Source organism: Pseudomonas sp. SIMBA_067, from assembly GCF_046534675.1.
GTDB lineage: Bacteria > Pseudomonadota > Gammaproteobacteria > Pseudomonadales > Pseudomonadaceae > Aquipseudomonas > Aquipseudomonas putida.
Genome location: NZ_JAWRYH010000007.1, coordinates 171,905 through 229,575 on the forward strand (window position 1 = coordinate 171,905; position 57,671 = coordinate 229,575).

51 protein-coding genes, 1 pseudogene and 1 riboswitch (2 of these 53 running past the window's edge) are annotated in these 57,671 nt (G+C 63.0%); of the genes and pseudogenes, 28 read left to right on the top strand and 24 right to left on the bottom strand.

The features are described 5' to 3' along the window. The 6 genes from SB765_RS17060 to SB765_RS17085 all read left to right on the top strand — a co-directional run. Positions 1-475: the 3' portion of a DUF1624 domain-containing protein gene (locus SB765_RS17060; RefSeq protein WP_341798220.1), read on the top strand. Its footprint begins 692 nt before the window's first position; only the last 475 of its 1,167 coding nucleotides appear in the window; its start codon lies beyond the left edge, outside the window; its stop codon occupies positions 473-475. A 28-nt stretch (positions 476-503) separates the two neighbouring features. After that, positions 504-702, top strand: a riboswitch (cobalamin riboswitch). A gap of 109 nt (positions 703-811) precedes the next feature. After that, positions 812-1,822 carry an ABC transporter substrate-binding protein gene (locus SB765_RS17065; protein WP_410931654.1) on the top strand — a complete coding sequence of 337 codons (1,011 nt, stop codon included), beginning with the start codon at positions 812-814 and terminating at the stop codon, positions 1,820-1,822. Further along, a complete protein-coding gene (locus SB765_RS17070; protein ID WP_016500443.1) occupies positions 1,822-2,838 on the top strand; it encodes a FecCD family ABC transporter permease in 1,017 nt (338 codons plus the stop codon). Before SB765_RS17065 ends, SB765_RS17070 begins: the two co-directional genes overlap by 1 nt. Continuing rightward, entirely contained in the window at positions 2,835-3,623 is a 789-nt protein-coding gene (locus SB765_RS17075; protein ID WP_341798219.1) for an ABC transporter ATP-binding protein, read from the top strand. Before SB765_RS17070 ends, SB765_RS17075 begins: the two co-directional genes overlap by 4 nt. Positions 3,624-3,640: 17 nt before the next feature. Beyond that, entirely contained in the window at positions 3,641-4,075 is a 435-nt protein-coding gene (locus SB765_RS17080) for a pseudoazurin (protein ID WP_341798218.1), read from the top strand. Continuing rightward, positions 4,072-5,409 carry an OprD family porin gene (locus tag SB765_RS17085; protein ID WP_341798217.1) on the top strand — a complete coding sequence of 446 codons (1,338 nt, stop codon included), beginning with the start codon at positions 4,072-4,074 and terminating at the stop codon, positions 5,407-5,409. The genes SB765_RS17080 and SB765_RS17085 overlap by 4 nt, the downstream gene beginning before the upstream one ends. Before the next feature lie 122 nt (positions 5,410-5,531). Here SB765_RS17085 and SB765_RS17090 read toward each other — a convergent pair whose 3' ends face one another. Next, complete coding sequence (locus tag SB765_RS17090) at positions 5,532-5,846, bottom strand: hypothetical protein (RefSeq protein WP_410931655.1); 315 nt, start codon at positions 5,844-5,846, stop codon at positions 5,532-5,534. Between the two features lie 131 nt (positions 5,847-5,977). Further along, positions 5,978-6,475, bottom strand: a complete 498-nt coding sequence (locus SB765_RS17095) for a GNAT family N-acetyltransferase (RefSeq protein ID WP_341798215.1) — start codon at positions 6,473-6,475, stop codon at positions 5,978-5,980. Between the two features lie 130 nt (positions 6,476-6,605). On the opposite strand from SB765_RS17095, the gene SB765_RS17100 reads away from it, so the two are divergent. The 7 genes from SB765_RS17100 to SB765_RS17130 all read left to right on the top strand — a co-directional run bounded on the left by SB765_RS17100 (position 6,606) and on the right by SB765_RS17130 (position 14,867). Next, the gene (locus tag SB765_RS17100) at positions 6,606-7,085 is read left to right on the top strand and encodes a hypothetical protein (RefSeq protein WP_410931656.1); all 480 of its coding nucleotides are present in this window, start codon (positions 6,606-6,608) and stop codon (positions 7,083-7,085) included. Between the two features lie 64 nt (positions 7,086-7,149). After that, positions 7,150-8,721, top strand: coding sequence for a diguanylate cyclase (locus tag SB765_RS17105; RefSeq protein WP_410911247.1), 1,572 nt, complete (start codon positions 7,150-7,152; stop codon positions 8,719-8,721). 128 nt (positions 8,722-8,849) lie between these two features. Then, the gene (locus tag SB765_RS17110) at positions 8,850-9,626 is read left to right on the top strand and encodes a ParA family protein (protein WP_410911248.1); all 777 of its coding nucleotides are present in this window, start codon (positions 8,850-8,852) and stop codon (positions 9,624-9,626) included. 82 nt (positions 9,627-9,708) lie between these two features. Further along, positions 9,709-10,119, top strand: a complete 411-nt coding sequence (locus SB765_RS17115; RefSeq protein WP_059395109.1) for a DUF2946 family protein — start codon at positions 9,709-9,711, stop codon at positions 10,117-10,119. A 68-nt stretch (positions 10,120-10,187) separates the two neighbouring features. Next, positions 10,188-12,338: a TonB-dependent receptor gene (locus SB765_RS17120; RefSeq protein WP_410931657.1), complete on the top strand. Its 2,151-nt coding sequence runs from the start codon at positions 10,188-10,190 to the stop codon at positions 12,336-12,338. Between the two features lie 281 nt (positions 12,339-12,619). Beyond that, complete coding sequence (locus SB765_RS17125; protein WP_410911250.1) at positions 12,620-13,378, top strand: hypothetical protein; 759 nt, start codon at positions 12,620-12,622, stop codon at positions 13,376-13,378. Positions 13,379-13,529: 151 nt separating this feature from the next. Continuing rightward, positions 13,530-14,867, top strand: coding sequence for an MFS transporter (locus SB765_RS17130; RefSeq protein WP_341798209.1), 1,338 nt, complete (start codon positions 13,530-13,532; stop codon positions 14,865-14,867). Positions 14,868-15,001: 134 nt separating this feature from the next. Here SB765_RS17130 and SB765_RS17135 read toward each other — a convergent pair whose 3' ends face one another. From SB765_RS17135 to SB765_RS17145, 3 genes are read right to left on the bottom strand one after another with little or no spacing between them, the layout of a single operon-like run. Continuing rightward, on the bottom strand, positions 15,002-18,148 hold the full coding sequence (locus tag SB765_RS17135; RefSeq protein ID WP_410911252.1) for an efflux RND transporter permease subunit: 3,147 nt from the start codon (positions 18,146-18,148) through the stop codon (positions 15,002-15,004). A gap of 16 nt (positions 18,149-18,164) precedes the next feature. Further along, positions 18,165-19,379 carry an efflux RND transporter periplasmic adaptor subunit gene (locus SB765_RS17140; protein ID WP_341798207.1) on the bottom strand — a complete coding sequence of 405 codons (1,215 nt, stop codon included), beginning with the start codon at positions 19,377-19,379 and terminating at the stop codon, positions 18,165-18,167. Continuing rightward, positions 19,372-20,625: a TolC family protein gene (locus tag SB765_RS17145; RefSeq protein WP_410931658.1), complete on the bottom strand. Its 1,254-nt coding sequence runs from the start codon at positions 20,623-20,625 to the stop codon at positions 19,372-19,374. Before SB765_RS17145 ends, SB765_RS17140 begins: the two co-directional genes overlap by 8 nt. A gap of 327 nt (positions 20,626-20,952) precedes the next feature. Here SB765_RS17145 and aroQ point away from each other — a divergent pair, with 327 nt between their 5' ends. Further along, entirely contained in the window at positions 20,953-21,402 is a 450-nt protein-coding gene (gene aroQ / locus SB765_RS17150) for a type II 3-dehydroquinate dehydratase (protein WP_410931659.1), read from the top strand. Continuing rightward, the gene (locus SB765_RS17155) at positions 21,399-22,247 is read left to right on the top strand and encodes a shikimate dehydrogenase (protein ID WP_041167787.1); all 849 of its coding nucleotides are present in this window, start codon (positions 21,399-21,401) and stop codon (positions 22,245-22,247) included. Before aroQ ends, SB765_RS17155 begins: the two co-directional genes overlap by 4 nt. 60 nt (positions 22,248-22,307) lie before the next feature. Here SB765_RS17155 and SB765_RS17160 read toward each other — a convergent pair whose 3' ends face one another. The 4 genes from SB765_RS17160 to SB765_RS17175 form a co-directional block, all read right to left on the bottom strand. Then, the gene (locus tag SB765_RS17160) at positions 22,308-22,823 is read right to left on the bottom strand and encodes a redoxin domain-containing protein (protein WP_410931701.1); all 516 of its coding nucleotides are present in this window, start codon (positions 22,821-22,823) and stop codon (positions 22,308-22,310) included. Between the two features lie 10 nt (positions 22,824-22,833). Continuing rightward, positions 22,834-23,109: a DUF2790 domain-containing protein gene (locus SB765_RS17165; protein ID WP_063427068.1), complete on the bottom strand. Its 276-nt coding sequence runs from the start codon at positions 23,107-23,109 to the stop codon at positions 22,834-22,836. 944 nt (positions 23,110-24,053) lie between these two features. Next, positions 24,054-24,287, bottom strand: a complete 234-nt coding sequence (locus tag SB765_RS17170; RefSeq protein ID WP_081238160.1) for a hypothetical protein — start codon at positions 24,285-24,287, stop codon at positions 24,054-24,056. A gap of 71 nt (positions 24,288-24,358) precedes the next feature. Then, positions 24,359-24,532, bottom strand: a complete 174-nt coding sequence (locus tag SB765_RS17175) for a hypothetical protein (protein ID WP_353455055.1) — start codon at positions 24,530-24,532, stop codon at positions 24,359-24,361. Positions 24,533-24,807: 275 nt separating this feature from the next. Between SB765_RS17175 and SB765_RS17180 the strand changes: the two genes are divergently transcribed. The 4 genes from SB765_RS17180 (at position 24,808) to SB765_RS17195 (ending at position 28,121) form a co-directional block, all read left to right on the top strand. Beyond that, positions 24,808-25,548 (top strand): response regulator, encoded by a 741-nt coding sequence (locus tag SB765_RS17180; protein WP_016500464.1) that lies wholly within the window; start codon positions 24,808-24,810, stop codon positions 25,546-25,548. Further along, positions 25,545-26,831, top strand: coding sequence for a sensor histidine kinase (locus SB765_RS17185; RefSeq protein WP_063427071.1), 1,287 nt, complete (start codon positions 25,545-25,547; stop codon positions 26,829-26,831). The genes SB765_RS17180 and SB765_RS17185 overlap by 4 nt, the downstream gene beginning before the upstream one ends. Positions 26,832-27,000: 169 nt before the next feature. Continuing rightward, a complete protein-coding gene (locus tag SB765_RS17190) occupies positions 27,001-27,618 on the top strand; it encodes a ferric reductase-like transmembrane domain-containing protein (protein WP_174371138.1) in 618 nt (205 codons plus the stop codon). Positions 27,619-27,632: 14 nt separating this feature from the next. After that, entirely contained in the window at positions 27,633-28,121 is a 489-nt protein-coding gene (locus SB765_RS17195; RefSeq protein ID WP_410931660.1) for a DoxX family protein, read from the top strand. A 34-nt stretch (positions 28,122-28,155) separates the two neighbouring features. Here the strand turns inward: SB765_RS17195 and SB765_RS17200 are convergent, their stop codons facing one another. The 8 genes from SB765_RS17200 to SB765_RS17235 all read right to left on the bottom strand — a co-directional run bounded on the left by SB765_RS17200 (position 28,156) and on the right by SB765_RS17235 (position 43,883). After that, positions 28,156-28,851, bottom strand: a complete 696-nt coding sequence (locus SB765_RS17200; protein ID WP_410931661.1) for a DUF2063 domain-containing protein — start codon at positions 28,849-28,851, stop codon at positions 28,156-28,158. Next, a complete protein-coding gene (locus SB765_RS17205; protein ID WP_410931662.1) occupies positions 28,844-29,677 on the bottom strand; it encodes a DUF692 domain-containing protein in 834 nt (277 codons plus the stop codon). The genes SB765_RS17200 and SB765_RS17205 overlap by 8 nt, the downstream gene beginning before the upstream one ends. A 74-nt stretch (positions 29,678-29,751) precedes the next feature. Then, on the bottom strand, positions 29,752-30,243 hold the full coding sequence (locus tag SB765_RS17210) for an EF-hand domain-containing protein (RefSeq protein ID WP_341798201.1): 492 nt from the start codon (positions 30,241-30,243) through the stop codon (positions 29,752-29,754). A gap of 174 nt (positions 30,244-30,417) precedes the next feature. After that, positions 30,418-30,978, bottom strand: a complete 561-nt coding sequence (locus SB765_RS17215) for a DUF4174 domain-containing protein (protein WP_410911258.1) — start codon at positions 30,976-30,978, stop codon at positions 30,418-30,420. Between the two features lie 227 nt (positions 30,979-31,205). Beyond that, complete coding sequence (locus SB765_RS17220) at positions 31,206-35,699, bottom strand: NEL-type E3 ubiquitin ligase domain-containing protein (RefSeq protein WP_410911332.1); 4,494 nt, start codon at positions 35,697-35,699, stop codon at positions 31,206-31,208. A gap of 98 nt (positions 35,700-35,797) precedes the next feature. Next, on the bottom strand, positions 35,798-40,219 hold the full coding sequence (locus tag SB765_RS17225; protein WP_410911259.1) for an NEL-type E3 ubiquitin ligase domain-containing protein: 4,422 nt from the start codon (positions 40,217-40,219) through the stop codon (positions 35,798-35,800). 78 nt (positions 40,220-40,297) lie between these two features. After that, entirely contained in the window at positions 40,298-42,658 is a 2,361-nt protein-coding gene (locus tag SB765_RS17230; RefSeq protein WP_410931663.1) for a DNA polymerase II, read from the bottom strand. Between the two features lie 34 nt (positions 42,659-42,692). Then, positions 42,693-43,883, bottom strand: a complete 1,191-nt coding sequence (locus SB765_RS17235; protein WP_410911261.1) for an MFS transporter — start codon at positions 43,881-43,883, stop codon at positions 42,693-42,695. Between the two features lie 117 nt (positions 43,884-44,000). On the opposite strand from SB765_RS17235, the gene SB765_RS17240 reads away from it, so the two are divergent. Then, positions 44,001-44,897 (top strand): LysR family transcriptional regulator, encoded by an 897-nt coding sequence (locus tag SB765_RS17240; protein ID WP_410911262.1) that lies wholly within the window; start codon positions 44,001-44,003, stop codon positions 44,895-44,897. Here SB765_RS17240 and SB765_RS17245 read toward each other — a convergent pair. Further along, positions 44,878-45,798 carry a LysR substrate-binding domain-containing protein gene (locus SB765_RS17245; RefSeq protein WP_019471102.1) on the bottom strand — a complete coding sequence of 307 codons (921 nt, stop codon included), beginning with the start codon at positions 45,796-45,798 and terminating at the stop codon, positions 44,878-44,880. The two genes, SB765_RS17240 and SB765_RS17245, sit on opposite strands and share 20 nt — an antisense overlap. 159 nt (positions 45,799-45,957) lie before the next feature. Here SB765_RS17245 and SB765_RS17250 point away from each other — a divergent pair, with 159 nt between their 5' ends. From SB765_RS17250 to SB765_RS17280, 7 genes are all read left to right on the top strand, one after another. After that, positions 45,958-46,746, top strand: coding sequence for a YqcI/YcgG family protein (locus SB765_RS17250; protein WP_341798194.1), 789 nt, complete (start codon positions 45,958-45,960; stop codon positions 46,744-46,746). 2 nt (positions 46,747-46,748) lie between these two features. Beyond that, positions 46,749-47,375: a LysE family translocator gene (locus SB765_RS17255; protein WP_341798193.1), complete on the top strand. Its 627-nt coding sequence runs from the start codon at positions 46,749-46,751 to the stop codon at positions 47,373-47,375. 39 nt (positions 47,376-47,414) lie between these two features. Next, positions 47,415-48,497 carry a hypothetical protein gene (locus SB765_RS17260; protein WP_410931664.1) on the top strand — a complete coding sequence of 361 codons (1,083 nt, stop codon included), beginning with the start codon at positions 47,415-47,417 and terminating at the stop codon, positions 48,495-48,497. 147 nt (positions 48,498-48,644) lie between these two features. Then, complete coding sequence (locus tag SB765_RS17265) at positions 48,645-49,331, top strand: sel1 repeat family protein (protein ID WP_410911264.1); 687 nt, start codon at positions 48,645-48,647, stop codon at positions 49,329-49,331. Between the two features lie 264 nt (positions 49,332-49,595). Beyond that, positions 49,596-50,288, top strand: a complete 693-nt coding sequence (locus tag SB765_RS17270; RefSeq protein ID WP_049275400.1) for an AzlC family ABC transporter permease — start codon at positions 49,596-49,598, stop codon at positions 50,286-50,288. After that, complete coding sequence (locus SB765_RS17275; RefSeq protein WP_010953340.1) at positions 50,285-50,599, top strand: AzlD domain-containing protein; 315 nt, start codon at positions 50,285-50,287, stop codon at positions 50,597-50,599. Before SB765_RS17270 ends, SB765_RS17275 begins: the two co-directional genes overlap by 4 nt. Continuing rightward, positions 50,596-51,441, top strand: a complete 846-nt coding sequence (locus tag SB765_RS17280) for an AraC family transcriptional regulator (RefSeq protein WP_341798191.1) — start codon at positions 50,596-50,598, stop codon at positions 51,439-51,441. Before SB765_RS17275 ends, SB765_RS17280 begins: the two co-directional genes overlap by 4 nt. Positions 51,442-51,483: 42 nt before the next feature. Here the strand turns inward: SB765_RS17280 and SB765_RS17285 are convergent. Next, positions 51,484-52,700: pseudogene (locus SB765_RS17285) on the bottom strand (MFS transporter). A gap of 399 nt (positions 52,701-53,099) precedes the next feature. On the opposite strand from SB765_RS17285, the gene SB765_RS17290 reads away from it, so the two are divergent. After that, a complete protein-coding gene (locus SB765_RS17290) occupies positions 53,100-53,327 on the top strand; it encodes a hypothetical protein (protein ID WP_016500485.1) in 228 nt (75 codons plus the stop codon). A gap of 50 nt (positions 53,328-53,377) precedes the next feature. Here the strand turns inward: SB765_RS17290 and SB765_RS17295 are convergent, their stop codons facing one another. From SB765_RS17295 to SB765_RS17315, 5 genes are all read right to left on the bottom strand, one after another. Then, positions 53,378-53,860 carry a copper chaperone PCu(A)C gene (locus SB765_RS17295; RefSeq protein ID WP_410931665.1) on the bottom strand — a complete coding sequence of 161 codons (483 nt, stop codon included), beginning with the start codon at positions 53,858-53,860 and terminating at the stop codon, positions 53,378-53,380. Continuing rightward, positions 53,861-54,469 carry an SCO family protein gene (locus tag SB765_RS17300; protein WP_016500487.1) on the bottom strand — a complete coding sequence of 203 codons (609 nt, stop codon included), beginning with the start codon at positions 54,467-54,469 and terminating at the stop codon, positions 53,861-53,863. A gap of 219 nt (positions 54,470-54,688) precedes the next feature. After that, a complete protein-coding gene (nfuA, locus tag SB765_RS17305; RefSeq protein WP_016500488.1) occupies positions 54,689-55,273 on the bottom strand; it encodes a Fe-S biogenesis protein NfuA in 585 nt (194 codons plus the stop codon). Between the two features lie 58 nt (positions 55,274-55,331). After that, on the bottom strand, positions 55,332-56,366 hold the full coding sequence (locus SB765_RS17310; protein WP_341798188.1) for an acyltransferase family protein: 1,035 nt from the start codon (positions 56,364-56,366) through the stop codon (positions 55,332-55,334). A 172-nt stretch (positions 56,367-56,538) separates the two neighbouring features. Further along, positions 56,539-57,671, bottom strand: the 3' end of a protein-coding gene (locus tag SB765_RS17315; RefSeq protein ID WP_410931666.1) for a fatty acid cis/trans isomerase. It continues 1,168 nt past the right edge of the window; 1,133 of the gene's 2,301 nt are visible here — the last part of the coding sequence; its start codon lies beyond the right edge, outside the window; it ends in the stop codon at positions 56,539-56,541.

Below are 57,671 nucleotides of genomic sequence, written 5' to 3' on the forward strand. Positions count from 1 at the left end.
CCTGCTGCTGGCTGGGCTGACTGCGTTGCTGGGCTTTGTCCTGTTGCGCCTGTTCAACGGCTATGGCGAGGCGCCGTGGAGCGGTTACCCGACCCTCACCCAAACCGTGATGAGCTTCTTCAACATCACCAAATACCCGCCGTCACTGCTGTTCCTGGCCCTGACCCTGGGCTGCGGCCTGCTGTTGCTGCGCGCCTTCGAGCGCGCCGGCCAGGCCCGGTGGATCAGCGCGCTGGCAGTGTTTGGCGCAGCACCGATGTTCTTCTACCTGTTGCACCTGTACGTGCTGAAACTGCTGTACCTGGCCTGCGTGGCGCTGTTCGGCCTCAACCATGGCGACTATTTCGGCTTCGACGGCATCACGGCGGTGTGGCTGGGCGCAGCGGCGCTGGCGGTTTCGCTGTACCTGCCGGTGCGCGGGTTCGCCCGCCTGAAAGCGCGCCGCCGCGACATCACCTGGCTGAAGTACTTCTGAAAAGCGTTTTCACCCGGCGGCGCGATGGTCTACCATGCGGGCCGCCGGTTTCCACCACGGAATTAATAGGGAATCCCAGGCCCGTCAATACGGGCCAAACGGAACTGCCCCCGCAACTGTAGGTGCCGAGCCTGCTCCATCGATGCCACTGGGCCACGCGCCCGGGAAGGCCGGAGCCGGGCCATGACGCACCAGTCAGGAGACCTGCCGGCCTACATTTACCAACCGGCGGGGTGTCCGGGATTGGCCATCAGTGTTGCCCCTGCCATCAGCGGGGCTCGGCGATGCCTGTCCGTGCGTTCCTCACCCGAACTGTCCGATAGGAGATCGCCCAGCATGCTGCCCCGTTTCGCCACCCTGCTCGCCGGCCTTGGCCTCACTGGCCTGGCCCAGGCCGCTGCCACCCACTACCCGCTGACGGTCGAGAACTGCGGCAAACCGCAAACCTTCGCCCAGGCGCCGCAGCGCGCCGTCACCATCGGCCAGGCAGGCACCGAGATGCTCTACGCACTCGGGCTTGGCGACAAGCTGGCGGGCACCTCGCTGTGGTTCAACAACGTGCTGCCCGAGTACCAGGCGCAGAACGACAAGGTGCCGCGCCTGGCCGACAATGACCCCAGCTTCGAGGCCGTGGTCGGCAAGCGCCCGCAACTGGTGACGGTGCAGTTCGAATGGATGGTCGGCGCCCAGGGTGTGGTCGGCACCCGCGAGCAGTTCGATGAACTGAAGATCCCCACCTACTTGCTGCCTTCGGACTGCGAAGGCAAGGACAACCTGGTCGGCGCCGACGGCACCCGCCTGCAGGCGTTTCAGGTCAGCAGCATCTACAACAGCGTCAGCCAGCTGGCCGAGATCTTTGATGTGCAGGACCGAGGCACTGCGTTGAACGCCGAGCTGAAAGGCCGCCTGGACAGCGCCAAGGCACAACTGGCCGGCAAGGACCTGTCCACCACTTCGGCACTGTTCTGGTTCTCCAGCGCCGACCTCGACATCGACCCTTACGTGGCGGGCCGTCAAGGGGTCGCTGACTTCATGCTGCGCACGTTGGGCGTGCGAAATGTGGTCGAGTCCACCGAGGAGTGGCCGACCGTAGGCTGGGAAACCCTGGCCAAGGCCAACCCCACCTGGCTGATCATCGCTCGCATGGACCGCCGCCGCTTCCCCGCCGACGACTACCAGAAAAAGCTGGAATTCCTGCGCAACGACCCGGTAACCCGCAACATGGACGCGGTGAATCACAACCGCATCATCGTCCTCGACGCCGACGCCATGCAGGCCGGCATCCGCCTGTTCCGTGGCCTGCAAACCTTGTCGGCAGCCTTCGCCAGCGGTAAAGCGGCCCAGTGATGATTCGCCTGTTACCCTGCATCGCAATCGCCTTGGCGGCACTGTTGGCCGCCTTGCTGGCCGGCACTGCCATCGGTGAGACCAACCTGTCACCCAGCGTGGTCGGCCAGGTGCTGGCCAACCACCTGTGGCAGGCCGGCTACCCGGTTGACCCGATCGACGCCGGCATCGTCTGGAACTACCGCCTGACCCGTACCCTGGTCGCGGCAGCCTGCGGTGCCGGCCTGGCCACCTGCGGTGTGGTTCTCCAGGCGCTGCTGCGCAACCCGCTGGCCGAGCCGTACCTGCTGGGCTTGTCGGCCGGCGCCTCGACCGGTGCAGTGCTGGTCGGCCTGCTGGGCCTCGGTAGCCTGGCGCTGAGCATGTCCGGTGGCGCCTTCATCGGTGCGTTGGCTGCGTTCGCCCTGGTGCTGCTACTGGCCCGTGCGGCCGGCCCAGGCAGCAACAACGCGCAGGTAATCCTCGCCGGCATCGCCGGCTCGCAACTGTTCACCGCCCTCACCGCTTTTCTCATCACCAAGTCGGCCACCGCCGAACAGGCACGCGGCATCCTGTTCTGGCTACTGGGCAATCTCAGCGGCGTGCGTTGGCCTTCCGTGTGGCTGGCTGTGCCGGTGGCGCTGTTCGGCCTGGTGGTGTGCCTGTTGCACCGCCGCGCGCTGGACGCCTTCACCTTCGGCGCCGATTCGGCTGCATCGCTGGGCATCCCGGTGCGGCGCACCCAGTTACTGCTGATCAGTTGCACGGCACTGGTCACGGCGGTGATGGTGTCCATCGTCGGCGCCATCGGCTTTGTCGGGCTGGTAATCCCGCATGCCCTGCGCCTGCTACTCGGCCCCGGGCACAGCCGCCTGTTGCCCGCCAGCGCACTGGGCGGCGCACTGTTCCTGATTGCCGCCGACGTACTTTCGCGCACCTTGATTACAGGCCAGGTGATTCCCGTGGGCGTGGTAACCGCACTGATCGGTGCACCGGTGTTCGCGTTGATTCTGGTCAGCCGCCGAGGGCACTCATGACGGTCATGATCGCTGCACAGCTTGCGCCACTGAGCTGCCAGGGCCTGGGGCTGCAACTGGCCGGCAATACCGTGCTGCGCGATATCGACCTGCACGTTGTGGCAGGTGAAACCCTGGGCATTGTCGGCCCCAACGGCTCCGGCAAATCCTCACTGCTCAAGCTGCTGGCCGGGCTGCGCAAGCCGGCCAGCGGCAGCGTGCAACTGCTGGGCGAACCGCTGGCACAGTTGCCCCGCCGCCGTGTTGCACAGGCCCTGGCGCTGGTTGAGCAACAGGCTGACACCCTCGATGCAATCAGTGTGTTCGATGCCGTTGCCCTGGGCCGTACGCCTTGGTTGTCGGCACTGGCACCGTTCTCTGGAGAGGACCGTGCCATCGTCGAGCAGGCCCTGGCTGACCTCGACGCCCTGCACCTGCGCACACGCCTGTGGGGTTCGCTGTCGGGTGGCGAGCGCCAGCGCGTGCACATCGCCCGCGCCTTGGCGCAACGGCCACAGGTACTGTTGCTGGACGAGCCGACCAACCACCTGGACATTCAGCACCAGCTAAGCCTGCTGCAGCAGGTTCAAGCCTTGCCGGTGACCACGCTGGTGGCCTTGCACGACCTCAACCAGGCACTCACCTGCGACCGCGTCGCGGTGCTGGACAACGGCCGCCTGGTCGCCCTCGGCAAACCGTTCGAAGTCCTCACGCCAGAGCGCCTGCTGTGCACCTTCGGCGTGCATGCACGTTACCTCACCGATCCCTTCGATGGCGCCCGCATCCTGCGTTTTCGCGCCCCCTGAACCAGGAAGTTCTACTGATGCTGTTGCGCCCTGTCGCCCTGCTGCTTGCCAGCGCCCTGCTTGCCCCCGCCGCACTGGCCGAGGTGCATGAAGTGAAAATGCTCAACCGAGGCAGCGAGGGCGCCATGGTGTACGAGCCGGACCACCTGCGCATTGCCCCCGGCGACACGGTGCGCTTTCTGCCCACCCAGAGCGGGCACAATGCAGCCAGCGTGACCGGCCTGCTACCGACCGGGGCCGAGCCCTTCAAGAGCAAGTTGAACCAGCCGTTCGAGCAGACCTTCAGCGTGCCGGGCGTATACGGCATCCAATGCATTCCGCACCTGGCGATGGGCATGGTAATGCTGATCCAGGTGGGTGATGCGCCGGCTGCCGGATTGCCAGCCAGCCTGCCTGCACGGGCGCAAGCCCGCTTCGCGGCCCAGTTGCAGAAGCTTGAGGCCGCGCGATGAACCGGCTGTTGTTGGCGCTGCCGTTGCTGGGGTTGTCGACCTTTGCCCTGGCCGACGCCGCCCAGTCGCAAAGCAACGGTTTTGTCGAAGACAGCAGCTGGAACATGCTCAACCGCAGCGTATTCGACCAACGCGACTACAAGCACGGTGGGCGCAACAGTGCCGCGCGCAATGCCTACAAACCGCGCAGCGAACGTAATGGCAAGGCTGAGGAATGGGCCTACGGTTTGATGGGGACATTTCAGTCCGGCTTCACCCAAGGCCTGATCGGTATTGGCGTCGATGCCCATGCCTATCTGGGCGTGCAACTCGACAGTGGCGGCGGGCGGACGGGCAAAGCGCGCCTGCTGGGGGTGGATAACGATGGGCACCCGAAAAACGAATACAGCCGTGCAGGGGCAGCGCTGAAGTTGCGGGCGTCCAATACCGTGCTCTCCTATGGCGAGCAACGGGTCAAGACCCCGGTATTCAGCTCTTCCGACAGCCGCCTGCTGCCCGAGACCGCTACAGGGTTCTTCCTCACCAGCAACGAGTTCGACACGCTCAAGCTGCTGGCCGGGCACTTCAACGAAAGCACCGACCGCAATGCCTCCAGCCACGACCAGGGCTTCGTGGTGAACTACTCCAACGGCAAACAGGGCAACATTTTCGACCTGGCCGGCGTAGTGTGGAACCCCGGCGCAGCCTTCAGCGGCAGCCTGTACACCTCGCGCTACGAAGACAGCTGGAACCAGCACTACCTGGGCAGTACCCTCAGCCATGCGCTGGATGACCGACGCAGCATCAGCCTGGACCTCAACCTGTACCGCACCACAGACACTGGCAAGGCGCTGTCCGGGCGCATCGACAACACCACCTGGAGCCTGGTCTCGCGCTACAGCCAGGGGCCGCACGGTTTCAGCCTTGGCTGGCAGCAGGTCGACGGCAACACCCCGTTCGACTACGTGACGCGAGGGGCAATCTTCATTGCCAACGCCGTGCAGATGTCGGACTTCAACGCACCGAACGAGAAGTCCTGGCAGGCACGCTATGACCTGAACATGGGGGCCTATGGGGTGCCGGGGTTGAACCTGACGGCGTTGTATGTGCGGGGGTTCGATATCGACGGCACGCATGTCGATCCCAATGGCGGGTATGCGTACCTGGGGTATGGCAAGGGTGGCAAGCATTGGGAGCGCGACCTGGAGGCGCGGTATGTGGTGCAGAGCGGCAAGGCCAAGGGGACGACGTTCTCGGTGAGGCATAACGTGCACCGTGGGAACACGGCGCAGGCTGAGCTGGACGGGGACCAGATACGGTTGGCGGTGGAGTGGCCGTTGTCCGGGGGGTTCTGATAGACCGAGTTGCCTGATGGAGCCTGGGGCTGCTTTGCAGCCCATCGCAACGCAAGGCCGCTCCTACAGGGATCGCGAAAAGCCCGGACTGCGCGACGCCTGTAGGAGCCACCCAGGCTCCATCATGCGAGCGAGCTACCCGCAGGCAACAACCCCCACTCCATCCGCTCCTGTTCATTCATCGCGACCAGCACCTCGGCAAACGCCCGTTCCAGCTCTGAACTTACGTTTCCAAAAACCTTGTAATTGGTCAGCAGATACCGCTTCACCACCCTCGGCCAACGGCGTTCCTTGTGCGCCGCATTGATGATGCCCTTGGCGTCATGGTAGGTCGCCCCCCGCCACAGTTCTATCAGCCTTTTTTCAAAATCCGCAAAGGTCCACCGGTCAATACGCTCTTCAAATTCGTCCAGCAGCTTGAGTTTGTACAGGGCCATGTATGGCATCGTGAGTATCCCTCGGGTGCAGTGAGCAAGCCGTGCACAGGGGAAGGTAAGCAAGCCGGGCCGGTTTTGAAATGAACACGTGGATCACGCCAAAGGCGCCGTTGTAGGCGATTTCCCACAGGTCAGGGCAATCGCAAGTGCATGTGCGTGGTCTGCCAGACCGGGTCTTGCTCCACATCCACCACCGCGAACCCTTGCCGCTCCCAGAACGCAATTGCACCCGGCAGAAACGGATGCGTATGCAGGTACAGGCAGCCGATGCCTGCCTGCTCCGCCCGCTCGCGCAACGCGCCGAACAACGCGGCAGCCAGGCCATGCCGGCGGTAGGCCGGCAGCACGAACAGGCGTACCACTTCGACTACCCGCTCAGCGTGATAATCAAGCTGGGCAAAGCGGTGGTCATAGGGCACGTAGCCGATCACCGCGACCAGCCGCCCGTCATCACGGGCCTCAAGAAAGCATCCCGCGCCGTCCAGGTAGGTGTCGGCAAAATGCGCAAGGTCGTGCGGCAATGGCGCCTTCGCAAGCATCGGGAACATCTCGCGGCGAGCGTTATCGACAAACGCCACGACTTCGGCAATGGCGACGCGCGCCACAGGTTGCAGGGTCCAGTTCGGCATGGGGCTGCTGGCAGTGGTTGGAGGGCACGGTTCTACCTCAGCGCGCCGTTCAAGGCAAATCACAAAGCTCGTCGTGGCCAGGCGGACATCGGTATAATCGGCAGTCTTCACTGCCCGACCAGGCCACGCCATGCCTCGCTTCCAGAAGTTGCTGTTGCCCCTGCTGCTGACTGCCGCCCTCACCGCCTGCGACCAGAAGCCCTCCCGCGAAGATCAGATCCTCGCCCAGCTGCCGCTGCAGGATGCCTACACCCACAACATCGAGCGCATGGCCACGCTGCTGGGCCGCACTCACCCGCAGCTGTCGCAGTCCACCATCCAGGATGTACTGCGCAAGTACCTGACCGTCGAGGACCAGCGCCAGGACCTGTTCAGGCTGTACAGCGAAAAGAACTTCAGCGACGCCGAATTTGCCACCATCGTTGCCGCCACCCAGGACCCCGCCAAGGCCAGGGCGCTGGAAGACACCGAAGCCGGCAAGCGCCTGAGCGAAAAACTCACCGCGCTGATGCGCGAAACCGCCCGCGACGTCAAGGTGCAAGCGCTGGTGGAGCGGCGCATGCAGCAGGTGGAAGACGAGCTGAACGCACTGGACAGGCCTGGTTCCTGAACACGGCGCCCCATCCCCCCTAGCGCGAAAGGTCGTCGCTACTTTCAATCACCCGAGGTCAGGATTGCCACACGCCAAGCACGGATTGCGCCTGGATCTACGCACACTCATTCTGGTGCTCTGCGCCCTCACCGCCCTGGTCATGCTGTGCGCCAGCTATTTCGCCAGCTACCGGGTGCAGCGCCAGCTGCTGATCGACCACGCCCTGGAAGCAAACCGGGTGTATGCGATGAAGCTGGCCAGCATCACCGAAACCTTCATCGGCAACGCCCAGCAGCAGTTGGCCTTCAGCGCCGGCGTACAAGGCCGGCAGCTGGGCGATGCCGCTGCGCTGCTGGTGGAGACCGACCGTGTATTGAGCCAGAGCATGGCCTTCAACTCCACCTTCGTGATCGATGCCAACGGCGTGCTGCTGGCAGTATCCCCTGCCCCGCTACGGCACCTGGTCGGCAGCCACGTACAGTCGCCCGGCGCTCAGGAAGCATTGCAAGAACGCCGCCCGCTGGTTTCCACACCCTACCTTTCGGCGGCCGACAACCTGGTGGTGGCGCTGTCGCAACCCGTTTTCGACAGCAACGGTCGCTACATGGGGTATGTCGGTGGCAGCCTGTACCTGCGTGAACGCAACATCCTCAACAGCTTGCTGGGCGAACATTTCTACAAGGACGGTTCGTACCTGTATGTGGTCGACCGCAACCGCCGCCTGCTGTATCACCCCGATAGCGAACGGGTCGGCACAGTGGTGGAGGGCAATGCGCTGATCGACCAGCTGGCGACCCTAAACAACGGTACCCGGCAACTGACCAACAGCCAGGGTGTGGAAATGCTCGCCGGGTTTGCCACTGTACCCAGCGCCGGCTGGGGGGTGGTGGCGCAGCAACCGCTGACGCAGACGGTGATGCCACTGAACCACCTGATCCTCAGCGTGGTGGGCACTTCTGCGCCCCTGGCGCTGGTGGGCTGCCTGCTGCTGTGGTGGCTGGCCATGACCATCGCCCGGCCGCTGTGGCAACTGGCTGCCGGTGCCCGAGCGATGGACCGTGCTGGCACCGCCGAGCGCTTGCATCGCGTGCGGGCCTGGTACTTCGAGGCAGCCGAACTCAAGCGCGCCCTGTTGATCGGGCTGAACCTGCTGCAGGAGCGCATCGGCCGGCTCAACCGTGACGCCCAGACCGACCCGCTGACCGGCCTGGGCAACCGCCGCAGCCTGGAATTCAGCCTGTCATTGCTGGAAGCCGAAGGCCGCGCCTTTGCCGCCATCGTGCTGGACATCGACCATTTCAAACAGGTCAATGACAACCATGGGCACGAGGTCGGCGACCAGGTACTGCGCCGCCTGGCAGAGCTGATGCGCCGCTGCTGCCGCGAGGGCGACCTGCTGTGCCGCACCGGCGGCGAGGAATTCTTGATGCTGCTGCCGGGGGCCAGCCTGGACGTGGCCGCCGTGGTGGCCGAGCGGCTGCGGGTCACGGTGCAGGATACGCCCGTGCAGCCGGTGGGCGCGGTGACGGTTTCGCTGGGGGTGGCACGCTGGGATGGCGAGGCTGGCAGCGGGCCCATGGACGCATTGAGCGAGGCGGACCGGGCGCTTTACCAGGCCAAGCAGGAGGGGCGTAACCGGGTAGCTATTGCCTGAACCCGCCTCTGCGCAGGTACAGCCAACGATGAAAGTGATTGTTGTAACAATCTTTGTCATAAAACTGTCGTGTTCCGGTCATAGGATTGACCACAACCTGACATTTTCATTTCATGGATGAGCGTCTCATGCGTCGTGTGGTTTTCAATCAGAAAGGTGGCGTCGGCAAGTCCAGCATCGCCTGCAACCTCGCCGCTGCCAGTGCCGCCGAGGGGTATCGGACCTTGCTGGTCGACCTCGACCCGCAAGCCAATGCCACTTACTACCTGACCGGCCTGGTCAACGACGCCATTCCTGCCGGCATCGCCGATTTCTTCCGCCAGACCCTGTCACCGGTCACGGCGGCTGGCAAGAAGCACCGGGTGGCGATCACCGAAACCCGCTACAGCAACCTGCACCTGGTCACCGCCAGCCCCGACCTCAGCGACCTGCAAAGCAAGCTGGAGAGCAAGTTCAAGATCAACAAGCTGCGCAAGTTGCTGGTGGAACTGGGCGAGGATTACGAGCGGATCTACATCGACACCCCGCCGGCCCTCAATTTCTACACCTTCAGCGCGCTTGTTGCGGCAGAGCGCCTGCTGATCCCGTTCGACTGCGACAGCTTCTCGCGTCAAGCCCTGCACAGTGTCATGGCCGAGGTCGAGGAGCTGCGCCAGGACCACAACCCGGCGTTGCAGGTAGAAGGTGTGGTGGTCAACCAGTTCGCCGGGCGCACCGCCCTGCACCAGACCCTGGTCGACCAGTTGCGCAGCGAAGGCCTGCCGGTGCTGCCGGTGTACCTGAGCAATTCGATCAAGATGCGTGAATCGCACCAGGCGTCAGTGCCGTTGGTGCACCTGGCGCCACGGCACAAGCTGGCGATGGAGTTTGTCGATTTGCTGGATGCGCTGGAGCGGGCGGCCTGACAGAACGGGGGGCGCTCTGCGCCCCGGAAACTTGCAGTAAAAGCACTACCCGACCGTTCATCAGGGTGGTAGATTCGCCGCCATGAAAACCACCCGGCACACTCGCACGCTGACTGCCTGGACGCTCTATGCCAGCGTCCTGTTCAGCCTGTTGCTGTGCGGCCTGCACCATGGCCAGATGGGTGGCCTGCGCCTGGCCGGCCTTGAAGGCGGCTTCTGCTCGGTCAACAGCGAACACGGCGTGGCCATCGACCTGGACGGTGCCGGCGGTGACCAGCACATGGCCCAGCTCGACTGCCCGGTGTGCTCCTCGTTTGGCCTGGCCGTACCGCTCAGCAGCGGCGGCTGGTCGTTCACACCGGCGCAAGTCGTGGCCACCTCGCCCATCGTGGTGCGCAGCTGGGCACAACCGCCGCCGCGCTACCAACGCCCCGCCCTCAACCCCCGCGCCTCCCCCGCCGTCTCCCCCGCAGCCGTACTTCATTTCGCCTGACTTCAGCCGGGCGCGCCTTTGCGCGCGTTCGCCGTCAGCCATGACCTTTGCGTGGAAGACACACAAACATGCTTCGCAAGACCTCCCTGGTGCTCCTCATGGGCACCTGCAGCTTTGCCTGCGCTGAAACCGCCCCTGTCGAACTCGGCGCCACCACCATCGACGGCGAACGCGACGCCGCCAGCGGCGTGCAGCTGGACGAGCCGATCCGGACCGGTTCGCGCCTTGGCCTGACCGCGCGGGAAACGCCCGCCTCGGTCAGCGTCTCGGACCGCCGCCTGATCGAAGAACGCGGCGCCAAAGACAGCCAGGACGTGGTCAACGCCATGACCGGTGTCAACGCCTCCGCCAACCCAGGCTTTGGCGGCTTCGTCGCCTATCGCGGCTTTACCCAGAACCAGGTCACCCAGTTGTACAACGGCATCAACCTGGGCTACAGCAGCGCCACCCGGCCAGTGGACGCCTGGGTACTCGACCGCGTCGAGCTGATTGGAGGGCCGTCTTCGTTCCTGCATGGCGCGGGCGCAGTGGGCGGTTCGATCAACTACATCACCAAGCTCGCCAGCCGCGACCAGCAGATCATTGACGGGCGTATCCGCTATGGCAGTTTCGACGACAGCGAGGTGGCATTCGGTATCAACCAGGCGCTGGCCAGCAACCCCGCCGATGCCCGCCATTTCGCGCGTCTGGACTTCAGCCGCGGGCATGGCAACGGCTTCGTCGACCGCAACGAACGGCACACCGACAGCCTGGCCTTTTCGCTGCTCAGCGACCTGGCACCCAACCTCACCCACACCCTGGCGCTGGAGTATCAGGAAGACCGCGAAGACAGCCCCTACTGGGGCTCACCGATCCTGCCCGGGCGCAGCACGATGAAGATCGACAACAGCCGCCGCTTCGAAAACTACAACGTAGCCGACGGCCGCTATGAGCAACGGGTGCGCTGGCTACGCTCGATCCTCGACTACCAGATCAGCGACAGCACCAGCGTGCAGAACACCCTGTACCACTACAACGCCCAGCGCGATTACCGCAACCTTGAACGCTACGCCTATACCAGCGATGGCAAGGTGCAGCGCAGCAGCCCTTACCTGCAGCGCCACGACCAGAACCTGCTGGGCGACCGCATCGAGCTGCGCCACGATAACCAGCTGCTCGGCCTGGCCAGCCAATGGTCGCTGGGGCTGGAGTACTCGCGCATGCGCCAGACCCTCTACCCCACCTCCAGCAGCTGGAGCGACGTGGTCGACGCCGAGCAGTTCGACCCCGGCAGCTTCGATGACATCCCCGGGGTGAATGCCGGCCTGACCAAGCAACGCCACCACGAGGTCATCAACCGCGCAGTGTTCGCCGAAAACCGCTTGCAGCTGACCGAGCGCCTGGCCCTGCTGACCGCCCTGCGCTACGACTACCTGGACATGGAAGTGACCAACTACGGCGCGGTAACGCCCACCTCGCCAGCCTATTTCGAACGACGCTGGGAACCGCTGTCCGGGCGCATCGGCCTGACCTATGCGTTGACACCTTCGGCCAGCGTGTACGTGCAGTACAGCTCTTCGGCCGATTTACCGGCCGGTTCGCTGGCAGCGGCGACCTACTCCAACGTCGGGCTGTTCGACCTGTCCAAGGGCGATCAGTGGGAAGTGGGCAGCAAGTTCGACTTCCTCGACGGGCGCGGTGCGGCCACGCTGGCGCTGTACCAGATCGTGCGCAAGGACTTTGCCGTGCGCGACTCGAACGACGCCAACATCACAGTCCAGGCCGGGCAGCAGACTTCACGCGGCGTCGAACTGTCCGGGCGCTTGCAGGTAACGCCGAAACTGCTGGCCGAGGCCAACTATGCCTATGTCGATGCGCAGTACGATGAGTTCAACGAGGCGGTCAACGGCAAATCGGTGTCACGCAAGGGTAATGCGCCGACCAACGTGCCGGCCAACGTCGCCAACCTGTGGCTGACCTACAGCCTGTCGCCGGCATGGTCGGTGGGCGCGGACGGGCGCTACGTGGGCTCGGTGTATGCCGACAACGCCAACAGCCTCAAGGCCCCGGCCTACACCCTGTTCGGCGCGTTCGCCCGCTACCGGCTGGATGAACACACCACGCTGACCGGGCGGGTGCGCAACCTGACCGATGAGGTATATGCCAAGCAGGCCTACAACAGCCAGTACTACATGGGGCCGCCGCGCACCTTCGAACTGGCACTGGACATGCGCTTCTAACCTTCAGCTCGGTTACCCACTCCCGGCAGCGGGCCCAACACCTGTAGGAGCAGCCTTGTGCTGCGAAGAGGCCGGAAGGGCTAAATATCACCTTGTGCTGCAATGGCCTCTTCGCAGCACAAGGCTGCTCCTACCGGGTGAGTGGTAGCTTGGGTGATGGTGGAAAATAGTCGGTCCCACATTTCTCCACAAAAACCACACACAGTCCTCACGCATTTCGCGTGATAATTTCTTGTCACCGCCGGCATGAGGGCCGGCTCAATCACATCAAGGAAGGTTCTGTGTTCAGATCGTTGTCTCCGGCACTCGTGGCTACCGCACTCATCGCCTTGGCGGGTTGCCAAAGCCGGCCTGCCTCCGAGGCGGACAAGCAGGCGCGCCAGACATTCGTCAGCGACATGCAACAAGCCCTGAAGCTGGGCATCGCGACAGCAGACACGGACAAGCAGATCGGCGTGGTCATGCTGGATGTCAAACTCGACCAGCATTCCGCGCCCGTCAGTTGCAAAGCCAGCAAGGCACCGATCAAGTATGAAACCGTGCTGCCTGCCGACCTGCCCCGCTCGGACTTCAAGGCGTTGGCCAGCGTAGTCGAGGCGCAATGCTGGAAGACCATCTACCCCGTGGTGCCCAAGTCGCTGCGCGACGAAGACGGCACGGTGGAAGTACGTGCGCCCCTGTTCGTGGTGCTGCCCGCTGCGGCCCAGGCGCCTGAAACGCCGCGGCGCAAAGCCAATGCACAACGTGAATTTTTCTGGCAGCACCTGTTCCGCGACCTGCCGGTGGACAGCATCGGCAGGGCCTCGCTCTACTATGATGCGAATGCGCAGGGCAAGGTCCAAGGCTGCCTGGTGCAGATCTATCCCCACCCGAACCGGCCGGATGACTTTCGTCTCGATGGCAAGCTGCAGGCCGAAGTTAACAGCCGCTGCATGGCGCTTGACCTGAGCAAGCTACCAGGCTTCAGCGCCGACGAGCACGGCCGGGCCAAGGGTTACAGTGAAATGGAATACGCCCCCTGGAAGGTGGGCCGGCTGTAAACCGCAACAGCGGTTGAATCAGGTATCCCGAGGTCGCCCTCGACAAAGCACCGGCCTGCGCCCGGTTATCTACTGGCAAGCACAACAATGATGGCGCGGCCCGACCGTGCCACTTTCATCATGGCTGCCAATGGAACCGGAGAGCACCCGCATGTCCGCACCTCATGAGGTATCCCCCGCCACCCTGCGCAGGGTGATCGCCGCCTCGGCCATCGGCAATTTCGTCGAATGGTTCGACTTCGCCGTGTATGGCTTTCTCGCCACACTGATCGCCAGCCAGTTCTTTGCCAGCGAAGACGCCAGCGTGGCTTTGCTCAAGACGTTCGCGGTGTTCGCCGTGGCCTTCGCCCTTCGCCCGCTGGGCGGCATCGTGTTCGGCGCGCTGGGCGACCGCCTGGGGCGCAAGCGCATCCTGTCGCTGACCATCCTCTTGATGGCAGGTTCCACCACCCTGATCGGCCTGCTGCCGACCTACGCCAGCATCGGCCTGGCAGCCCCCGCGCTGCTGACCCTGGCGCGCTGCTTGCAGGGGTTTTCTGCCGGTGGCGAGTACGCGGGGGCCTGCGCCTACCTGATGGAGCACGCGCCCAACGACAGGCGTGCCTTCTACGGCAGCTTCGTGCCGGTCTCGACCTTTTCCGCCTTCGCCTGCGCCGCCGTGATCGCCTATGGGCTGGAAGCCAGCCTGTCGGCCGAGGCGATGAATGCCTGGGGCTGGCGCGTTCCGTTCCTGATCGCCGCACCGCTGGGGTTGGTTGGCCTGTACCTGCGCTGGCGCATGGAAGAAACCCCGGCCTTTCGCGAAGCCGTCGCCCAAGGCAAGGAGCATGAGCATTCGCCGCTCAAACACACCCTGCGTCACCATGGCCGGGTCATTCGCAACCTGGGGGCTTTCATCTCGCTGACCGCGCTGTCGTTCTATATGTTCACCACCTACTTCGCCACGTACCTCCAACTGGTGGGCAACCTGACCCGCGCGCAGTCGCTGCTGGTAACCACCGTGGCGCTGCTGTTCGCCGCTGTCGGCTGCCCACTGGCCGGGGCATTCTCGGACCGGGTGGGGCGGCGCAAGACCATTGGCTTTACCTGCCTGTGGGTGATGATGTGCGTGTTCCCGGCGTACTGGCTGGCCAGCTCGGGCTCGATGTCCGGCGCACTGCTGGGGGTGATCCTGCTGGCGGTGGGGGCCTTGTGCAGTGGCGTGGTGACCGCAGCGCTGCTGTCGGAGAGCTTCCCCACCCGCACCCGCTATACCGCTTCGGCGATTACCTACAACGTGGCCTATACCCTTTTTGGCGGTACCGCGCCGCTGGTGGCGACCTGGCTGATCGGGCAGACCGGCAGCAGCCTGGCACCGGCGTTTTACCTGGTGGTGATTGCGCTGGTGGCGTTGGTGGGTGGGTTGGCGTTGCCGGAGACTTCGCGGATTTCGTTGCATGATGAGGTGGGCTCGGACGCTGTACGGGCTGGAGTCCGAAGTACCGTCTGAGATTTTTGGGGCTGCTTTGCAGCCCTTTCGCGGCACAAGGCCGCTCCTACAGGGACCGTGTCAGCCAGGGGATGACGCGGACCCTGTAGGAGCGGCCTTGTGCCGCGAAAGGGCCGCAAAGCGGCCCCGAGTTATCAGCCCTCCTGCGCCTCTTCGCGCCGGTACGCCCACTGATACAACGCCGGCAACACCAGCAACGTCAACGCGGTAGAAGACAAGATCCCGCCAATCACCACCGTCGCCAACGGCCGCTGCACCTCAGCCCCGGTCCCCGTCGCCAACGCCATCGGAATGAACCCCAGCGAAGCCACCAGCGCCGTCATCAGCACCGGCCGCAAGCGCGTCAGCGCGCCCTCCTCCACCGCCACCCGCAACGGGCGCCCTTCTTCGCGCAGGCTACGGATAAAGGCGATCATCACCAGCCCGTTCAGCACCGCCACCCCCGACAAGGCAATGAACCCCACGCCCGCTGAAATGGACAACGGAATATCCCGCAGCCACAGCGCCAGCACCCCGCCAGTCAGGGCAAACGGAATCCCGGTGAACACCAGCAGGCCGTCCCTGAGGTTGTTGAACATCATCAGCAGCAGTGCCATGACCAGCAGCAAGGCCACCGGCACCACCACCTGCAGGCGTTCGGTTGCCGATTGCAGCTGTTCGAACTGGCCACCCCAGCGCGTCCAGTAACCCGGCGGAATCTGCACCTGCTGGATCAGAGTCTGCTCGGCATCCTCCACGAACGAGCCCAGGTCACGCCCCCGTACGTTGGCACTGACCACCACCACCCGCTTGCCATCCTCGCGGCTGACCTGGTTAGGCCCCAGTTGCAGGTTCAACGTGGCCACCTGCGACAGCGGGATAAAGCCGATTTGCGCAGCGCCCACTGCAGCACTGGCCGGTACCGGAATCAGCAGGCTGGAAAGCCCGCCCACATCCGTGCGCAAGGTTTCCGGCAAGCGCACCACCATGTCGAAGCGCCGGTCACCTTCATACAGCGTGCCCGCGGTGCGGCCACCCACGGCAATGGCGATGGCGTCCTGCACGTCGCCCACGTTCAGGCCATGGCGAGCCGCCTTGTCGCGGTCGATGTCGATGGTCAGCACCGGCAGGCCGCTGGTCTGCTCGACCTTCACCTCGGACGCACCCGCTACCCCCTGCAGGCTGCTGGCGATCTGCGCGGCGGTGCGGTTGAGCACATCCATGTCATCACCGAACAACTTCACCGCCACATCGCTGCGCACCCCGGAAATCAGCTCGTTGAAGCGCAACTGTATCGGCTGCGACAGCTCGTAGTTGCTGCCCGGCACGCTGGCGGCAGCACGTTGTACCTCGGCGATCAGTTCGTCACGCGGCTTGCCGGGGTCTACCCACTGCTCGCGCGGGCGCAACATCACATAGGCGTCGGAGATGTTCGGTGGCATCGGGTCGGAGGCGATCTCGGCAGTACCGGTACGGGCGAACACCCGCTCCACTTCCGGCACCTGGGCGATGATCGCCTGCTCCAGGCGCTGCTGCATGTCGACCGACTGCGACAGGCTGGTACCCGGTACGCGCAGGGCCTGCAAGGCAAAGTCGCCCTCGCTGAGGCTGGGGATGAACTCGCTGCCCATGCGGCTGGCCATGACCCCGGACAGCACCACCAAGCTAGCCGCGGCGGCAAACGCCAGCTTGCGCCGGCCCAGCACCCACGCCAGCACCGGGGCATAGCGCTGACGCGCCGTGCGCATCACCAGGCCTTCCTCCTCCTTGACCTTGCCGGTGACGAACAGGGCGATGGCCGCCGGCACGAACGTGACCGAAAGGATCATGGCGCCGAGCAGGGCCATGACCACGGTAAAGGCCATGGGGTGGAACATCTTGCCCTCGACCCCGGTCAGGGCAAAGATCGGCAGGTACACCACCATGATGATCAACTGCCCGTAGATCAGTGGCCGACGCGCCTCGCGGGCGGCGGCGAACACTTCATGGAAGCGCTCGCTGCGGGTCAGCATGCGGCCGTGGCGTTGCTGTGCATGGGCCAGGCGGCGGATGGCGTTTTCCACGATAACCACGGCGCCGTCGACGATGATGCCAAAGTCCAGTGCCCCCAGGCTCATCAGGTTGGCGCTGACCTTGTTGCTGAACATGCCGGTGAAGGTGAACAGCATCGACAGCGGGATGACCATGGCGGTGATCAGTGCGGCGCGGATGTTGCCCAGGAACAGGAACAGCACGGCGATGACCAGAATCGCGCCTTCGATCAGGTTCTTCTTCACCGTGGCGATGGCTTTTTCCACCAGGTTGGTGCGGTCATACACGGTCACCGCTACCACACCCTTGGGCAGGTTGCGGTTGATCTCGACCAGTTTGGCGGCAACGGCCTGGGACACTGTGCGGCTGTTCTCGCCAACCAGCATGAATACCGTGCCCAGCACCACTTCCCGACCGTTTTCGGTGGCCGCGCCTGAGCGCAGCTCTTCGCCCAGGCCAACCTCGGCCACATGGCTGACGCGAATCGGCGTGCCATCAACACTGGAAATGACGATATTGGCGATGTCTTCGGCCGAGGTCACCTGGCCCGGTGCCCGGATCAGCAACTGCTCGCCATTGCGTTCGATGTAACCGGCGCCAACGTTACCGTTGTTACGCTCCAGGGCCGCGATCAGGTCGTTGAGGGTGAGCTTGTAGGCCGCCAGCCGCTTGGGCTCCGGTGCAATCAGGTACTGCTTGGCATGGCCACCGATGCTGTTCACCTCGGCCACCCCCGGCACATTGCGCAACTGCGGCTTGATGATCCAGTCCTGGATCACCCGCAGGTCGGTCAGGGTGTACGGGGTGCCATCCTCCTTGAGTGCGCCCTGTTCGGCCTCCACGGTCCACAGGAAGATTTCGCCCAGCCCGGTGGAGATCGGCCCCATGCCCGCTTCTATGCCTTCGGGCAATTGCTCACGGGCCACTTGCAGGCGCTCGTTGACCAACTGGCGGGCGAAGAACAGGTCGGTGCCGTCATCGAAAATCACCGTGACCTGCGACAGGCCCGAACGCGACAGCGAGCGGGTCTGCTTCAGCCCTGGCAGGCCGGCCATGGCGGTCTCGATGGCGAAGGTGATGCGCTGCTCGGTCTCCAGCGGCGAGTAGCCGGGCGCGGCGGTGTTGATCTGCACCTGGACGTTGGTGATGTCCGGCACAGCGTCGATCGGCAGTTTCTGGTAGCTGTGGATACCCACCGCGGCCATCAGGACAACGGCCAGCATCACCACCAGGCGCTGCTCGATGGCAAATTGGATCAGGCGTTCGAACATGCAGGTGTCCCCGTGATCAATGGCTATGCTCGGCCGAGCCCTTGCCCAGTTCCGACTTGAGGACAAAGCTGCCGGCGGCGGCCACCTGGGTACCGGCCGCCAGGCCGCTGGTAATTTCCACATGGCCGGCGTCGCGGCGGCCGGCCTTCACCGGGCGGGCTTCGAAGCCTTCCTCGGTGCGGGCAAACACAACAGTCTGTTCTTCCCAGCTTTGCAGGGCGCTCTCCGGCACCACAACGGCGGCATTGAAGCGCTCGACGCTGACCGCGATATTGACGAACAGCCCGGGGCGCCAGGCGCCGTTGGGGTTGGCCAGGGTGGCGCGGACCGTGGCGGCGCGGTTCTGCTCGCCGAGCAGGCTGCCGACGTAGTTGACCTTGCCTTCGACCTGAGCGCCCAGGTCCGGCGCGCTGACCGTGACATTGCGGCCGGTCACCACCTTGTCCAGGTCACGCGGGGCCACGGCGAAGGTGGCCCAGACCCGGCTCAGGTCAGACAAGGTAAAAGCGTTGCTGGTCTCGTCGACCACCTCGCCCACAGTCAGGTGCTTTTCCACCACGACTGCATCGAACGGTGCGCGCAGCTCATAGCGGTTGCCAGCGCCGGCCGGGCCTACGGCGGCGACCTTCTGCCGGGCGTTGGCCAAGGCAATCTCGGCCTCCTGCAGTACCTGGCGCGCCTGCAGGTAATCCTGCTCGGCGCTGATGCGTTCCTGCCACAGCTGCTGTTCGCGCTGGAAGGTCAGGCGCGCCAGCTCAAGGCGGCGCTGGGCGGCCTGTTGCTCGCTGCGCAGGTCGGAAATCTGCTGGCTGGCGATTACCGCCAGTACCTGGCCGCGCTTCACCGCCTGGCCCAGTTCGGCTTGCACCGCCTCGACCACGCCGGGTACACGCGGCACCACGTGAGCAGTGCGGTCTTCGTCGAAGCGGATTTCCCCCGGGAAGCTGAAGGCGGTGCCCAACTCACGAGGGCCGGCGGCAGCCAGCTGCACGCCGGCGGCCTCGATCTGGGCGATGGACAGGTGCAACTGGCCCTCTTCTTCGCCGTGCCCTTCCTCGGCATGGCCTTCGGCCGCCTTCTCGGAACCATGGCCGTGGCTGTCTTCGCCATGGTCGTCGTGCCGGGCCTGCGCATTCGACGCCTGGCCGAGGTTGCCGGTCCAAGCCAGCCCGCCCAGGCCGAGCGCGGCGATGGCGGCGACCAGAAGGGCTACTTTGCGTGGGTTAGTCATTGTTGCTCCTGCTGTTCAAGGGGGTGCTCAGGTCATCGAGGTCGCCATAGATCCGCTCGACCTGCGCCCGCGCGTCGGTCGCCGCAGCCAAAGCTTCCAGGTACAGCCCGCGGGCCTCGATCAGCGTGCGCTGGGCGTCGAGTACATCGAGGAACGCGAACTTGCCCATTTCAAAACCACGGGTGGCGGTGTCCACGGCCTGTTGCGCAGAGGGCAGGATGGTGCGGTCGTAGGCATCCACCTCCTGCATCGCCGTGTGCCACTGGCTGACGGCGCTGCGGGTTTCGCTACGCAGGCGCAGCTCCACGGCGTTACGCAAGTCACGCGCCTGGTCGGCACGGCGTGCAGCCGCCAGCACGTTGCCCTGGTTGCGGTCGAACAGTGGCAATGGCATGGACAGGCCAACTACATTCACGCGCTCGCGGTCCTCGCGGCTGTACTGGCTACCGAGGCTGACGGTGAGGTCGGGAATACGCTGAGCTTTTTCCGACCCCAGCGACGCGTCTCCGCGCTCGACCTGGGCAGCAGCCAGACGCCATTCGACCGTTTGCTCGACACGGTCGAGCAAGGCGTCGGCACTGGGCGCCATGCCAGGCGAAAGGTTGGCGGCCTGCAACGGGTCGAAGCTTGCCAACGGGCTACCGGTCAGGCGTGCCAGAGCCTGGTAGGCCACACTGCGCTGGGTCTGCGCGCGGCGCACTTCAGCCTGGGCCTGGGCCAGTTGCACCTGGGCACGGGTTGCCTCCACGGGCGAGGACTGGCCAGCGGTCACCCGCCCCTGCACCACGCGCAGCCCGCGCTCGGTCAATGCCTGTGATTGCTGCGCCAGCTCCAGCGCAGTCTGCGCGCGCAAGGCGGCGTGAAACGCCTGCACCACATCGGCACGCAGGCCATTGCGCTGGCGCTCCAGGCCAAGCTGGGCAATGGCCTGGCCGGTACCGGCCACGGCAATACGTGCGCCGCGCTTGCCGCCCAGTTCCAGCGGCTGGCTGAGGGTGACGGTGGTGGTGCTGGTGTCGCGGCGGGTGTCCTCGACCTCCCAGGAGAGCTCTGGGTTGGGGATCAACCCGGCCTGACGCCGCTCGCCGTCGGCAATGCCGATTTCCCGGCCGGCTGCGGCCAGCTCCGGGTTTTGCGCAAAGGCGGCGGCGAGCGCCTGGGGCAGGCTCAGGCTCTGACTGGCCTGGGCGCTGCTGGCACTGGCCAGCACCAGACAGAGCAAGGCGATCTTGCGGGGGATGGGCACGAACAGATTCCTCGTCGACGCGTGTAGGCGAAGCACTGTAGGAAGCCGTGGTTATCGAGGTGGTGGCGGGAAAATTACAATTCTGTAATCCAGCTGCATTTCTCTTTGCAGGAGCAGCCTTGTGCTGCGAAGAGGCCGGCAATGCCACAGCAGATGTAATGGCATTGCCGGCCTCTTCGCAGCACAAGGCTGCTCCTACAGGGGTATGTACATGCTGAGGGTTCGATAATCGCCCACTTTCCGGGCGCAGCGTTTTAGTGCAATTGACTAAACTAACCAGGCGGTACAAAACTAGATGCATCCAACAACAACAAAGCGATGCTCGTCATGAAGCCCCTTATTCTCGTGCTCAACGGCCCCAACCTGAACATGCTGGGTACCCGCGAGCCTGCCCAATACGGCCGCGAAACCCTTGTTGACCTGGCCCAGAGTTGTGCCGATACTGCCCATGCCAACGGCCTGGAAATCGAATTCCGCCAAACCAACCACGAAGGCGAACTGATCGACTGGATCCACGCCGCCCGCGGCCGTTGTGCCGGTATCGTGATCAACCCCGGCGCCTGGACCCACACCTCGGTGGCCATCCGCGACGCCTTGGTGGCCAGCGAAGTGCCAGTCATCGAAGTGCACTTGTCCAACGTGCACAAGCGCGAGCCGTTCCGCCACCTCTCATTCGTATCGTCCATCGCCGTCGGCGTGATCTGCGGTCTGGGCAGCCATGGCTACCGCATGGCCCTCAGCCACTTTGCCGAAATGTTCCAGGAGCGCACGGCATGAGCCAGCACGCCATCCTCGCCGGCCTGATCGGCCGCGGCATCCAGTTGTCGCGTACCCCTGCCTTGCACGAACACGAAGGTGACGCCCAGGCCCTGCGCTACCTGTACCGGCTGATTGATGCCGACCAGCTGCAACTGGAGGACAGCGCCCTGCCCGGCCTGCTCGACGCCGCGCAACACACAGGCTTCACCGGGCTGAACATCACCTACCCGTTCAAGCAGTCGATCCTGCCACTGCTCGACGAACTGTCGGACGAAGCCCGTGGCATCGGCGCGGTGAATACCGTGGTGCTGAAGGACGGCAAACGCGTTGGCCATAACACCGACTGCCTGGGCTTTGCCGAAGGCTTGCGCCGCGGCCTGCCCGACGTGGCTCGACGCCAGGTGGTACAGATGGGTGCCGGTGGCGCCGGTTCGGCCGTGGCCCACGCCCTGCTGGGTGAAGGGGTCGAGCAATTGGTGCTGTTCGAAGTGGATGCGGCCCGCGCGCAGGCCTTGGTAGACAACCTGAATGGCCATTTCGGCGCTGGCCGTGCCGTGCTCGGCACCGACCTGGCCGCAGCCGTGGCCGAGGCGGACGGGCTGGTCAACACCACGCCGGTCGGCATGGCCAAGCTGCCAGGCACACCGCTGCCGGTCGAGCTGCTGCATGCGGGATTATGGGTTGCGGAAATCATCTACTTCCCGCTGGAGACCGAACTGCTGCGTGCGGCTCGGGCTTTGGGTTGCCGCACGCTGGATGGCAGCAACATGGCGGTGTTCCAGGCGGTAAAGGCGTTCGAGCTGTTCAGCGGGCGCCAGGCGGATGCGGCGCGGATGCAGGCGCACTTTGCCAGTTTCACCTGATAGAAAAGTGTTGGCTTCTTCGCGGCGGTTCGACGCCTCGAAGAGGCCGGTACAGGCGAATCACCCGCGCTCATCCAGCAACGCCTGTATCACTTGTTCCTGCCCGCCATAATCCCCCTCGCCAAAGTGCACATGGCGCACCTGCCCCTTACGGTCGACAAAGTAATGCGCCGGCCAGAACTGGTTGCCCCAGGCATTCCACACCTTATGGTCGTTGTCCACCGCCACCGGGTAACCGATACCCAGCCCTACCACCTTGTTTCGCAGGGTGCCCACATCGTGCTCGTAGTCGTACTCCGGCGTATGCACGCCCACCACCACCAGCCCCTGCTCGGCATAACGCCGCGCCCAGTCGTTCACATGAGGCAGGCTGCGCTGGCAGTTGATGCAGTCCCAGGTCCAGAAGTCCACCAGCACCACCTTACCCTTGAGCGCTGGCCCATCCAGCGGGGACGAATTGATCCACTCGCTGGCCCCCGACAGCGACGGCATGGCGCCGTAGCTGTCACGGGCCATCAGGTGCCTCGCCAACCCCAGCCCCGTCAGCGCCAGGGCAATACCACCCACCTTCAGCATCAGGCGGCGATCAATTCTCATGGCAACCACCGGTGGCATAGGTGCGGTACTGCACGCTCTGCTGATGGCCGTTGGAGTCGAGGTAGTCCATACGGGTGTTCACCAGGCCGCAGGCGTTGCTCTGGTCGTCCTGCACCGACAGCACTTTCTTCACATCCAGGTGTTCACCGTAGCGGTACTGCATGGCACCGGCCTCGCCCATGGGTGCGGTGGCGGCCTGGGCCGCAATGGTGCCAAAGCTGAGCACGGCGAACAGGCTGGCGCTGGCGAAAGTCTTGAAGTTCATGGCATCTCTCCTGTGAAACGCTTGGCAGTGGGGCGTATTGTTCCCCGGTCGAGAGCCATTTGACGCCTGCCAAGTATCCCGTCTGTGTCACTCAACCCCGGGATGTGCGTCCGCCTGTAGCTGCATCCTTTTCGGAAAACATCGCAAAATCATGGAAAACCCTTCGCAAGCAGGTAGTTATAAAAAAGAAGGCGCCCATGAAGGGCGCCCCGGCTGTACAAACAGATACAATAGATTAAATTAGTTACAACCTAACGCTTGTGATCACTCACAGGTTCAACTTTATCGTGACGGCTGTATAACTCAGCCCTCGATGCACGTTCTGTCAGCGGTCCTCTGTTTTCACCTTTACTGGAACGCTGAGTGGATTTATTGTCGCCATCACCCGAGCAACTACCGCTTTGAACGGTTTGCTTATCTTTCATAAAAACCTCGATAGAGCCACCTGTTTCAATGGCTCATATTGTTCTTCAAGATGTGGAACGCTGGAAAAAAGCATGCTTTGTCATGCGATCTATCAGCACAGGGCTAGTGCAGCCAGGCGCGTCTCCACGGGGTATCCGGGCCGTCCGAATGGCGGCTGAATCTCGGTGCATTCGAGGCCAATAGCTTTGCTGCAGGCACTGGCTCGACCTCAGTAACAGGGTCAGGATCGATGTAATTTTCCCGATCATCAGTTGGAGACTGAACAAGCCGATCATTGCGCAACAGTTGGCGATCCTGATCAATTTCCGGATCACTCTCCGGCGAGCCCTGCCCTGTCTGGTTTTTACCGTACATAAGCACCTCTCATAGGCCCAGATATTCTGAGCTTACTGAGTATGCGCCCTGCCTGAAAACAAGAAGCAGGTATCAGACCACCGGACACAATCTATAAGCCGCGCTTCATGAACAGGAAAATAACAACGATATTCTTTGCGCACTGTTGCAGTATTTAAAGCGCTTCATGATCCAAGCTCGTCGGCCTGGCGGGTATCGCCACGCGCTCGTGAGGCCTTCAACAGGAGTGTAAAACTGCCGGTGAGTTGATGACGAAGCTCTTTGGGCATGACAAAAGCGAAATGCACCAGCCATGACCCGTCTCCCAGCAAAAAGCTCTCCCGTCGGTATTGGGTCACTTGTTGTTCAGAAATACCTATGCAAACGGCAATTACGCAGTCGCTCGGCTCTTCGCTCACGGGCGTGCCCCTTCAAAAATCGGTATTGAAGCGCTCGAATGGTGGTCGATTCAGGCAGCAAAGGCAGGCCATCAAGGCTTGGCTGTACGTTCCTTGCCCCACTGAGCTTTGGCTACGCCATACGGGGTACCGGTGACACCGCTGGCTACGTGCTGGATATGGCCGCCATGCTGGAGGAACGTTTCGATTTGCTCGCAAAGGCGTTCGTGGGCTCTTTGGGCTGTGCCGGGGTATGTCTGATGCATGGAGGCTACTCGGTAATGAGCCACTGAAATACAGTTACCCGAACGATCATTGTACGCTCTGTAGTGCTATCAGGCTCGGAACCCGCCGCGTACCCGGCTTTTATCGGCCAGGCGGTCAATGGCCAGCACTGGGCTGGCTGGCCGCGGGCCGCTTCAACCAGCCCCCGGGCACGGTTCGGCTTCCCTGCCAGATACACTGCAATACAAACCCCCGCAGGCAAGCGCAAACGCGCCGGGTACACTGCGCCAACCCCACTCGAACAGGAACGCTGCGCATGGAACACGTCGATCACATCCTGATCGTCGACGACGACCGCGAAATCCGCGAACTGGTCGGCAACTACCTCAAGAAGAACGGCCTGCGCACCAGCATCGTCGCCGACGGCCGGCAGATGCGCGCCTTTCTCGAAGCCAACAGCGTCGACCTGATCGTGCTCGACATCATGATGCCTGGCGACGACGGCCTGCTGCTGTGCCGCGAATTGCGCGCCGGCAAGCACCGCAACACCCCCGTGTTGATGCTGACGGCCCGCAACGATGAAACCGACCGCATCATCGGCCTGGAAATGGGCGCCGACGATTACCTGACCAAGCCGTTCTCTGCCCGCGAACTGCTGGCCCGTATCAATGCCGTGCTGCGCCGCACGCGCATGCTGCCACCCAACCTCACCATCAGCGAAAGCAGCCGCCTGCTGCGCTTCGGCCAATGGCGGCTGGACACCACCGCGCGCCACCTGCTCGACAACGACGGCACCCTGGTGGCCCTGAGCGGCGCCGAGTACCGCCTGTTGCGGGTGTTCCTTGACCACCCGCAGCGGGTGCTCAGCCGCGAACAGTTGCTCAACCTGACACAAGGCCGCGAGGCCGACCTCTTTGACCGCTCCATCGACCTGCTGGTCAGCCGCCTGCGCCAGCGCCTGGGCGACGACGCCCGCGAGCCCAGCTGCATCAAGACCGTGCGCAGCGAGGGCTACGTGTTTTCGCTGCCGGTGCAATTGCTCGAGTCCCCCTCATGAAATGGCCGCGCACCCTGGCCTCGCGTCTGGCGATGATCTTTTTCACCGGCCTGGTGTTGGCTTATGGTCTGTCGTTCGGCCTGCAGGCCTACGAGCGCTATATCAGCAGCCGCTCGATGATGCTCAGCAACCTCGAACAGGACGTGGCGACTTCGGTTGCCATCCTTGATCGCCTGCCTGCAGCCGAGCGTGCCGCCTGGCTGCCACGCCTGGAACGGCGCACCTACCGCTATCGCCTCGACCAGGGCCTGGCAGGCGAAGCGATGGCCAGCAGTGACCCACCGATGGCCGCCGCGTCAATCGTCAAGGCCATTGGCAGCGACTACCGCCTGACCTTCCAGGAAATTCCGGGGCCCAATGCGCACTTCCAGGCGCACCTGAACCTGGCCGACGGCGCGCCACTGACCATCGATGTGACACCCGCACCGGTCCCGGTAGCCCGTTGGTTGCCCGTGGTGCTGCTGATTCAGCTGGCTGTGCTGATGCTGTGTACCTGGCTGGCGGTACACCTGGCCATCGGCCCGCTCACCCGACTGGCCCAGGCAGTGGACAACCTCGACCCGGACCAACCCGGCGTGCAACTGGATGAAAGCGGGCCACGTGAGGTGCGTTACGCTGCCGTGGCCTTCAACGCCCTGCAGGCGCGCATTGCTGCCCACCTCAAGGAACGCATGCAGTTGCTGGCAGCCATCTCCCACGACCTGCAAACACCGATCACTCGCATGAAGTTGCGGGTCGAAGTGATGGATGAGGGGGTCGAAAAGGACAAGTTCGGAAGCGACCTGGATGAAATGGAACACCTGGTGCGCGAAGGCGTGGCTTACGCCCGCAGCATGGACAGCAGCACCGAAGCGACCTGCCGGGTCAACCTTGATGCATTTCTCGACAGCCTAGTATTCGACTACCAGGACAGCGGCGCCCAGGTTGAACGCCACGGCAGCAGCGGTGCCCTGCTGGAGACCCGCCCGCATGCGCTGCGCCGGGTACTGGTGAACCTGGTCGACAACGCCCTGAAGTTTGCAGGTGCTGCCGAGCTGCAAGTATCACGCGAGGGCAGTACCACCATAATCCGCGTGCTCGACAACGGGCCGGGGATACCCGGTGACGAGCTCGATGACGTGCTCAAGCCGTTCTACCGGGTGGAAGGTTCACGCAATCGCAGCACGGGTGGCACCGGCCTGGGACTGGCCATTGCCCACCAGCTGATCCAGGCCATGGGGGGCCGGCTGACCCTGAGCAACCGTGAACAGGGCGGATTGTGCGCGCAGATAGAACTCTCCTGAAGTGCATCTGCGATCGTTGGCAGGAACGGCCTTGGATCTGGGTCGGGCCGTTCCTGTAAAACGCGAGGTCGCCTCTACAAACAGATACACAACTGCATCCCCCTGACACACTGCAGATACCCCGCCTCGACACACTCCCGGTCACACAACCACACCCTGGGAGTCCCTGATGAAAGCCCTCACTTTACCCTCCGGCTGGAAGCTGTTCGCCGTCCTCGCCGGCCTGACCTTGGCGATGACCGCCGTAGTCCTGGCCAGCCAACCTGACCCGGACGGCTTGCGAAGTGCCATTCGTGCCACCGCACGTAGCTCGTTCGCACTGTTTCTGCTGGCGTTCCTGGCCTCGTCGCTGGTGACCTTGCTGCCTGGCACCTCAAGCCGCCGCATCCTTCAGGAGCGACGCTACCTGGGGTTGGCATTCGCGTTCTCCCACACCGTGCACGGCGTGCTGATTTATCGCTACGCCCAGCAATTCCCCGAGCTGTTCTGGGCCGGCCGCACATTTACCTCCAGCCTGCCCGGCACATTCGGCTACCTGTTCCTGATGCTGCTCACCGCCACCTCGTTCAAGGCCCCGATGCGGCTGTTGGGCCGCCGTGCCTGGCAAGCGCTGCACAGCAGCGGCATGTGGGTACTGGCTGCCGTGTTCTGCCTGTCGTTCTACAAACGCATCCCCATGGGGGGGTGGTACCCGCTAGCGTTCGCCCTGATGTTCAGCGCCATCGCCGTCAAGCTCACCGCCAAAGTGGCCCGTAAACAACGCCGCAGCACCCGCGCCCTTGCCTGAAGAGAGAACCGCAAATGACGACCTTGACCCGTACCCTGAGCACCGTTGATCGCCTCGGTAGCTGGAGTGCCGACGTGCCATTACGGGTATTTCTGGCGTGGGAGTTTTTCGAGTCCGGCCTGGAGAAATTCAACGGCAGCAACTGGTTCGCCGACCTGCAGTCCAGCTTCCCGTTCCCCTTCAACCTGCTGCCCACGGAGCTGAACTGGCAGCTGTCGATGTGGGCCGAGTTGGTGCTGCCGTTGCTGCTGCTGTTGGGCCTGGGTACCCGGCTGGCATCGTTGGGTTTGATGGTGGTAACCGTTGTAGCGATAGCGGCAGTGCACTGGCCGGCGCATTGGTCGGGCCTGGCGGAGCTGGCCCAAGGCTATGCCATTACCGACCAGGGCTTCGGCAATTACAAGTTGCCATTGATCTACCTGGTGGCGTTGCTACCCCTGCTGCTCAAGGGCGCCGGGCGCCTTAGCCTCGATCATTGGCTTGGCATGCGGTTCGGCAGATGAGGGTCGGGGGCTGCTGCGCAGCCCCCCAATGCCTTCAAACTGTTCCGACAATGACGCCCTGCTCGCGCAATGCCTCCAACAATACCAACCCTTGCTGCACATCCCCGCCCAATGCCTGCAGCCGCGCTCTTCCAGTCCCCTGCTCCACCAACAACCGGTACGCCATAGGTGCCAACCGGGCAAAACGCACCTGCAACCGGGCATCGCGATAAACCAGCAGCAAGCTCGGCGATGCTGGGGCAGCCGTTGGCTGGTAGTCCATGCCAATGCTTTCCACCGGCCAACGATAGGCCAGCACCCGCGCCACACAAGACAACAACGGCTCTCCAGCCAGCAGGTCACCTCCCGGGTCATGCGCCGGGTCCTCGGCATCGCTCAGGTACAGTTGCGCCTCGACCCACTCATAGTGCGCCAGCTCCAGTTGCCAAGGGGTGTCCAGCGCCACACGTTGCAAGTAGTCGACGAACGTCTCGGCAATTTCGGTAAACAATGGCGTCTGGCAACGGTAACTGGCGTAGAAGTCACGTACTCGGGCGTGCCAGCGCTGCTCGCCCAACACCTGGCGCATGACCGGGAAGCTGCCAGCCAGCAACCCTTCGATGGCACCATAGAACAATTCACGGTAAACCTTCAGGCGCCGGGCCTCGACGCCGGGCGGCGGGGCATGGCGCTGTGGGTCGCGCAGGTGACGGGCCAGGGCATACTGCTGCGTACGCAGGGTCTCATTCATCTGCTTGCCCTCCGGCAGCGCATTGCACAGCACGCATACGCGCCGTCTCGGCCAACAGTTCGGCCAAGGGCGGGTAGTTGAAATCACGTTCAAGCACCGTCGGCTTTACGCCAAAGCGCACGCAAGCGCTTGCGTACAGGGCCCAGACATCCTCCTTCACGGCTGCCCCGTGGGTATCCACTTTGAGGTCCGGCGCTTCATCGTAATGCCCGGCAACGTGCATCCCGGTCACTCGCGCCGGGGGCAAGCCTGCAAGGAATTGCTGGGCGTCGTAGCCATGGTTGCAGGCGTTGACATAAACATTGTTGACGTCCAGCAGCAGGTCACAATCCGCTTCTTCGAGCACCGCCCGGATGAAGTCGAGTTCGCTCATCGCCTGATACGGCGCGGCGTAGTAGCTGATGTTCTCCACGGCAATGCGCCGCTCCAGCTGCTCCTGAGCCTGACGTATGCGCGCGGCCACATGGTGTACGGCTTCCTCGGTGAACGGGATGGGCATCAGGTCGTACAGGTGCCCGTCATCACTGCAGTAGCTTAGGTGCTCGCTGTACAGCCGCACCTGGTACCGATCGAGAAACTGCCGGGTCTGCTCAAGGAAATGGCGGTCCAGCGGCTCACTGCCACCCAGCGATAAAGACAACCCATGACAGGTGACAGCAAAGCGCTCCGCCAACTGGGCCAAGCCCTTGCCATAGGCACCGCCCACGGCAATCCAGTTTTCCGGCGCACACTCCAGAAAGTCCACTGCACCCGCCTCCATGGCCAGCAGTTCCGGCAACAGGCCACGACGCAAGCCTAACCCGATGTTCAACATTGCAGGAAACATAAAAGTTCTCCAACCAGCACAACGCCCCACCTGGCCAGCAGGAGGAGCGTTGTGGCGTTTCATGGGGTAGAAAGTCAGGGCTTGCCGGTCAGGTGGCTGAACAACCCATCAGGCATGGCTTTGCCATTGGCCTGATAAATCGCCTTGAGGTGATCCGCCGCTTCCTGCTCGGAGATGAAGCCGTCATGGTTGCGGTCGATCGCGTCAAACTCACGGGCACGATCCTTGGCCACCGCCAGAAACTCATCGCGCGAGACCTTGCCATCGTGATTGCTGTCGGTTTTGGCGAACGAGGCGTCACCGCACTTGCCTTCACCACACTTGCCCTCAGCCCCGGCCTTGGCGCCGGCGCCGCATTTACCCTCACCGCACTTGCCTTCGCTTTGGGAAGCCTTGCCGCTCCCCCCGCACTTGCCTTCACCACACTTGCCCTCGCCGGCAACTTTGGCCGAGGCCAGTTGGTAACCTTGAGCCAGCGGCTCGACGGCGAACGCACTGTTGCTCATTGCCATGCTGCCGATCAGGGCGGCGCCGAGCAGGCCGAGGGTGTTTTTTGCTTGAGTCATGATGCAGCTCCACTGGGGTTGGAAAGTGGAGCCATTAGGCCGTTGCGGTTTGTCGTGGATGTATCGTGCCAGGCGCACTTTTGTATGGCAGTAGGTCTGCAGCACAGGCAGATACAGTGCGATACACACCACCCGGCAACGGGCCCCAAGGTGCCTTGGAGCCCTGAGGCGTGATCAGTCTTCCAGCGGTTTGGGCGGGGCCGCTGGCTTGGCGGGCTTGGCAGGCTTGGCCGACTTGCTGTCCTTGTCCTTGGCTTGCGGGGCCGCCGCTACGGGCTCGGGCGCCGCCACCGCCTTTTCGCTGGCAGGCAGTTCATCGACCGCTTTGAGGATCACCTGTGGGTCGATGGCCTCGCCGGTGTCGTCGTCCTTGAGCATGTGCCGCTCACCGTCCTTGCCCACCAGAATCACCTTGGTCCCCTTGCTCGCACCCAGCTTCAGTTCCCGAATCAGGGCCATTGTCGTCTGCTGCTCGAGGTTCTTGTCCTCTCGCTTGCCCATCATGTTGGCGACGCTGTACAGGACAAGATTGCGCTCCTTGAACGCAGCCTGGGTGGCCGGGTCCTCAAGCGCCTTGTTCAGCCCTCGCAACGTTGGGTCGGCACTGCTGGGAGCGATAACCACCAATGGTCTGGCCTTGCCCAGTTCCTTGGCTAGAGGCGCATCACTGTCTGCGGCAAACAGGGGGCCGGCAACAGCAAGCAAGGTTGCGAGGGTCAGTGACCGGACAAGCATGCGTATCTCCTTATTGTCTCGATATACCAATGACTACAGATCACGGAGAAAAATCCGACAGGGAGCCTAAACCACTTCATTCCAGAACGGGGTGTGCAAAAGTAACTGTCGATTTCCGAGCCACCTGAAGCCAAGACTACGGCGCTGGTACAAACCACTGTCAGCACGATTGAGCATAGCCCAAAGCCGCTTTGGCAGGGCCAGGCAGCCCTTGATCTGAGCGCTGGTCAACGCACATCGATCGCTGGCCCCATGGGTGCAACTTCCATCGCGTGAATCGTCATATCCAGCATCAGCCCTCTGCGTGCAGCGCGCTGAGCATCACGAATGGCATCCGCCTGGTCGATCATGGCCCCTTCGGTCAGCGCTTCGTCGTCAAGCACGGTTTCAAGCTGCCTTCTGAACGGCAGGTCGACCGCCGCGAATCGCTCAGGATGGGAACGCTCCAGGTGCGCCTGCCAGAATTCACGGTCAACCATGGAGCGGGCAATCTCTTCCGGCGTTTCTGCATCCCGCACCACAGCCTCTGCCTCTGCAAGGTCCGCCTCCAGGACGCCCGAGATCGCAAGAAAGCTCATTTCGCCCACCTGCAATGGCAGGTCGAGACGCTCCCTCAGCCCGATCCTGAAAGCCAACCCCACCTCGCTTCCTTCCAGTGTCCTGCCATGCTGTAACGCCCATCGGGTAGCGAACATGTCGACTGCATCCTGGCGCCATAAACGTCTGCCCAGGTCTAGCAAAGCGCGCTCGCTTTCTCCCTGAGCCGCGTGCTCAACCTGCCAAACCAGCAAATTCAGTTCAAGGTTGCTCAAGCACCAGGTTGCACCATCCTGGCACCCCCACTCATCATTGGCCACTGAAAGCAAGTTCTGCCGCAACTCCGGCGTAATGGCCATCGCTTGCAATACCGCCATTACCCGATTGCCCATTGCACGCGCATTGACACGAAAATCTTCGGACAGCAACAACTGGCGAAGCACACGGAAAAAACGCTCGGCGTCCTGCCCTGAATCCAGCGAGTCCCAGGCAGCAAGCATCAAGCCGCGATGCTCCGGGGCCACTGCATCCCCCCATATTTCACGCGCATGACTCATCCGTAGCTGCACTTGCTCCTCGTCGAGGTCAGGACCATTACTATTCAACGCAGCCTGCAAGCGTAACGTCTGGGCTTCGCCGAGGGGGTTCGCATTCAGACGAAATCGCCGCCGATGCCACACAGGCAACTGGTAGAAACCCTCTGGAACGAGCCGGATCCGGTTATCCCGCAGGTCAACGGACAGCAATTGAGTGTTGTCGAACACGCCCAGTGGAAATTGTGAGATCTGTGTGTCGCGCAAGTTCAGCCAACGCAATTCAGCCAAACCCGCCAGCATGAACCTGCTGCCCAAGGGGTTATGGGACAGGTCGAGTGACTGCAGGCCGGCGCAACTGGCCAGTGTGGCGGTTTGTGTAATGTTCAGGACGATACGGTTGTTGGTCAGGCTCAGATGCCGCAGCTGCTCTATCTGCAGCAAAGGTTGCGGAAGACGCGTCAGAAGATTCCCTCCCAGGTCGAGGGTTTGCAGATTAGGGAAAGCCAGCAGGAAGCTGCTTGGCACCTCCAGTAGGTCAAGGTGCAACAGAGACAGGCTGGTAACGCCCCTGAAGCTGACCTGCACGGGAATGTTGGGCAAGCCGCCCGGCCTGAAATTACAGAACATGACGTGGAGGTTTTCCTGGGCATTGATTTGCAGTTCCCCCACACCCACCGACCGCCTCCAGCAATTGAACAACGTCTGGCGCAACGCTTCGCGATCATCCATGACATCGCCCCGCCCTCGTGCCACCCAGGTATTCATGGTCCTGCGAAGCATCGCGAACTCATTGTGAAGGCTAGTCAGTACTTCTTCCAGTTGGTGCCCTGAACGCCTGGCGTCATCGGCGAAGGTTTCGACCTGTTGATCACTCAACCACGGGAAGAGCTCGCGCAACGTTGCCCTCAGGGCACTCCCCCTGGATGCAAAGCCACCCACTCCACCACCACCCAGTGGGTAGCCAATACGTCCATCGGCCAAGCGCATCGGCCCTCGAACAGCACCCGGGCGTACCGCGCCAAGCAAACGACTGATCTCATCACGATGGCGTACCGCTTCGCGCCCCAGTATCACCCTGAGGTTGTGCGAGAATGGATCACCGATCCCCATCGCCTCCCGTTGTACATCGGTATAGGCTGGCGCCATGACGTCGAACAACTCACCTGCCTCACCACACGCCCTGCCGTGGCTGTCATGCAGCTGAAAGGAACCCTCCAGGTGCACCAGGTCGAACGCCCCCTGCCCTTGCTCGGTCTTCGCCAGCATCGGCCCGCCCAGCCAACCTTCGTACACCCGCCAGCACACCCCTCGCTCGCCCCCAGGCAGATACCGCAACAAGCCCACGGCTACCCGTGCCAGGTCTGCATGCTGCGGCGTATCAAGGTACAGCGCTTCAAATAACCGAGCCTGCCGGGTAACCAGCAAACTGCCCCTCGCCGCCTCGGCAAGCCCCAGTGCAACCCTGCCGCTGGATAGCAACCGTGTGCGGTCAACGCTGGTGGCAGCCTGTACCAATGCTTGCGCACCGCGCACGCTCAGCCCAGGGAAGACCCGGCGCAACGCTGCGCTGCCAGGGGTGTCGCTGGGCTGCAAGGCTTCGAAAAGGTGCTGCAGCAGTGTTCGGCGCTGCGTCCATGCCAGCGCGGCCAGGGCCTGATCTGTCAGGCCACTCGCGCCTGGCAAGCGCCGAGCATGATCGAGCACTGTTGCATCTTCTACCGGCTCGCCGCTGCGCAAACGGCCAATCATGCTGCGGATGCGTTGGTCAAGCCTGACCCGCTCCACACTGTCAATCATCCCGGGGCTCGGTGCCTGGGCGTGTACATGCAAGCCCCGCACGTCGTCGCCATCAAGGCCATGGAACAGTAGAACCTGATCGATCTGTTCGTCATTCAGCCCATTGAAGGGTTCACCCAAACGCCGGAACATGCGGTATTTGTCGGTCCACCGAGCCGGTTGCTCGCTCCACAACCGCCAGGCACCTGCGCCATTGTGGCGCAGCAACGGCCCGTGGCCGTCGACCGGATGCAACTGCCATTGATCATCACCCGCCTCTGCCACGCGATAGTGATGCCCGTCCATTTCGATCCAGGCCTGCCCGTCCTGACGCCGAATACCCAAGGCATCCCGGCTTGAGGCCGCAACGGGGGCCTGGCTTTGAAACGGGGTCAAGTCGTGTTGCCAGAGTTTCTCAGTGCCGTCCTCCAGCCGAGCCGGCACCATGGCATCGACCTGTGCAGAGCGAGCCCAAATCCGTCGAGCCACACCCACCCCGGCTACCGTGGTCGCCACGACGGCAAGGTCTGTAGCCACATGGGTCAAATGGTCGAGCGCCTCCTGGCGAGCGCCTTCATGCCAAGCCTCGACGCCATGGTAGACCTCACGCAGTAGTTCGCAGGCCGTCACGGCCAGCAGCGCCAGGCCGAGCCCAGGCAGAAAGAAACTGGCCAGGTTGAGCAGCGCCCACCCTTCGGCTTCAAGGCGTAGGTCATGCTGGCGCTGAACCTCACGATCCAGTCTGGCCACAGGAACTGCGATCATCGCCGCATCGTCCTTGATCTGGTGGATGCGTGCTTGTGCCAGGCTTATGAACAACGGATGCGGGTAGGCCTGCAAACGCGGTTCGAGATCGCGAAAGGCCCAGTCCGCCAAGTCATCGAAGAGCTCCGCGACCTGGGCGAAAAACGCCTGGCTATCACGCCGCAGCACGAAGCGGCTGAAGAAACGCTGATAGGCCTTGTCTCGCAAGCGACGGCCCAGGTGGCGGTTCAGTTTGTCGATGCTCTCGAACACGCTCCAAGGCGAACCAGGGTCCCCAGGTACGTATAGAAACACCCGACGCGTAGTGTCGAACAGCACACCCTGCTCAACCACGACGAACACTGTCACCTGCTCGATCTTGCAACCCAGCAACTTCAGCTGCATGGCCTGGACAAGGTCCCCCGCCAGACGCAGCAGCTTCCCCTTCTCGCACACAGCCACCATCAAACCGAGCTCGCTGTCATCCAGCGTTCCTTCCTGCCGGGCCTTGTAGGCGTCCACCAGCATGCTGTAGCGCATGGCATCCACAAGCCGGGACACCACGTACTCGCCACTGCCAGCGGGCTTGAGGATGGCATCCAGATGACGTTGATAGCGCTCACCCAGGTCCAGCTCACGACACAGTCCGGCAAATTCGATGCTCGTAGGGGGTTTGACCGTACCGTGGCGTGGAAGCAGCAGCCGGTTACCGCGTGGCTGACCACCTTCCTGCGCCTGCGCGGCCGTGAAGTTGCGCAATGCCACTTCGAGCAGCGGCTTTTCTTCATACACCACGTCAGTCAGGTGCGCGCCTACCGGCTGACTGTTGATCACAGGCTCCCGGCGGCCCTCCAGAAACCTGAGCAAGTACGGGTTACGGCCAAGCCCGTAACGCTCGTCGAGGGCCTTTCCCAAGGCTGATGCGACGAAACTGTCGAGGCCCTCGATACCTCGCAGCACGGCATTCACTTGCTCACGGCAGCGAAGACTGTTTGCCAATGCCTTGCCGATCTCTGGCAGTTGCTCAGCCGGTGCATGACGCAACCAGGGTGGCAGGCGCCTGCCGATGATGCCGTCCTGGAAAGCATCGATGGCGGCCTGCGCATCTGACGGCACAGTGGTGTCCATGGCTAGGGGCCTCTTCATGAAAAGAAGCCAGACTAAGTCGCCTGCTCCCCGCCAGGCGCTATATAACTAATGCCTGCGGCCAGACAACCGGCCACCCGCTAGCTGAGCACACGCTGCACCGTATTCCGGTCCAGCGCCTCCAGCGTCAACTGCAGCAACACCGCATGCTCGCGTTGCTGATTGCGGATCTGCAGCCGTGCGATTTCCTCGTCCCGGTTCCCCAGCGCCATCAGCCGCTCCAGCTCAGCGTGCATGGATGGGGGCACTTGCAAGCGAACCGCAGAGGTCTTGCGCAGGTAATCCTGCCAGAACCACTGGCGTGACAGGTAATCAGCAATGCCCTCCCGGGTCTGGCGCGCCAGAACCCTTTCACGGGCCTGGAGAAGGTCCTGCTTACCCAAGGCAGGGATACCTGCATAGAGCATTTCATCGGGATGGCCAGGCAAGTCCAGCGACGTGCGCAAGCCAATTCGATAGGCCAAGGCGAATTCGATCGATTCAGCCCCCGCCCCCACCCGCTGAGCATGTTCAGCGGCAATTTGCTCAAGCACCGCCAACCGCCACATCCGGGCACCGAGCTTCAGCAAGGCCCGTTCAGGCCGGGCGGATCCGCTATGCCTTGTGCGCCATATCATCACTCGCAGTTCCAGGTCGGCGAAACGCGCGGTGGCGTTATCCTGGCAACCGGTCGCCGCAGCGTGCTCGAACAGCTCCTGCCTGAGGGCATCATGCTCCGACATCGCCTGGAGCATGTCGAACACCCGGGCCGCCAGCGCGGATGCGGTCGATGAGAAACTGAAGGCGCCCGACTCTGTCAGCATCGACAGGGTATTGAAGAACTCTTCCGATTGTTCCTCGGCCTCCAGATGGGCCCACAGTGCAGCCATTTCATCCCGACGTTCGCCAGGCAACGCATCCAGAATGCGCAACCGGTAAGGTACGCGACTGGCCTCAAGCAAATGCCAGGTTGATAACCCATCCTGAGCGCCCTCCAGCAGGTTGCCGGAAAGCTCGACCCTGCCCGAGCGCCACAGCTGCGATCGATGAAAGCCCTCTGGCAGTTCCGCAATACGGTTGCCGCTGAGATTCAGGGTATGCAGTTCTGGCGCGTCCATCAGCCCGTAGGGAAACTCGGGTATCTGTGTGTTGGTCAGGTAAAGAGCATTCAGCTCGGTCATTGCGAGGACAGAAAATGCCCTGCGCAGCGGGTTGTTCGAAAGGTTCAGGTATACCAGGGACCGGCAATCTGCCAGGACCAATGCCTGGCCTTGGTCGAGCGCGATCTGGTTACCAGACAAGTCGAGCACCTCCAGCTTCTGGACAAGCCCCAGCGGCAATGGCAAACGCCTGAGTCGGCAATTGGTGATTTCGAGGTTGCGCAAGTTGGGAAATGCCTGCAGAAACTCATCCGGAACATGCTCCACGCGCATGGAGCGCAGGGCCAGGATGGAGACGTGGGGAAAGCCCACCTGCGCAGGCAGGGCCGGCAGGTGGCCCAAGCGGCTGATCGTCTGGGTCAGCATGAAGCGCCCGTCGTCCAGTGCCGCTTGCGCTTGCAGTTCGGGCACAAGAGAGCGCCAGCAGTCGATCAGGCCCTTTCTGAATTCACGCCGTGCGACCAGCTCCGAGGATAGCAAGGCACTGCGTGCCCACTTGGTCAAGTATCTCTTCAGCACCCCATATTGCTGCTCCAGCCTATTTAACCTGGCCTGCGCGTCGCCTGAGGCCAACCAGCGCTCGATCTGTTCGTCGGTAAAGGCCGGGTACAGGTCTCGCAACCGGGCCTGAAACGCCCTAGGCCTGTTTCGCCCTAGCGCCCCCCATAGCCTGCCGCCAGCCATGGGGTAACCAATCCGGCCATCCGCAAGCCGCTGCGGCGCAAGAAACGAGCCGCTGGGCTGTTCCAGCCTGAGCAGGTTCACCACGGCCTGGCGTCGGTCGAAAGCAACGTTGGTCAACGCCTGGCGCAGCGCAGGCACAAAAGGCTGACCCTGGCCGATGGCCGCTTGTGCTGCGTCGTCATAGGCTCCGGCCAAAGCTTCGAATAACTCGCCCGTCTCACCGACAACGCTGGGCGTTCGGGCGCGCAGGCGGAACAGCCCATGGCGATGAAGCAGGTCAAACGTCTGCCCCGATCCCTGGACCGTCAGTAACGGCTCGCTGGCATCTGCATCGAACAACCGCCAGCCCGGGCCGCCAGCGCCTGGCACATGCACCAGCAGGTTCAATACTACCCGCGCCAGGTCGAGGTTTTGCGGCGTGTCGATGCACAGCGCCTCATACACCCGCGCCATTCGAATTCGCGCTACCTGCAACCTTGCAGCCTCGCCCATCAGCAACGGTACACGCCCCGTTTCACGCAACAGCTGCACGTCATCCTCGCTGGCATTGCGCAGCACCTCATCCGCGGCCAAACGGTGCAGGCTGGTGAAATCCTGCCGTAACAGGCGGCCGGTTTCCGTGTCGGGGTTCTGCTCGTCGTATACCGTCTGCAGCAGTTCCCGTCGCCCGGCCCAAGCCACATCGGCCAACGCTGGCCCGTGCTTCCCGGGCGCCTGTGGAAGGCGCATGACCCGCGCCATCAGCAGCGGGTCTGCGGTTACCCCTCCCTCGCGCAACTGGTTGATCAACGTACCAATCCTGCCGGCGAGCCGCACGCGTGCGACGGTGTCGACCAGCGCTGCCTCCGCTGGTCGTCCATACACATGCCATGCCCGCAGGTGCTGATCATCGAGGCCATGGATCGCCAGCGACCGGTCGATCTGCGCATCGTCAAGGTCGCTGAATGGCCCGCCCAGGCGGCGGAACAACTGGCGTGTGTCGTCCCACTCGGCGGGCTGCTCGCACCACAGCCGCCACGCACCGGCGCCATTGTGGCGCAGCGGCGGCGCATAGCCCTGATAGGGGAGCAGTTGCCACTGCTCATCGGCGTCGTACCAGCTCACCTCATACCAGTGCCCGTCCATGCTGATCCAGCGGCGCTCGCCAAAGCGGTGCGTACCCTGCATGTCCAGCACTGCCGTAGCTGGCGGGCTTTCGCCGCGATAGGGGCTGAGGTCTGCGTTCCACAGTTTTTCTTCCCCGCTTTCCAGCTGCGCCGGCACCAGGCTGTCGACCACGCTCCAGGCGCGTCGGGCGGTGGCGACCACGGCAACGGTTGTCCCCACAGCCAGCAGCCCTTTGCCAACATTCAGCAGGTGCGCAAGTGCCGCATTGCGTTCGTTGTCCTGCCAGTCCCCTATCGCCTGGAAGGTCTGCTGTAGCAGTTCCCAGGCCATCACCCCCAACAACACCGCGCCGATGGCCGGAACGAAAAGCCCTGCAACACCCAACAGCGTCCAGCCTTCAGCACGCAAACGGCGGGCGTGTTCGGCCTGGACCTCGCGATCAAGCAAGGCCACGGGCGGGGCGATGACGGCAGCATCGTCCTTGATCCACGCGACCCAGTCGTTCGCAAGGTGTTCGAACAGGGGCAGGCGATATGCGAAGGTCTGCTCATCGAGGTCTCTGGTCGCCCAGCCGGCCACGTCATCCAGCCGCTCGCTGACGGCCGAAAAAAATCGCTGGCTGTCGCGTCGGCGCACGAAGCGGTTGAAGAAACGCCGGTAGTCATCTTCGCGCAGGCGTTTGCCAAGCACCCGGCGGGCATACTCATCCAGGTCGCTGCGCACGCTCCAGGGGCCATGCGGGTCACCCGGCACATAGACCAGCACGCGCTTGCTGGTGTCGAACAACACGCCATCGTCGATCACGTCCAGCACGACGATCTGCTGCAGGCGGCAACCGAACAACGCCAACTGCCGCACGCGAACCGGTGCACCTTCAAGTTTGCCGAGCGTGTCCTCAAGGCAGAGCGCGACCACCCACTGCAGTTCGGCTGCGCTCAATACGCCTTGCGCCCTGGCTTGCAAGGCATCCACCAGCATGCTGTAGCGTTGCCGTCGTGTCAGCAACCCCTTGACCTCGGGCTGCAGTACGTCATCCAGGTGCGCCTGGTATTTCTGCCCGAGGTCCAGCGTGCGACACAGCCTGGCGAAGGCCGTTGCAGATAGTTCAGCACGCTTTTCGCCATGCGCATCGACCAGGCAATTACCAGGCGGCTGGTCGCGCTGCTGTTGCGCGGTGAAATTGCCCAAGGCGGCCTCGAGCAGAGGAATGTCGTAGTAGTCGTTGGCGACAACCGGAAGCCGACTGGTTACATAATTGATCGTCGGCGACGTGAAGGTATACCACTGGCGAAAGTACAAGCGATCTACATCAAGGCTGCCGTGGGTACCCAGCGCTTGCTGCAGCAAGGGCTGGGTGAATGCACTCAGGTTGCGTAGCCGCGCCAGCGCTGAGGACAAGCCTGCGCGACAGGCTAGCAGTTCAGGCAATGCCCCGCTCAACAGGGTGAATTCGGCCATGCTCAGCCGCTTCATCCAGGCCGGCAGCCGCCGTGCGATGTAGTGGTCCTGGCATGCTTGTGCCATGGCAAGGGTATCGACCGCAGCCGATGGTTGACTGCTCGTGTTGTGCATCTCTGCCTCCGCGGTAGCATGGAGGTCCGAGTCTGAAGACTGCAGCGTGATGCTGACGCCTAGCTATCTACCACCCATTCAGAACAGCAGTAACTGATGGTCGGTAAGGCGAACGAAATCATCGCCAACAAAAGGCAGGATGGCGTCGGCCACCGGCAATAGCTGACGGCTGATGTAGTGATCGTAGTCGATCGGTGCCTGCAGGTTTTCCAGCGGCTCAGGGCCGGCGGTGGTGATCACGTAACTGATCCAGCCCCCACGCTGGTACTGCAAAGGGCGCCCCAGACGTTTGTTGTACTCGTCGGCAAGGCGTGCGGCACGCACATGCGGCGGCACGTTGCGCTGGTAATCGGCCAGCGGGCGACGCAGGCGCTTGCGATAAACCAGCAGTTCGTCCTGCTCGCCGGCCAAGGTTCGCCGCACGTACTCGCGGACATAATCTCGGTAGGGCTCGCTGCGGAACACACGGCCGTAGAGTTCCTGCTGGAACTGCCGGGCCAGCGGTGACCAGTCGGTGCGCACCGATTCCAGGCCCTTGTAAACCATTTCTTGCGAACCGTCGGCCCGCTGCACCATGCCGGCATAGCGCTTTTTACTGCCTTCATCGGTACCGCGGATGGTGGGCATAAGGAAGCGTCGGTAATGCACCTCGAACTGCAGTTCGAGGGCGCTCTGCAGGTTCATGGTCTCGTGCAGATGGGCTTGCCACCATTGGTTGACCTTTGCCACCAGCTCGCGGCCGATGCGCGCCGCGTCCTCCTCGGCATGGGCCCCCTTGAGCCAGACAAAGGTGGAGTCGGTATCACCGTAGATCACATCGTAGCCACACGCCTCGATCAGGGACCTGGTCTGGCGCATGATCTGGTGGCCGCGCATGGTGATCGACGACGCCAGGCGCGGATCGAAGAAACGGCAACCGCTGGAACCCAGCACGCCGTAGAAGGCATTCATGATGATTTTCAAGGCCTGCGACAGCGGCGCATTGCCCTCGCGCTTGGCCGCTTCCCTGCCCTGCCACACCCGTTCGACGATGGCTGGCAGGCAGTGCTGTGTGCGTGAAAAACGCCCACCGCGAAAACCCTCGACCGAATGTGCGTCGTCAGGCAGACGCAGGCCTTCAATCAGCCCGATCGGGTCGATGAGAAAGGTACGGATGATTGACGGGTACAGGCTCTTGTAGTCCAGCACGAGCACCGAATCGTAAAGCCCCGGCCGCGAATCCATGACAAAACCGCCGGGGCTGGCTTCGTCAGGGCGGCTGCCAAGGCTGGGCGCGACAAACCCAAAGCGGTGCATCTGTGGAATGTACAGGTGACAGAACGCAGCTACCGACCCACCGCTGCGGTCCACGGCCAGCCCCGTCACCGACGCACGCTCAAGCAGGAAGTCGAGCAGCCGGGTATGGGCGAAAATGCGCGTGACCAGTTCGCAGTCCTTCAGGTTGTAGTGCGCCAAGGCCGGTTTGTCTTCGGCGAAGCGGCGGTTGATCTCGTCCATGCGTTGGTACGGGGTGTCGATGGCCTTGCCTTCGCCCAGCAGGGTCTGGGCAACGTTCTCCAGGCTGAACGAGGGAAAACTCCAGGTAGCCGAACGCAACGCCTCGATGCCATCGATCAGCAAACGCCCCGGCGCATCGGCAAAAACGTGGCCACCACCGGCATGGCTGCGCAGGGTCATGGCCGCACCGTTGCGCCCCAGCGTCAGTGGCACCTGCAACGACTTGGCATGCTCATGCAGCAGGCGCAGGTCGAACTGCACCAGGTTCCAGCCAATGATCGCGTCCGGGTCATGCCTGGCCATCCACTGGTTGAGCCGGGTAATCAAAGCGGCGCGATCAGCGCAATACTCCAGGTCGAAGTCAAGCTCGGCGGCATCGCCGTTGGCCGGGCCGAGCATGTACACCTGGCGCTGGCCACAGCCCTCCAGCGCGATACTGTACAGCTCGCCACGCTCGCTGGTCTCGATGTCCAGCGACACCAGGCGCAGCGGCGGGCGATAACCGGGCGAGGGTTTGAGCTGGGCATCGCAGAGGACGCCCTGGGCATCGGGTTGGCCGGTGAACTGCACCGGGGCAGTGATGAACCGCTCCATCAGGTAGCGTTCGGGTGGGCGGATATCCGCTTCGAACACCTCGACACCCGCCGTACGCAGGCGTTGCTCCAACTGCATCAGTTGCCGGTGCTGCCGGCAGTACAACCCCAGCACCGGGCGCTGGTCGAAGTCTTTCAGGCCCAGTGGCCGCAGCTCGACGCCGGGCTCGTTGGCCAGCAACACCCGCGCATGCGCCTCATGCGTCTGCGCAATGAACGCCACCGAGACCTGTGGCGCCAGACGTAGCTGCCGTGGCCCCTGATCGGTTGCCAGCCAGAATTCCACGCAGGTGCCTTCGGGCGTGTCATGCCAATGACGGGTCAGCACAAAACCCTGCTGCAACTCCACTGCGTCGACCTCTGCTGAAAAACGCAATTCTACGCTAGCGAGCCCCCGCCACGAAGCCACTTCTGCGCGCTGCCCAGGTCAACAACAAGGCCACCGCGATCAATGCCAACACCACCCCGCCAAAAGCCTCGGTCCCGCCCCCGACGAGCAACGCGCCACCCACGATCCCGCCCAAGGCGATAGCGCTGTTCCACACTGTCACCAGCATCGATTGCGCCACATCCCCGCCCTCGCCCGCCGCATCGGCACAGGCGGTCTGCAGCAGGGTCGGTGCGCCACCGTAGGTCAAGCCCCACAGGGCGATGCTCAGGTACATCAACCACGACGACGCCTGCCCCAATGCCAGCGTGGCCAAGGCAAAACCGGCCAGGCTCAGCAACACCAGCTTGCGCAGGTGTCGGTCGACCAGCATCCCCACCAGGCCGATCCCGGCCAGCGCCGAAAGGCCGAACACCATCAGCACCGCGCCAATTTCCCCAGCCATGCCGGCCGCCGCCAGCAGCGGCACAATGTAGGTGTAGAGGATGTTGTGGCCAAGGATCCAGGTCAGGATCACCAGCAGCACGATCAACACCCCCGGCGTGCGCAGCACCTGCATGGCCGCGGGCCGCTTGCCAGCGGCATGCCCCGGGTACTCCGGCACCGAGCGCAGCACCCACACCACCAGTAGCAACGCCACCAGGGTGACCAGCACAAACGTTGCACGCCAGCCCAGCCCAGCGCCCAGCCAGGTGGCAATGGGCAGCCCGAGCGACAAGGCAATCGGCTGCCCGAGCATCGCCAACGCCATGGCCCGGCCCTGCAACGGTGCCGGCACCATGCGCCGGGCATGGCCAGCGATCAGGCCCCATGCCAGGCCGGCCGCAGCCCCCGTGAAAAAGCGCAGCACCAGGGTCAGGCTGTTGGAGCCCGACAAGGCCGTCAGCCCGTTGAACAGCACAAAACCGAGGATCGCCAGCAACAGGGCCCGCCGGCGATACCAGCCCTGGGTCAAGGTCACCAGCGGGATGGCTGTCAACAGTGAACCCAAGGCATAGGCCGTGACCCATTGCCCGGCCATGGCCTGGCTGATGTGCATGCCGTCGGCGATCTGGTCGAGCAAGCCCGCCGGCAGGGTTTCGCTGAGGATGGCGATAAAGCCGGTCATGGCCAGTGCCAGCAGCCCGCTGAGGGGCAGGCGTTCGCTACTGGCATCCAGCAACGGTGGGGAGGATGTCTGGGACATTGCAATTGCCTTGAGTGGGAAAACAAGGCGGACAGTCTGCAAGCAAGGCCAATGCGGAAAAAGACGGTTACAATGCCGCTCACCCAGGACATTTATGTCCGCAATCAGGAATGCAACATGGACAGCCTCAGCGGCTTCGTGGTTTTCAATCGGGTGGCCGAAACCCGCAGCTTCGTCGCCGCCGGCCAGTCGCTGGGCATCACTGCCTCGGCCGTGGGCAAACGCGTGGCGCGCCTGGAAAACCGCCTGGGCGTGCGCCTGTTCCACCGCAGCACACGCAGCATTACCCTCACCGCCGAAGGCTCGATGTTCCTCGAGCGCAGCCGCCGCATCCTTGCCGAAATAGAGGCCACCGAGCAGGAACTGTCCCAGGCCAGCGAAACGCCGCGCGGGCGCCTGCGGGTGAGCATGCCGCAGGTGACCAGACTGGTAATGCCGGCACTGGCCGAGTTCATGGCACTGTACCCACAGGTTGAACTGGACCTGGACTTCTCCGACCGCATGGTGGATATCGTCGGCGAAGGCTTCGATGTGGTGATGCGCGGCGGACAGCCGGTGGACTCCCGGCTCAGCGCCAAATTCCTGGGCCACTTTCAGCACCGCCTGGTGGCCTCGCCCGAGTACCTGCGCGAACGCGGCACCCCCTTGCACCCACGCGACCTGGCGGTGCATACCTGCCTGCATTATCGCTTCCCCAGCAACGGCAAGCTGGAAACCTGGCCGCTGCGCCAGGAGCATCCCGAGCAAGCCTATGACATCCCCATCTCGATGGTCTGCAACCACGTCGAAACACGCGTCTGCTTTGCCTTGAACCACCGCGGCATTACCTGTCTGCCGGACTTCAACGTGGGTCGTGAGTTGGGCAATGGCTCCCTGGTCAGTGTCCTCGACGACTTCATGGAACGGCGCGGCAGCTTCTACCTGCTGTGGCCGTCCGGGCGGCAGATGCCGCCGAAGTTGCGGGTGTTCATCGATTTCATGCTCGAGCGGGTGTTCAACCGTACAGGTAATTGATGTCCTTGTAGGCCAGCGGTGGCACCTGGCCCAGCAGGAAATCGCGCAGCTTGTGCATCTGCCGCGCTTTTGGGCTGGCCTTTAGCCAGGTCATGTAGTACCCGTCACCTGTGGCCACTGCATGCTTGAACGGCGTGGCCAGGCGCCCGGCCTGCAGGTCGGCACTGGCCAGCACCAGGTCGACCACCGAAATACCCAGGCCTTGCTGGGCAGCCGAAATGCCCTGGTCGAGCGTATCGAACACTTGCCCCTGGTCGATGCTGATTTCCAGTGCGCCCATCCGCGCCAGCCAGCGCCGCCAGTCGCGCCGGTCGGGTGACGGGTGCAGGAACTCGCATTGGGCCAGGTCCGCCAGGGCCGGTTGAGCCTGTGGCATGTAATCGGGCTGGCACACCGGGATCAGCCATTCATCGAACAGCTTGAAACTCTCGATATCCGCGGGGAAACGCCCGCTGGCCAACAGGATGGCGCAGTCGTAGGGCTCGGAATAGAAGTCCACGCTGTCGATATCCATCCACACGCTGGACAGTTGCACGCTGCAGTTGTCATCGGCCTTCTTGAACGCATCCAGCGCCCGCAAGAGCCAGCGCATGGTGAGCGTGGACGGCGCCTTCAGGCGCAGGCCGTAGCGGTCCTGACGCAGCAACGCGCAGGCATTTTCGATGATCTTGAAGCCAACCTTCAGCTCTTGCGACAGCAGGCGCCCGTGCTCGGTCAGGCTCAGTTTCGGGCCCCGCCGCTCGAACAGGTCGCAGCCAAACAGTGCTTCCAGGGTCTTGATGTGATGGCTGACCGCACCCTGGGTCAGGGCCAGTTCTTCCGCCGCACGGGTAAAAGAGCCATAGCGAGAGGCCACCTCGAAGGCACGCAGGGCGTGCAAGGCCTGAATCCGTTCCGACATGGCGACGTCCCGAGCATGAACAAGACTAATAGTAGGTCATAGTTCCACGCGTTTTACAACGTCGAGAGCGTCTCGGAAAATGCAGGTAAATAATAAACATAACCAAGATCCTGCCTGCATATGACTGGAACGTTCACTTAATCAACGCCTGGGGAAATCATGTTTACGGGATATGGAAATTGCTATCGCCTGGATGCGCTAGAGCAGGCCGTTGAACATGGATGCAATACGCAACACTGGACCTTCAAAACCATAGAACACTTTCGCAGTATCCTCGCCAACCCCGACTTCCCTTGCCTGTTCGGCCGCAAGGCGGTAAATGGCGAAACCTGCCACATCCTCTTCGCCCGCGCCGAGCAACTGGCCGATGACATCGCCCAGGGCCTGGCCGACTACGTGGGTACCATCGCCCCGATCACACCCAAGCAGCGCATCGGCAGCCCACTGGTGGTGTTTCTCGAAACCGCCGCCGATTACACCCTGGCCGAACAGCAGGCGCTGGCCTGGAAGGTGCTGCGTGGCGTGCATGCGCGCGACCCGCACCCCTGGCCGCAGGGCATGCCGACCGACCCCGACGACAACGGCTGGTCGTTCTGCTATGCCGGCATGCCCTTGTTCATCAACATGAACTTCCCTGGCCACCAGCAGATGAAAAGCCGCAACCTGGGGCATCACATCACCTTCGTCATCAATCCACGGGCGAACTTCGACGAAGTGGCCAACGCCAACACCGAGAGTGGCAAACGCATCCGCGAGCGCATACGCGAGCGCGTGCACCACTACAACGACGGCGTCATGCCCGACACCCTTGGCTTTTTCGGCGATACCGACAACTACGAATGGAAGCAATACCAACTGCAGGAGACAGGCTCGCTCAACCCGTCGCGCTGCCCGTTCCACGCACATGCCGCACACCCTGCGACACCCGACTTACTGATCGAGAACTGACCGTGAATACCGCACTCACCTTCACCTATGCCCTCACCGTCCTGCTGCTCATCGCCACCCCCGGCCCGGTGGTGGCGCTGATCGTCAACACTGCGGCTGCCTCCGGCTCGCGCAAGGCCATGTTCACCGCCGTTGGCACCAACTGGGCCTCACTGGTGCTGATCGGCGCCGCGGCCTGGATCATCCTCACCAGCGCCGCGATCGACAAGGCATGGCTCAGCACCATGAGCCTGTTGGGTTGCCTGTTCATCGGCTACATCGCCGTGGGCACGCTGAGGGACGCCCTGCAGGCGCCGGCTCCGGAGGCGGCGAGCGAGGCGCCCAAGGCCGCGCGTGGCGGGCTGCTGCAAGGCTTCATGGTGGGTATTTCCAACCCCAAGGACATCATCTTCTTCATCGCCTTCTTCCCACAGTTCATCCAGATCACCGAGTCGTTCGGCAAAAGCATGGTGGTGTTGTCGCTGCTGTGGGTGGCCATCGATTTCGCCGTGCTCAGCCTGTACATCTTCGCCATCGGCAAAATCGCCTCGCAGCGCAGCAACCGCGTGATCAGCCTGGCTTCGGGCGTTGCCCTGCTGCTGATCGCCGCCGGCGGCCTGCTGTACAACATTAACGAACTGGCGGCCTGACCCTGATGCGAAGTGCCCGTTGCAACAGAAGGAAAAACCATGACAGCGACTGATATGAGCCCGACTCCTTCGCCGCTGCAACAGGACTACCAGCGCTTTCTGCTGCTGGGCAGCCGCCGTGCGCCGCACACTGTGCACGTGCATGAAACCGGCTACCGCTCCGGCACCATCAACACCGATGCCCTTGGCCTGCGCTACAGCCATTGCGCCGGGAAGCGTTTTTCGGCGGCCGAACGCGGCGGCGCTTCACGTATCAACCTGCTGGTCGGCGGCTCCACGGCCTTGGGCATCGGCGCCAGCTCCGACGAACACACGGTGGCCTCGCACCTGTCGGCGCTCACCGGCGAGGTCTGGCTGAGCCTGGCCGGTTGCGGGCTCAATGCCAGCCAGGAGCTGCTTATGTTCCTGACTCACCAGCACCGCCTCGGCCAGCTCGGCCACGTGGTGGTGCTCAGCGGCCTCAACAGCCTGGCCCACGAAGCGCTGAGTGAAGTGCTCGGCAGCGCCAACAACCCACTGCACGCCAAGGCCTACCAGGCTTTTCTCAACAGTTTCAGCGAAGGCCTGCAGCCTGCCGCACCACCCCGCAGGCCGTCACTGTGGCGGCGCATCGGCCAGGCCCTGACCACGCCTGCGGCCCAAGCCCCGGTCATCTGGCCGCTTTCGCCCCCGGAAAAACGACTGGCCCGCGCGGCCGACAGCATTGGCCGCACCTTGCGTCAGTGGGACCGGCTGCTGGCAGACAGCCACGCTACCCTCACCTTCATCCTGCAGCCGTTGCTGCCCTGGTGCCGGGACACCCTGCCCGCTGGCGAGCAGGCCATGCTGGCCGCGCTGGAACAACAACCGGCAAACTTCGACCGGCTGCTGGACGGCGCATTCGACAGCCAGTTGCACTCGGCCTTCTTCCGCCGCATCAAAAGCCAGGCCGACCCGGTGCCCTGCTATGACATGAACGGCATGCTCAGCAGCTCGCCAGTGTTCGGCGCCGACCTGTTCATCGACCGCCTGCACCTGAACGACCTGGGCAACAACGCCCTGGCCAAGGTCATTACCGCCAAGCTTGGCCTGGCCCAGGAAAAACACGCTCAACGCAAGGTCACGCCGATCAAGCTCGTCTGACAGTTGTCGACTGGTCTTCCGGCCACCCCCATTGGGTGGCTAGAATAGGCCGTCGTTCCGATTTTCCAGAGGCGTACGCTTGACCGCCATTAACATCGAAGCCGCCCATCCTTGCCTGGCCGCCCACGGGGCTTGCCTGTGAGCCGCATGCGACGCCTGCCCCCGCTGTTGGCCGCCCTGATGCCGCTGGCTGCGCACGCGCTGGAGGTGCGCATCGACCCTCACGCCGACCTGCTCTATCGCCAGGCCTTGCCGCTGCTGGAGCAGGCCGATAACCAGGGCGACGATACCAGTACCCTGCGCACCGCCTTGGGCGGCGATCCCGAGCTCAGCCGCCAGGGCCAGGCCATGGCCCATACGCTGCCGACAGCGGTTGCCCTGTTGAAAAAGTCGGTAGAGCTGGGCCATCCGGTCGCCCAGTACCGCCTGGCGCTGTACTACATGACTTACCTGCCCGCCGCGCAGATTCCGGATGCCGCTTGCCCGTTGCTCGAAGCCAGTCTCAAGCAGGGGTTTGCCGCACCCGCGCCAGCGATCGCCACCTGGTGCCAGCCCTACAATGCCAGCAGCGAATACCGTGCCGCGCTGGAGGCCATCCCCAGCATGGCCACCGTGTACGCCCCCTACTACCCGCAACCGACCACCCGCCTGGCCTGCAGCCGCAGCCGGCCAGAAGGCTTGCAAATGTTGTGGGGGCGCCAGCGCGACTACCAGGCCGAGGTGTACCGCCTGCTCGGCGACCTGGACCCACCGCACCGCCTGAGCCTGCTGCAGAAAGCCGTGGACATCAACGGCTGCGTGACGGCGCAACAACACCTGACCCGCCACCCGTGATCCTCTGCCAGACGCGGTCCCTGTTGGGCAACTGTCTCACTCAAACTTTGGATTCCGCGCGATCACTGTAGGAGCAGCCTTGTGCTGTGAAGAGGCCGGTAAGGCTAAAGATTGTTTTCGGCTGCCATGACCTCTTCGCAGCACAAGGCTGCTCCTACAGGGCTTGTGTTTGCCTTGAAATCAAACCCGAGCAGCAAGATCGTTCAAGCCATCCCCCGCCCCGTCTGGCATGCTGATCTGCCTCGTACACGCATTGCAGCCATCATGCCCCACATCGCTCGCCAAGCCTTCCTCCACGGCGCCATCGCCATCATGCCGTTGTCCCTGGCCGTCGCCCCCTGGGGCCTGCTGGCCGGCTCCATGGCCATCGAGGCCAACCTCAGTGCCTGGCAGGGGCAAGGGCTATCGGCCATCGTCTTCGCCGGTGCCGCGCAACTGGTTGCCATTGGCATGCTCAAGGGCGGCGCCAACCTGGCGTCGATCCTGCTCACCACCCTGCTGCTGACCTCCCAGCACCTGCTTTATGGCCTGTCGATGCGCCCGGTGCTGTCCAGCCAGCCATTGCGCTGGCGGTTGGGCCTGGGCTTCCTGCTGACCGACGAGTTCTTCGCGTTGACCAGCAAGTACGACCAGCAGCAATTCAACCGCTGGTATGCCCTGGGGGTAGGCCTGACGTTCTACGTTGCCTGGAACCTGTTCACCCTGGCCGGCATCCTGCTGGGCCAGAACATTCCCCACCTCGACCAACTCGGCCTGGACTTTTCCATCGTCGCCACCTTCGTCGCCCTGATCGCGCCGCTGGTGCGCAACCTGGCTACCGTGGTGTGCGTAGCCGTGTCGCTGTTCTGCTCGGTGCTGTTCAGCTACTGGCATTGGGAGGCCGCCTTGGTGGCTGCAGGCCTGCTGGGCATGAGCGCCGGGTTCATCTGCCAGAAATTTGCCGGAGCCCGCGCATGACCTGGATCCTGATTTTCGCCATGGGCGCCATTGTGTTCCTGAACCGCTACGCGTTCCTTGAGCCACGCCTGCCCTTGCGCCTGAGCTCCAATGCCCGGCAGTTCCTCGGCTTTGCCGTGCCCGGCATGCTCACCGCCATCTGCGGCCCGATCATCTTCATGCCCGACCACCAGCTCAACCTGAGCCTGCTCAACCCCTACCTGCTCGGTTCACTGGTGGCCATCGCCCTGGTACTGTTGACCCGCAGCGTGTTGCTGAGCATGCTGGTGAGCATGTTGATCTTCTTCCTTCTGCGCAGCTGGCTGGCATGACCACGCCCCTGCGCGAGCAGACACACCTCTGGCAGGCGCCGGCCCTGGGCGACGTCGAGATGCTGCACGCGCGCTACTTCCAGCAGCGCTTCGCCCCGCATGTGCATGAAGGCTATGTGTTCACGGTGATCGAATCCGGCGCCCAGCGCTTCTGGCACCGCGGCAGCGAGCACCTGGCGCCGGTCGGCAGCATGGTGCTGATCAACCCCGACGAGCTGCATACCGGCGCCACCGCCCATGAGGCGGGCTGGCGTTATCGCGGCTTTTACCCCGAGCACGAGCGGGTCACCGGTGTACTGGACGAACTGGAACTGGGCCGCCACGGCATGCCCAGCTTCAAGGACAGCGTGATCCACGACCCGGCCCTGGCCATCGCCTTCAGCCAGCTGCATCAGTTGTCCGAAAACGGCGCCAGCGCCCTGCAGCAACAGACCGCCTGGCGCCAGGCGGTGCTGGCCCTGGCGCAACGCCACGGGCAATGCGCCGAACCCTCCGCCCCAGGCCGCGAACCACTGGCCGTGGCCCGCGCCCGCGAACTGCTGGAAAGCCAACTGGCCGACCCGCCCTCGCTCGAAGCGCTGGCGGCGGCCGTCAACCTGTCACCCTTCCACTTCGCCCGAGTGTTTCGCCAAGCCACCGGCCAGCCGCCGCACGCCTGGCTGAAGCAGCGGCGCCTGGCCCGCGCCCGGGAAATGCTGAAGAGCGGCCTGGCCGCCTCGGAGGTGGCGTTCGACCTTGGTTTTGCCGACCAGAGCCATTTGAGCCGGCAGTTCAAGCAAGCCTATGGGGTGACGCCGGGGGCGTATCGGCAGGCATGCGCTCAATCTGTATTACCCGCCTGAAGCCAACTCAAGCTTGCCCCATGCGCCACAGCGCGCGTCGGGCTATCCACGATTGTCGCCATCCAGGGAATGTGCTTTCAGGTTCCAGCGTACTGGCGCGATGAACAGCATGAACGTCATCCAGACCAACGTGGCCGGCCCCGCAAGCACAAAGACCAGGCTGGCAACCAGCCCTGAAACGGCGTCACCAATGACGGCAGTAAAGTAGTAGAGGGAAAAATTCCTGCCAACTTCATGCTCGCTCGACAAACACTGGATGTTGGTCACGATAGCGATATCGACAAATGCACCCACGAAGCCGACCAGGAACAACATCAGCAGGAACAGCCAGTTGTTGAATTGCAGTGCCACGGCTGCAGCAAAAAACAGTGCACCGTACAGCACCCAGTAACGCACCACCAATCGTGCGGTGGTGCGCGGGTTGAAGCGTGTGTAGAGCACGCCACCCAACACAGTGCCTGCCGCAAGCAGTGAGAATACGTAGCCCACCGCCGCTTCAGAGGCGAAGTGTTCCAGCACTGACGCAGGAAGGATGAAGCGAATCACCGAGGTGGCGAACATCGCACAGAGCGTGGTGCAGCCAATAACAGCAAACAAAGGCGCATTGCTGGCCCTGAGCTGACTGACACTGCGCGCCGCATCCCGGACTATGGCGCGCCCATCGAATGCCTGCCGGGCGCCCTGCCTGGCAGGCCCCAGGGTAGCGATGGAAATGGCCGACGATACCAGGCACCCCGCAAAGAACAAGAAGGTTGCTTCGCGAGTCAGCAGTAACACACATGCCGAAAACACCAGCGGCCCGATAATAGAGGCAGCATCCTCGATCACCTGGATACCGCTGTTCACCGAGGCCAGCTGGGCCTTTTCGACAAGGTCCGGAAAGTACGCGCGAAACGCAGGCACATAAAGGCATTCGAGCGCTGTCATCAGCATCGCAAGGCCGACCAGGACGGGCAACACGGGTGAGGACAAGCTGAACAAGGTAAAGAAGGCAAGTGCCAGCAGGCCTTTGGCCGCCTCGACCGCAAATAGTGTTCGTTTCTTGTCTGCGTTATCCGCCAGCCAGCCCCCCAAGGGTGAAACACCATGCTCGGCAAGTAGCGGAAGAAATAGGCGATGCCAATCAAAAGCAGATCCGCCTCGGTCATGGACACGATTGCCACGGCAAACGCAGCTTCGAAGGCAAATTCACCACATTTGGAAAAGCAATAGCCCAACGCCAGAGAACGTGTTCCGGGGTTACGACTCAACGCCTGCATAATGGCTGTATTCCTGAGCCAGCGGTTTAGGTCGACTGACTTTAGAGTTCATCCACCACCGGGCTCAACGCTGACGTTGTAACCATAGCGGGCACGGCCAGCGCAGAAAGAGTCAGGCTGAGAATACTCCTACACGCTTTAACCGATGCCGAAAGCGGGCCTAGGTCTGCAAAACTGCATGACAGAACGATGCAGCACACCAGATCAAGCAGTTAAGGTTGATACCCCATGCCGCGTAGCGGCATCGGTTTAAACACTGTGTTTATTCGCCCAAAACAGTAACTCGGTGTTACTCGGGCAATGGAGCGTTCATTTTCGCCTCTTCGGCAACTCCGGCAGAGGCAGCGGAGCTGCGCCAACCCTCTGCTACACTAACAACGCTGAATGGAGGATCCTGCCATGTCCGAAAGAGAGCTCACCACCCTCCTGTCGCTGATGAACCAGCGCCAGGCCTGCCTGAACAGTGCCTGCAAGGAGATTGCCGACTGGATCGACCGGCAGGGCGATGTGCCCGCCGCCGGCAAGATCCGCGCCAGCCTGAAGGCACTGGAGGCCGATGAGGCCCAGGTTCGAAAGACCCTGACCTCGCTGACGCTCGACAGGCCGCTGCCGCGCTTTCGTAGCTGAAAGGCGCCGCTGAAAAAGAAAAGGGCCGCTAAGCGCGGCCCTTTGGTCTGTCAGTGCTTCATGTGCATGTGGTCATGCCCACCGCCAGCCTCGGCGTTGAGCGGGCGCACCTCTGCCTGCACATCCAGTGTTTCCTTGGCCCCTTTTGCATCTTCGATGGTAAGGGTCAGCGGCACTTTATCGCCTTCCTTCACCTGATCGTTCAGGCCCATCAGCATCACATGCAGGCCATTGGGGTCCAGGGTCACGGTCTTGCCGGCCGGCAGCTCGACGGTCTTCACCTCACGCATGCCCATCACCTCGCCGTTCATGGTCATCTCGTGCACCTGCACGGTCTTGGCCACGGGCGAAGCCACGCTCACCAGCTTGCTATCGCTGCTGGCGGTCAGGGTCATGAAGGCACCGGTGGACTGCTGGTGCGGCACGCTGGCACGGACCCAGGCATCGCTCACGGTAGTCTGGGCCAGGGCCGGCAGGGCCAGACCCATCAGTGCCAGGGCAGCCAGGCCGCGTTTGATCGGTTGCATCGACATTCAGCAGATCTCCATCAGGGTGACCAGGTCTTCGGCGCATTCCTTGGCATTCAGGGAATGGCCCAGGCTCAGGCGCAGGGTGCCACGCGTATCGTAGACGTAGCTGGTGGACGAGTGAGAAATGGTATAGGTGTCACCGGCCGGGACCTTCTCGTAGAACACCTTGAACTCCTTGGCCACTTCCGCGATTTCTTCGGGGGTGCCAGTGAGTGCAGTGAACGACGGGTCGAAGGCCTTGACGTAGGCATCGAGCACTTCGGGGGTGTCGCGCTCCGGGTCCAGGGTGATGAACACCACCTGGAACAGGTCGCGGTCACGACCGCGCAGCAATTTGCGGATTTGTGCCGCGCGCGCCAGGGTAGTCGGGCAAACCGCCGGGCACTGGGTGAACCCGAAGAAGATCATCGGCATACTGCCGTAGAAGCTCGACAGGGTGCGCACATTGCCTTGCGGGTCCTTGAGGCGGAACTTGCGCCCAAGGATCTCGTTGCTCATGTTCTTGCCGTACTTGAATTCGAGCCCCCGGGCCGGGCTGCAGCCTGCCAGCAGGCCAAGCCCGAGAACGCCCATCCCGGCGACAACCGCGCGCCGGGTAAATAGATCATTCATGAAACCATCCTTTACAGGGAAGGTGCCGGCCCTCGGGACGGGCCGGCTGAAAAACCGGGGCATTCTTGCATGACACCCAAAGCGGTTCTACCCGACGAACGCGGGTATGGCCTGCAGCCCTTTGAATACGGGCTGCGGCCTGTTGTCGCAGGGGTTGAAACCGTAACAGTTTGTTGCTAAGAGAGCCGCCCTTACACAAGCCATGCAGGTGCGTCAGCCTTAGTAGTAGGCGTTCTCTTTCTGGGTGTGGTCAGTCACGTCACGCACGCCCTTCAGCTCCGGAATACGCTCGAGCAAGGTGCGCTCGATGCCTTCCTTCAGGGTAACATCGGCCTGGCCGCAGCCTTGGCAACCACCACCGAACTGCAGCACCGCGATGCCGTCGTCGACCACGTCCACCAGGCTGACCTGGCCACCGTGGCTGGCCAGCCCGGGGTTGATCTCGGTCTGCAGGTAGTAGTTGATACGCTCGTTGATCGGGCTGTCTTCGTTGACCATCGGCACCTTGGCGTTCGGTGCCTTGATGGTCAGCTGGCCACCCATGCGGTCGGTGGCGTAGTCGACCAGTGCGTCTTCCAGGAACGGCACGCTGACTGCGTCCAGGTAAGCGGTGAAGCTCTTCAGACCCACGGCGGTGTCGTCAGGCTTCTCTTCGCCCGGCTTGCAATAGGCAATGCACGTCTCTGCGTACTGAGTGCCCGGCTGGGTGATGAAAATTCGAATGCCGATGCCAGGCGTGTTCTGCTTGGAAAGCAGATCGGCCAGGTAGTCATGGGCGGCGTCGGTAATGGTTATATCGCTCATGTAGGTTCCTCACAGACTTGCCGCCAAGTGTACGCCAACCGGCTCCTCGAACAAAGTCCTAGCATTTGACTCGGGAAAGCGCATATTCCGCGGCCTGCCCCCGTGGCGCCGCCAGCCAAGCCTGCATGCGCCGGTACAGGCCGCGCTCCAGCCACTGGTAGCTGAACCACGACATTAGTCCAATGGACGGTACGCACAGGGCAAACACCAGGTATGGGTTCAAATGCAGCCGCTCGCTGGCGAACCAGCCGGCGTACAGCACCAGCACATGGACCAGGTACACCGAATACGAACAGTCGCCCAAGGCCTTGAGCAGCCGGTTGCCCTGGAAGGCCGGTTCCAGGGCGATGAAGGCCAGCACGATCATCGCGCTCGGCACGCCCCAGTGCAGCAAGCGTTGGGACGCATCCAGGTGATAGATGGCCAGGCCCGCCACCCCCAGCACCACCAGCGGCAGCCAACGCCCCTGGCGGATCAGGCCACGGCGGTACAACACACCCAGGCCGATGCCGAGCAGGAACTCGTAGATGATGTCGTTGTTGTAGAAGCGGCTGAGCACACCCAGCCGGCCCAGCACCTCACTGACCAGTAACAGTGCGACGGTAACCAGCAGCAGCTGATGCCGTTGGCGTACCAGGAAGGCCAAACCGAACAGCAGGTAGAAGAACATCTCGAAGTTCAGCGTCCAGCCCACGTTAAGGGTCGGGTACAGGCCATAGCCACCGGGGTTTTCTGCCGGGATGAACAGCATCGACAGGAGCAGGTGATGCCAGGCGAACGCTTGATGCGGCATCCATTGGCTGAAGGCCAGCAGCAACGTGGCCATCAATACTGAGTAGAACCAGTAGGCAGGGACAATACGCAGCACCCGATTGAGCAGGAACTGGCGCGGTTCGATGGTTTTGTCGCGGGTCGACAGGTAGATGACCAGCCCGCTGATGACGAAGAAGATGTCGACACCCACGGCGCCACGGTCGGTAAGCAGTTGGCCGACAGGGCCGGTGGCGTGGAAGTCGAAGAAGATCTGCATGAAATGGTGGCAGACCACTACCCAGGCGGCGAACGCCCGCAGTGCCTGAAGCGAATACAGCATGAAATACCCTGCGCTTGCCGGTGCATTGAGGCCTTCGGGAGCGCTTTGCGCTCCATCGCCGGCAAGCCAGCTCCCACAGGGACCGCGCCCACCGGCCATCGGGCTGCATAGCAGCTCCCGGACCACCCACCATTTCCGACCGCAGGGTACTCGGAAAGGTCAGCCTACCCGATCAGAGGTTCTCATAGCGGTTCATGTCCAGCACACCCGCCTCGACCGGCGCGGTCTCCTTGATGAAGCTGTTCAGGTCATGGAAGTAGCGCCAGAAGTCAGGGTGACTACGGCGCACCCCCCACCGCATGACAATGCGCTCGAACCTGGCTGCATCGTCTTTCGCATACTCCATGTCCTCGACGAATTCCGCCACATCGTTGGTTGGAACATTGAAGATGAAGTTGGGGTAGCTGCTGAGCACGCCCGGGTACAGAGTCAGGGTATCCAGCCCCGGCTGGTAGCGGTACGCCTCGCCCAGCAGGAACGCCACGTTGCTGTGCGCGCGGTTGCGCAGCAGGCTGTACACCTGGCGCTGGCCGCCCTGCCCTTCAATGCGCAGCATGGTCGCTTCGGGCAACTGGTTGATTACTTTCAATCCGGCAGCCGGGCGCGACACCAGGCGGCTGAGCGACTGCTCGGCATTGCGGAACTCTTCGCTCACCTGCGGCCGTGAGCAGAAGGCCCCCTGGCAGCGGTTTATCGGGTCGGGCGCAGCATTCAGGCTGCCGGTGCGTTGCAGCAATTTCAGGCCAAAATCGCGCTTGGGGTTACGCGCGTCCAGCGAAATGCCGCTGGGCGTGTCGGTATCGATGTCTTCATAATCCATCCACATCTTCACCTTGCCGCTGTTCTGGTACCAGTCGCCGAGGATGTCCTTGCGCTTTTCGGCCGGCATCAGGCGCAGGAAGTTGACTTCGGCGCCATTGCGGATCAGGTCAAAATAAAGGCGCGTCTGCAACTGGTGCGAAACATTGCCGTACACATCGAAGTTGACCGCCAGTTGGTAATAGGTGCGTTCGAACAGCGGATAGTCGAACAACCACATGGTCAGCGGCACATCACCGATCAGGCCCTTGGTAACCGAGGCACTGTCGAAGTGGCGGAAGATGCTCAGCAGCGCGTTGTCGTTACCGGCCCACAAGGTCGACCAGCCCGGCGCCGGCATGTCGGCATAGGCGTCGCGGCGCAGCTTTTCATACGCGTTGCGCTTGTCGCGATAGGCGTGCCACAGGCTCAGCACACTGCCCACGTCATCGATCTGCCCGGGCATGGCCAGCAGCGGCGTGGCCTCGCCACGGTACTTGGCGTCGG

Excerpts from the sequence above, each read along its gene's own strand:
- SB765_RS17275 (WP_010953340.1), top strand. The coding sequence starts at position 50,285 with ATGACCTGGATCCTGATTTTCGCCATGGGCGCCATTGTGTTCCTGAAC.
- SB765_RS17225 (WP_410911259.1), bottom strand. The coding sequence starts at position 40,219 with ATGCACAACACGAGCAGTCAACCATCGGCTGCGGTCGATACCCTTGCC.
- SB765_RS17235 (WP_410911261.1), bottom strand. The coding sequence starts at position 43,883 with ATGTCCCAGACATCCTCCCCACCGTTGCTGGATGCCAGTAGCGAACGC.
- SB765_RS17165 (WP_063427068.1), bottom strand. The coding sequence starts at position 23,109 with ATGAACTTCAAGACTTTCGCCAGCGCCAGCCTGTTCGCCGTGCTCAGC.
- SB765_RS17270 (WP_049275400.1), top strand. The coding sequence starts at position 49,596 with ATGCCCCACATCGCTCGCCAAGCCTTCCTCCACGGCGCCATCGCCATC.
- SB765_RS17200 (WP_410931661.1), bottom strand. The coding sequence starts at position 28,851 with ATGAATGAGACCCTGCGTACGCAGCAGTATGCCCTGGCCCGTCACCTG.
- SB765_RS17215 (WP_410911258.1), bottom strand. The coding sequence starts at position 30,978 with ATGCTTGTCCGGTCACTGACCCTCGCAACCTTGCTTGCTGTTGCCGGC.
- SB765_RS17300 (WP_016500487.1), bottom strand. The coding sequence starts at position 54,469 with ATGAATGATCTATTTACCCGGCGCGCGGTTGTCGCCGGGATGGGCGTT.
- SB765_RS17210 (WP_341798201.1), bottom strand. The coding sequence starts at position 30,243 with ATGACTCAAGCAAAAAACACCCTCGGCCTGCTCGGCGCCGCCCTGATC.
- SB765_RS17155 (WP_041167787.1), top strand. The coding sequence starts at position 21,399 with ATGAGCCAGCACGCCATCCTCGCCGGCCTGATCGGCCGCGGCATCCAG.
- SB765_RS17295 (WP_410931665.1), bottom strand. The coding sequence starts at position 53,860 with ATGTCGATGCAACCGATCAAACGCGGCCTGGCTGCCCTGGCACTGATG.
- SB765_RS17205 (WP_410931662.1), bottom strand. The coding sequence starts at position 29,677 with ATGTTTCCTGCAATGTTGAACATCGGGTTAGGCTTGCGTCGTGGCCTG.
- SB765_RS17280 (WP_341798191.1), top strand. The coding sequence starts at position 50,596 with ATGACCACGCCCCTGCGCGAGCAGACACACCTCTGGCAGGCGCCGGCC.
- SB765_RS17135 (WP_410911252.1), bottom strand. The coding sequence starts at position 18,148 with ATGTTCGAACGCCTGATCCAATTTGCCATCGAGCAGCGCCTGGTGGTG.
- SB765_RS17070 (WP_016500443.1), top strand. The coding sequence starts at position 1,822 with ATGATTCGCCTGTTACCCTGCATCGCAATCGCCTTGGCGGCACTGTTG.
- SB765_RS17075 (WP_341798219.1), top strand. The coding sequence starts at position 2,835 with ATGACGGTCATGATCGCTGCACAGCTTGCGCCACTGAGCTGCCAGGGC.
- SB765_RS17090 (WP_410931655.1), bottom strand. The coding sequence starts at position 5,846 with ATGGCCCTGTACAAACTCAAGCTGCTGGACGAATTTGAAGAGCGTATT.
- SB765_RS17195 (WP_410931660.1), top strand. The coding sequence starts at position 27,633 with ATGACGACCTTGACCCGTACCCTGAGCACCGTTGATCGCCTCGGTAGC.
- SB765_RS17110 (WP_410911248.1), top strand. The coding sequence starts at position 8,850 with ATGCGTCGTGTGGTTTTCAATCAGAAAGGTGGCGTCGGCAAGTCCAGC.
- SB765_RS17120 (WP_410931657.1), top strand. The coding sequence starts at position 10,188 with ATGCTTCGCAAGACCTCCCTGGTGCTCCTCATGGGCACCTGCAGCTTT.
- aroQ (WP_410931659.1), top strand. The coding sequence starts at position 20,953 with ATGAAGCCCCTTATTCTCGTGCTCAACGGCCCCAACCTGAACATGCTG.
- SB765_RS17100 (WP_410931656.1), top strand. The coding sequence starts at position 6,606 with ATGCCTCGCTTCCAGAAGTTGCTGTTGCCCCTGCTGCTGACTGCCGCC.
- SB765_RS17220 (WP_410911332.1), bottom strand. The coding sequence starts at position 35,699 with ATGGACACCACTGTGCCGTCAGATGCGCAGGCCGCCATCGATGCTTTC.
- SB765_RS17180 (WP_016500464.1), top strand. The coding sequence starts at position 24,808 with ATGGAACACGTCGATCACATCCTGATCGTCGACGACGACCGCGAAATC.
- SB765_RS17240 (WP_410911262.1), top strand. The coding sequence starts at position 44,001 with ATGGACAGCCTCAGCGGCTTCGTGGTTTTCAATCGGGTGGCCGAAACC.
- SB765_RS17185 (WP_063427071.1), top strand. The coding sequence starts at position 25,545 with ATGAAATGGCCGCGCACCCTGGCCTCGCGTCTGGCGATGATCTTTTTC.
- SB765_RS17260 (WP_410931664.1), top strand. The coding sequence starts at position 47,415 with ATGACAGCGACTGATATGAGCCCGACTCCTTCGCCGCTGCAACAGGAC.
- SB765_RS17310 (WP_341798188.1), bottom strand. The coding sequence starts at position 56,366 with ATGCTGTATTCGCTTCAGGCACTGCGGGCGTTCGCCGCCTGGGTAGTG.
- SB765_RS17085 (WP_341798217.1), top strand. The coding sequence starts at position 4,072 with ATGAACCGGCTGTTGTTGGCGCTGCCGTTGCTGGGGTTGTCGACCTTT.
- SB765_RS17130 (WP_341798209.1), top strand. The coding sequence starts at position 13,530 with ATGTCCGCACCTCATGAGGTATCCCCCGCCACCCTGCGCAGGGTGATC.
- SB765_RS17245 (WP_019471102.1), bottom strand. The coding sequence starts at position 45,798 with ATGTCGGAACGGATTCAGGCCTTGCACGCCCTGCGTGCCTTCGAGGTG.
- SB765_RS17080 (WP_341798218.1), top strand. The coding sequence starts at position 3,641 with ATGCTGTTGCGCCCTGTCGCCCTGCTGCTTGCCAGCGCCCTGCTTGCC.
- SB765_RS17290 (WP_016500485.1), top strand. The coding sequence starts at position 53,100 with ATGTCCGAAAGAGAGCTCACCACCCTCCTGTCGCTGATGAACCAGCGC.
- SB765_RS17065 (WP_410931654.1), top strand. The coding sequence starts at position 812 with ATGCTGCCCCGTTTCGCCACCCTGCTCGCCGGCCTTGGCCTCACTGGC.
- SB765_RS17190 (WP_174371138.1), top strand. The coding sequence starts at position 27,001 with ATGAAAGCCCTCACTTTACCCTCCGGCTGGAAGCTGTTCGCCGTCCTC.
- SB765_RS17175 (WP_353455055.1), bottom strand. The coding sequence starts at position 24,532 with ATGCATCAGACATACCCCGGCACAGCCCAAAGAGCCCACGAACGCCTT.
- nfuA (WP_016500488.1), bottom strand. The coding sequence starts at position 55,273 with ATGAGCGATATAACCATTACCGACGCCGCCCATGACTACCTGGCCGAT.
- SB765_RS17115 (WP_059395109.1), top strand. The coding sequence starts at position 9,709 with ATGAAAACCACCCGGCACACTCGCACGCTGACTGCCTGGACGCTCTAT.
- SB765_RS17140 (WP_341798207.1), bottom strand. The coding sequence starts at position 19,379 with ATGACTAACCCACGCAAAGTAGCCCTTCTGGTCGCCGCCATCGCCGCG.
- SB765_RS17095 (WP_341798215.1), bottom strand. The coding sequence starts at position 6,475 with ATGCCGAACTGGACCCTGCAACCTGTGGCGCGCGTCGCCATTGCCGAA.
- SB765_RS17265 (WP_410911264.1), top strand. The coding sequence starts at position 48,645 with ATGCGACGCCTGCCCCCGCTGTTGGCCGCCCTGATGCCGCTGGCTGCG.
- SB765_RS17250 (WP_341798194.1), top strand. The coding sequence starts at position 45,958 with ATGTTTACGGGATATGGAAATTGCTATCGCCTGGATGCGCTAGAGCAG.
- SB765_RS17160 (WP_410931701.1), bottom strand. The coding sequence starts at position 22,823 with ATGCTGAAGGTGGGTGGTATTGCCCTGGCGCTGACGGGGCTGGGGTTG.